The sequence below is a fragment of the Paenibacillus pinistramenti genome (genome assembly GCF_005869875.1).
Taxonomy (GTDB): Bacteria; Bacillota; Bacilli; order Paenibacillales; family Paenibacillaceae; genus Fontibacillus; species Fontibacillus pinistramenti.
The window spans coordinates 57672-115342 of record NZ_VAWG01000010.1; the positions used below are offsets into that span (position 1 = coordinate 57672).

Here is a 57671-nt window from a genome sequence, read left to right on the forward strand (position 1 = left end):
CCGCCTGGTTCGGCGGAATTACCTGCGCGTCGCTGCTGGTGCTGAAGCTCGTTTCGCTCGCGATGGGAGGGGGCTTCCTATGAGATCTATGAAATACATGCTCAATATCCCGAAAATGCTGGGCGCTTTGGCCATGCTCCTCCTTCTTCTCGTTCCTCTGCTTGCCCCGGTCCATTCGGAGGCTGCGGATGATTCCGGCAGCAAGAACCGGATCTACGACGAAGCGCAGCTGCTGACCCAGGAGCAGATTGATCAGCTGAATGCAGTGGCGGCCCGTTACAGCGCGAAGAGGGAGACAGACTTTATTGTTTATACGACCGATAATCCGGATCATCTGGATGTGGTTGATCTGACGGAGAATTTTTACGATGACAACGGCCCTGGCTACGATAAATCTCACGGCAACGCCGTTCTGCTGACACTGGACATGAGAAACCGGGATGTGTATCTGGCCGGCTTCTCTAAAGGCGAGGAGTATCTGGACGACAGCAGGCTGGATAAGATCAGGGACAAAATTACGCCGGACCTGTCCAGCGGCGATTATGAGCAGGCATTTGAGACGTATATCAAAACGGCTTCCAGATACATGGGCTTCCGGCCGGGCGTGAACCCGGATAATCTTTTGTTCAACGGCTGGTTTCAGATCGGCGTCTCAGCGGTAATCGGCGTAATTGCCGTCGGTGTGATGGCCTACCGTTCCGGCGGCCAGGTGACCGTTAACCGGATGACCTATGAAGACGCGGCGGCCTCGGGCGTCGTGAGCCACGAAGACCGCTATCTGCACACCACGACGACCCGGCAGAAAATTGTGCGCAGCAACGGCGGCGGCGGAGGCCGGCCGGGCGGTGGAGGCGGCGTGACCGGCGGCGGGCATTCGCACAGCGGGAGCCGCGGATCTTTTTAGGGAGGCACTTTTAGGGAGGCACTTTTTAGGGAGGCACTTTTAGGGAGGCACTTTTTAGAAGGCAGGAATCAGGAATTCAGGGAAGGATGGCGATGAAATGAGCTTTTTCAAGAATCAGTTCTCCAACGTGGTGGAATGGGAAGAGTTCCGGGATGACATGATCTTCTGGAAGTGGAGCAACCGGGAGATCAAGAAAGGCAGCAAGCTGATCATCCGCTCCGGCCAGGACGCGGTGTTTATTAACAACGGGAAGGTTGAAGGTATTTTTGAAAATGAAGGCGTCTATAACATCGACTCCGACATCATTCCGTTCCTGTCCACGCTGAAGGGCTTCAAGTTCGGCTTCAACAGCGGCATGCGGGTGGAAGTGCTGTTCGTTAACACCAAGGAATTTACGGTGAGATGGGGCACGCAGAGCCCGATTCTGATTCCGACGCCGCAGCTGCCGGGCGGCATGCCGATCCGGGCCAACGGCACGTTTAACTTCAAGGTGAACGATTACGTGACGCTGATCGACAAGATTGCGGGCATCAAGGACACCTATCTGGTCGAGGACGTGAAGGTGCGAATCACCGCGCTGCTTAGCCAGCTGCTGATGAAGTGGATCGGCAGGGAAGGCAAGGATATGTTCAACCTGCAGGCCAACGCCGACGCGATTGCCTCCGGCATCCGGGAGGATCTGGATATGCAGATCATGGGCGACGGGCTGACCATTACGGGCTTCCAGGTGATGAGCTTTAATTATCCGCAGGAAATTCAGGACATGATCACGAAAAATGCCTCCTACGGCATGATCGGCGACCTGCAGAAATACCAGCAGGTCAGCATGACCGACGGCATCGCCTCCGGCAAGGTCAAGGGCGGCGGTACGGCCGCGGACATGGCCGGCATGATGATGGGCATGAACATGGCGAATGAAATGATGAAGAACATGAACGCCGGGCAGGGGGGCGGGCAGAACCAGGGCCCTGGACAAGGCGGACCGGGCCAGAATCCGGCTCCAGCTGCGGGCCAAGGCCAGCCGGCCTCTCAGCAGGGAGCTTCCTCGGCAGCAGCCGGAGGCGCCAAGCGGCCGAACTTCTGCCCGAACTGCGGCGCGAAGACCGAAGGAGCCAATTTCTGCCCGAACTGCGGCCAGAAGCTGGTTTAGAGCGGGATTGATAGGGTCATCATCCGGCCCAGAAGCGGCTGCCTAGGCTGTATTCTGGGCCGGAGCCCGGGCCTGGCAGGGGCAGGCCGCCTTAAGCCCGCGAAGTGGCACGAAAAGGGACTTGTAGGATCGCCCGGAACAGATTATGCTGGTATCATAAGCTGCTCCGGGGCCTATTCCGGAGAAAAAGTAAATCGATTTCATCAAAAATAAAATCGATTTCATTTACTGAGCTTTTTCGGCGCAAAGGCAGTTATTTAGAAAAAGGCGATTATTCAGGAGAAGGCAGTTATTCAGAAGGCAATTGCGTTAAGTCAGTGCCTATTTATTTTTTTGGAGGGGAACAGGTTGAGCAAACAGTTAATCGGAGTACCACTCGAGGGTTTTGCAGCATTCAGCAGAAAGGCAGCGGCAGAAGGCGCTGTTTTATTGAAAAATGAAGGGCAGGTCCTTCCGCTGCGCGGCGGCGAAAGCGTATCCATTTTTGGCCGGACGCAGGTGAATTATTACCGCAGCGGCACAGGCTCAGGCGGCAGCGTGAACGTCGAGTATACGACAAATCTGCTGGACGGACTGCGCAGCAAGAAGAATCTGACCGTCGACGAGGAGCTTGCAGCGGTTTATGAGAAATGGATTGAGCAGAATCCGTTTGATAACGGCGGGGGCGGCTGGGCCGCCGAGCCTTGGCATCAGAAGGAGATGCCGCTGAGCGATGAGCTGGTGGCTGAAGCGAGAAAACGCTCCGACAAAGCGGTAATCGTTATCGGACGCACTGCCGGTGAGGATCAGGACAATGCTGGCGAGCCGGGCAGCTATCTGCTGACGGAGGATGAGCTGGCGATGCTGAAGCAGGTGACGGCTCATTTTGAGCAGACCATTGTCGTACTTAATGTGTCCAACATTATCGACATGAGCTGGATGAACGACAGCAGCCATGTGAACCCGATTCCTTGCGTGATCTACTCCTGGCACGGCGGCATGGAAGGCGGCAACGCGATTGCCGATGTACTGGCCGGGGACGTAACGCCAAGCGGCAAGCTGACGGATACGGTTGCCTATTCGCTGGACGACTACCCGTCGACCCGCAACTATGGCAATGAGTTCAAGAACCTTTACCAGGAAGATATTTATGTGGGGTACCGTTATTTTGAAACCTTTGCCCCGGATAGCGTGCAGTATGAATTCGGCTTTGGTTTGTCCTATACAACGTTTGAAGTGAAATCTCAAGAAGCCAAGCTGGTCAGCAGAGAGGGCAAATCCTATATCGAGGCTGCTGTAACGGTGGCCAATACCGGCGATACTTACGCAGGCAAAGAAGTCGTGCAGCTGTACTATGAAGCGCCGCAGGGCAAGCTCGGCAAGCCGGCGAGAGCGCTCGCGGCCTTCGGCAAAACGAAGCTGCTTCAGCCGGGCGAATCGCAGCAGCTTACGATCAGCTTCCCGGTTTCAGCTATGGCTTCCTACGATGACTCCGGAGCAGCCGGACATGCTTACGCTTATGTGCTGGAGGAAGGCACTTACCGGATTTATGCCGGAACCAGTGTGAAGCAGCTGTCCCCGCTTAACGTCGATGGCAAAGAAGGCTATGCGGTGGAATCGCTTCAGGTGGTGGAGCAGCTTCAGCAGGCCTTGGCGCCTACGGAGGATTTTACAAGAATGAAGCCGGGTGCCCGCAGAGCGGACGGCACTTACGAGCTGGAATTTGTTCAGGTTCCGAAGCTGCAGTACTCCCTGGCGGAGCGGATTGAGCATAATCTGCCGCCTTACTTGGAGCAGACCGGCGACAAGGGCCACAAGCTGGAGGATGTGCTGGAAGGCAAGGCCAGCATGGAGACCTTCATCGCCCAGCTCAGCGATCAGGAGCTGGCTACAATCGTCCGCGGCGAAGGCATGAGCAGCCCGCTGGTGACTTCGGGAACCGCATCGGCGTTCGGCGGCGTCAGCGAAGCGCTGCAGGGCTACGGCATTCCGGTAGGCTGTACGGCTGACGGCCCGTCCGGCATCCGTATGGACAGCGGGGAGAAGGCGACCCAGGTATCCATCGGAACGCTGCTCGCCGCAACCTGGGATACAGCGCTGGTGGAGGAGCTGTATGTACTCGAGGGCAAGGAGCTGCTGCGCAACGAGATCGACACGCTGCTGGGACCTGGCCTTAACATCCGCCGCAGCCCGCTGAACGGGCGGAACTTTGAGTATTTTTCCGAGGACCCGCTGATCTCCGGCGTCTTCGCCGCAGCCTGTGTCAAAGGCATTATGAAGGGCGGCTCTAACGCTACGCTGAAGCATTTTGCCTGCAACAACCAGGAGAAATACCGCACCAAAGTGGATGCCGTTGTCTCTGAGCGGGCGGTGCGCGAGATTTATCTGAAGGGCTTTGAAATCGCCGTGAAGGAAGGCGGCGCGAACTCCATCATGACTTCCTACAATCCGGTGAACGGCCACTGGGCGGCTTCCAACTATGACCTGAACACGACGATCCTGCGCGGCGAGTGGGGCTATACCGGCATCGTCATGACCGACTGGTGGGCGCTGATGAACGATACGGCGAACGGCGGCCCGGCGGACCGCAAGAACACGAACTTCATGGTGCGTGCGCAGAACGATCTGTACATGGTTGTGGCGAACCACGGAGCGGAAGCCAACGTCTGGGATGACAACACCATGGAATCCCTGGAAAATGGCACGCTGACCCGCGCGGAGCTCCAGCGCTCGGCGATGAACATCTGCCGGTTCCTGATGCATGCGCCGGTCTTCGCAAGAAGAGATCAGATGAGCGAAGAGAAAGCGCAGACCATTAACGCAAATGCAGAGCTGGCGGCGGAACAGGCTCAAACGGTGGGCGTGGATACGAAGGCCGAAGCCTCGGAATCCGGAGCAGCCGTCGTGAAGGTTGAGCAGGCGGGCGAGTATCAGCTGTATGCCAGCCTGATGTCCGCGGAATCCGACCAGGCCCAAAGCGCCTGCAATCTGCTGCTGAACGGCCAGCTGGTGACCACGATCCAGACGAACGGCACCAATGCGAACTGGATCAACCAGAAGCTGGTGAAGGTGGAGCTTGAAGCCGGGCTGTATGAACTGAAGCTGGAAGTGACCAAACCTGGATTGAAGATTCAGTCGATCCGGTTCAAGCGGGTTTAAGGACAAAGGAGCTTCAAAATCCATTTGACTTTTGCAATTCCATTCTTTATCATAGCTTCCATATCAAGCTGAATGACAAAGGCTGGAATCAAGGACATGAGTTCATGCAGGATACCGGACAGAAAGAGGGGTCACCGGCTGAGAGCCCCTTCGGCAGTCGTATGAATTTACCGCCTTGTAGCTGCGTTTGTGAAATTACGGATAGTTCGGGGTTTGAAGACTCGTGATCTGGCCGTGAGAGTAAGGAGCGCCGGGACTTCCCGTTACAGAAGCTGAGGATTCGCCTGTTTGGCAGGCGGATTGAATTTGGGTGGAACCACGAGCATGCTCGTCCCTTGCGGACAGCGTGCTCTTTTTTATTTTTTTATAGTAAAAAGCTAAGATCAAGGACATGAGTTCATGCAGGACACCGGACAGAAAGAGGGGTCACCGGCTGAGAGCCCCTTCGGCAGTCGTATGGATTTACCGCCTTGCAGCTGCGTTTGTGAAATTACGGATAGGCTCGGGTTTGAGAACTCGTGATCTGGCTGTGAGAGTAAGAAGCGCCGGGAATTCCCGTTATAGAAGGCAGAGGATTTGCCTGTTTGGCAGGCGGATTGAATTTGGGTGGAACCACGAGCATGCTCGTCCCTTGCGGACAGCGTGCTCTTTTTTTTGTTCACAAATCAAACTGAAGGAGTGTTGTGCGATGAGTAAAATTATTCAGGATTCAAGCCGGAATGCCGCGGCCCTGCTGCTGGCAAGAGCAGTTCAACAGCTGTTTGAAGGAGCCAAGTTAGGAATTCCTGCTTTGACGGAGCAGGGGTTTTATTACGATTTCGACGTGCCGGGAGGCTTGTCGGAGGACGACCTCGAGGCGATCGCGAAGGAAATGGAGCGTTTGGCGGCTGAGGGAGAGGCAGCGAATAAGGCCGCGAATAAGGGGGCGAATAAGGAAGCAGAAGCCCCTTATGAGCTCAAAAGCCTCTCGCTGGCGGAAGCCCTCCGCCTCTTTGACGAGAGAGGGGAGAAGTGGAAGGTGGAATGGCTGCAATCGCAGCCGGCCTCCGAACCGGTTCAGGTCTGGGAGCAGGCCGGGTTTATCGACGTCTGCCACTTCGGCCCGCTGCCGGAAGACTTGCCGGAGGACCTGGTCTTCAAACGGCCGGCTTTTAAGCTGCTGAATGTATCGGGGGCATATTGGGAGGGGGACAGCAGCAAGCCGATGCTCCAGCGGATCTATGGGGCTGCGTTTGCTAGCAGCAAGGAGCTGAGGCAGTTTCTGGCCGCGCAGGAGGAAGCCCAGAAGCGTGACCACCGGAAGCTCGGCAAACAGCTGGAGCTGTTCATGTTCGCAGACGAAGCGCCGGGGATGCCTTTTTACCTTCCGAAAGGGACAGTCATGCGCAATGAGCTGGAGAGCTTGTCCCGGGAATTTTTGCAAAAATACGGCTATGAGGAGGTCCGCACGCCCTTCATTATGAACCGGCAGATGTGGGAGCAGTCCGGGCACTGGGAGCATTACCGGGACAATATGTATTTCTCGGAGATCGATCAGCATCAGTATGCGGTTAAGCCGATGAACTGCCCGGGCCACATGCTGCTTTATAAAAATAAACGCCGCTCCTACAAGGAGCTCCCCGTCCGGTTCGCGGAGTTCGGGCAGGTTCACCGCTATGAATACAGCGGCGCGCTGAACGGCCTGTTCCGGGTAAGAACCTTCTGCCAGGACGATGCCCATCTGTTTGTCACACCGGACCAGGTGGAGCGGGAGATCCGGCATACGCTGCAGATGGTGCAGGAGCTGTACGGCATTTTTGGATTTGAATACAGCCTGGAGCTGTCTACACGGCCTGACGACTCAATGGGCAGCGATGAGCAGTGGGCGCTTGCGGAACGGGCGCTGGCGAATGTGCTTGAAGCATCCGGCCTGCCCTACAGCCTGAACCCGGGGGACGGGGCTTTCTACGGGCCGAAGATTGATTTTCACATTAAGGATGCCTTGAACCGAAGCCATCAGTGCGGAACGATTCAGCTGGATTTTCAGATGCCGGAGAAGTTCGGCCTGTCTTACTACGATGAGCGGAACGAGAAGCAGACGCCGATCGTCATTCACCGTGCAGTGTACGGCTCAATTGACCGCTTCCTGGGCATCCTGATCGAGCATTACGGCGGGGCTTTCCCGGCATGGCTGGCGCCTGTCCAGGCTGTGATTGTGCCGGTATCGGAGGAGGCGCACGCCGGCTACGCTGAGGATGTCCGCCGGAAGCTGCAGGAAGCGGGGATCCGCGCTGAGGTGGACGCCCGCAGCGAGAAGCTGGGATACCGTATCCGGGAGGCCCAGATGCAGAAGGTGCCGTACACCATTGTAATCGGGGACGCCGAGCAGCAGTCCGGCAGTATCCAGGTGCGGGCATTTGGCGCGCAGCAGCAGGAAGCGTATGAGCCGGAGGCGTTCATTCTTGCTCTCAAGGAGAAGATCCGGGCGCGCCACTAGCGGAACGGCGGAGTCGGAGTGCGGGTGCAGGCAAGGCCGGCGGGGGTAAGGCAGCCGCAGTAAGGGAGTCGTGGTCATGCGGCAAGCTAAGGCAGTCTGGTAATGCGGGCATGGTGATGCTGGCATGGTAATGCCGCTTGGTAGTACCGCCTGGTAATGCCGCATTGCCGGCTTGCCTGCTCCTATCCTATCTTCCCCCTCAGCCTCCGCTGAAGAACCGGATCGCAAACTCCCGGAAATGCAGCGCCGCCTGGGATAAATAATGCTTCCGGTTCCAGGCGATACCGAAGGTGCGCTGACACCGGGGCTCGGTGATTTGCAGCTGGACGATGCCGGGATTCAGGGCCCTGTTGCCGAGAGAGAGCGGGAGCGTAAAGGTGATGCCCAGCCCCATCTCCACGAGCGTTTGGATGGCGCTGACCTCCTCCAGCTCGAAGGCGACATGAGGCTCAAAGCCGGCTTCCCTGCAGAAGCCGTCCGTGATTTCCCTGAAGTTGGAGCGGGCGGGCAGGGAGATAAAAGGCTCGTCCGCCGCTTCCCGCAGGGCAATGGATTGCCGGGAGGCAAAGCGGTGGTCCTTCGGTACGGTCAGGCACAGGTCCTCCTCCGCCAGCGTCATCCATTCCAGATCCGGCCCGGTCACCGGCGTCGAGGAGATGCAGAAGTCGATCTCGGCATTCTCCAGCTCGCTGCGGATTTCCGCTGCCGAGCCGAGCTGACGCTGGATGATCCGTACATTCGGGTGCAGCGTCAGAAACTGCTTGAGCAGCGTCGGCAGCACGTAAGGCAGCGTCACGGCGATGCTGACAACGCCATGCTCGAGCCCGGCCATATCGCTGAGCTCCCGCTCTCCTTCTTCCAGCTCCAGAAAGGCCTGCTCTACCCGGCGGAGATACGTTCTGCCAAAGGCGTTCAGCTTGATCTGCCGGCCCTGGCGCTCAAAGAGCGGCATGCCGAGGCGCTGCTCCAGACGCTGAATGGAGTTGCTGAGAGAAGGCTGGGACACATTCAGCACCTTGGCGGCCTGCGTGATATGCTCGAGGCGGGCAACGGTCTGAAAATATTTTAACTGCAGAAATTCCATCTGGAAACTCTCCATTCATAACTTTAATGTGATGATTTGATTATAAAAGAAGTATTATTTTTTATTAATATTCAAATTTATAATGATACCACATATACAGAATACCTGGATCAGGATTGGAGAGAGAATGCAATTGAATAAAGAAAGGATTTGGACGAAAAGTTTTCTTGTCGTTTGCTTGAGCAGCTTTTTTATGTTTCTGACTTTTTATATTTTGGCGACCGCGTTTCCTTTATATGTGAAAGACAACCTGCACGGCAACGAGCAGCAGATGGGACTCGCGATTACAATTTATGTGATCGGCGGGGTTCTGCTGAGATTTTTCTCGGGGCAGTGGGTGGACCGGTTCGGGAAAAAGAAGATGGCCGTCATCGGCATGACCGTCTTCCTGGCGGCCTGTATCTGCTACTTCGGAGCTAAAGGCATCCTCCTGTTTCTGGTGGTGCGCTTTGTGCACGGCATGAGCTACGCGGTTGCCTCGACCGCGACGAGCACGGCGGCATCCGCCATGATTCCGGACTCGCGCCAGGGCGAGGGCATGGGCTATTTCAGCATGTTCATGAGCATTGCGATGGTTATCGGGCCTGCGATGGGGCTCTATCTGTGGAAGGATAAAAATATCAACGTCCTGCTGCTGGCCGTTTCGGCCATTGCGGCGCTGTCGCTGCTGTTCACGCTGCTGATCAAACTGCCGCGCCAGCGGGGGAGCGCCCCTCTGGCCGAGGCCGAGGAGCATGCAGTCCTCCCGGCCGGCAGCACAGCCGGGGATGCGGCAAGCGCCGGTCCGGCCGCGCTGGCAGCTGCGCCGTCCGCCTTGACCGCGCCTGCGGCAGGCCGCAGAAAGCGCCTCAGCTTCAGCGATTTCATTGAGCCCAAAGCGGTGCCGATTTCGCTGGTCGGCTTCATTTTGGCTTTTTCGTACAGCTCCTTGTCGGGCTTTATGTCGTCTTTCACCTCGGAAATTCATCAGACCCAGGTAACCAGCTATTTCTTTGTGGTGTTTGCGGTCATGATCGTGGCGTTCCGTCCGGTCATCGGTAAAATTTTTGATCAGTATAAAGAGCATTATTTGTATTACCCGGGCATTCTGCTGTTCGCGGTTGGCATGGTGATGCTGAGCCAGGCACATTCGTCTGCGATGGTGCTGATTGACGGGGTGATCATGGGTATCGGTTATGGCGCGCTGCTGCCGTGCTTCCAGGCGCTTGCCATCAAGCTGTCTCCCGCGCACCGGAGGGGGAGTGCGAACGGAACCTTTTTCCTGCTGTTTGATTTGGGGTACGGCCTTGGCTCCTACTTTATGGGTATGATCGCTTCTTACAGCGACTACCGCATGATGTACCTGGTAGCCGGGGTGATCCCGATTTTGTCTGTGGCGGTTTATTACATCCTCCACCACCGCCATGAAGCCAAAAGAGCGGTTGGCAAGCAGGAAGCCAGAGCAGCCTGATAAGGCGGGATCGGGCTAGCAGACTGGAAAAATTTAATTTTTAATAGATTGACAATCTATTTTTTGCTGGTATATATTGAATCTTATAAAACTCTGTAAAATCATGTAAACTTGTTAGCAGGACTGTCCAGCCCCGAACAAGGCACAGAACAGTAAGCTCAAGCATTGGCGATTATATAATTCTATATTTGGCACACTAACCGAAAGGTTAGCTCGCAAAGCCTCGGAATCTACAAGTCTATCGACTCATGATCGTCCGGCTGCAATTAACATCGTTAATGCGGCTGGGCTTTTTTGCGTTTCGGGAAGTGAGACAAATAATCATGAGGAGGCGTGTATGAACAAGTATTTCAAGCTAGTGATGTCGTGGGTATGCATAATCTTGGCTGTTACGGGGATGATTCCGGGCAATCTCTTCGTAAATACTGCGGCGGCGGCATCAGGCGAGCTGATCTGGCCGAATGCTGGAGCTATCAACCTGACCAAGGCTTCTGAGCCGGTAAAGGATGCACAAGGCAAGTGGAATGTGACCCTGACGGTTGAAGGGAAGAATATCAAATCGACTTCCGATGTGGTTCTGCTCGTGGACCAGTCCTCCAGTATGAGTGACAACGGAAGAATGACCAGCGCCAAAGCAGCGGCGAAGAAGTTCGTGGACAACCTGCTGTTCAAGGACTCTACGACCCGGATTGCCCTGGTAAGCTTCGGCACGAAGTCGACCCAGCTGTCCACTTTTAAAGGATACGATCAAAAGAGCGCGTTGCTGACCTCCGTCGACAACATCAGCGCGGGCGACTACAAGAACAATATTCAATATACCAATATTCAGGACGGTCTTCATGCGGCCAGCACTCTGCTGGACAACAGCCAAGCCGATAATAAAGTCATTGTGCTCCTGAGTGACGGGGCTCCGACCCGCAGCTATAAAGCGGCAAGCGCAGCGGATTATGCTTGGCCAACCAATAACTATTCACATACGTTTATTCTGTCGAGCTTTAATTACTCTTCTGTAGTGGGTTCAGCCGCAAATTTTGGGATTACGAGCTACAACATCAAAGTAGGGAAAAAAACGTATACGGTAAAGGATAACGGGATTGCTACCTTATCCGAAGCCAAGCTCATTCAGAACAAGGGCTACGGCATTTACTCAATCGGCCTTGAAGTAGGCAGCGACGCCAATGCCCAGTATGTACTGAGCAATGTACAGAATAAAGGATATTATTCTTCCAGCAGCTCTGATTTGAGCAAGGTCTTTACCGATCTGTCCGGGAAAATTTCCTATGCGGCACAGAACGCCAAGGTCGTTGACCCTATGGGAGATATGTTCAATAAAATTAGTGACGTTACAGTTTCTCAGGGAACGATCACATGGAACAGTGCCAAAGAAACGATTACCTGGGACATTGGCTCCGTGATGGAGGGCGCCCCTGCTACCATGACTTATACGGTGCAGATGGACGATTCCAAGAACCCGGATCCAAACAAGCTGTATCCGACAAACGGAACAACCACGATCAGCTATACGGATGTCAACGGCACTAGCACCTCCAAGAATTTTGAAGTGCCGACGGTAAGCTTTGGCAAAGGTTCCATTAAGGTGAAGGGCTATCACGTCAACGCAGACGGCAAGCCGGTTAACGCGGACGGCGTTGTGGTGGACCGCCCTGATCTGGCGGAGCAGCTGTACAGCGATAATTTTTCGCAGAATGGACAAGAGTCCCTGGATGTGAACCAGTCCTACTCGGTAACAGCCAAGGCGCTTGACGGCTACCAGCTCAAGACAGGCGTAAGTCCGACTACAGTATCTTTGACAACGAGTGACCCATCGCCGATCGTCTGGTTTGGGTACACGAACGCGCCTAACAGCCTGAAGGTTGAATACAAAGCGGGAGACACCGTGCTGGAGCAAGCCCAGGAACTGCAGAAGATTCAGGGCGAAGCCGTTGATTTGACGGCCAAAGCGTTTGACGGCTACCAGCTTAAAGAAGTTAAGCTTAGCTCGGACAGCGGCTTGACGACTGCAGACGGCGGCCATGTAACCGGCGTAATGCCAGGCAAGGACGTAACCGTTACGTTCAGCTATGAGCCGACTGCGCAGCATGTGACTGTAAAATATCTGGAACGCGGCACAGACAAATCGCTTGCAGCAGCCCAGACGATTGACGGTGTTACGAATGAGGAGCTGACGCTGAAAGCCGCGGAAGTAGCTGGCTACACAGCAGAGGAAGCGTCCCATAAGTACACACTGACCGCAGGCGGCATTCAGGAATACGTGTTCTACTACACCGCCAATGCCCAAACGGTAACGGTAAAATTCCTGGAGCAGGGCACAGACAAGGAGCTTGCCGACTCCAAAACGGTGGAAGGAACAACCGGCAGCTCTGCGGCGCTGACTGCAGTTCTTGTACCGGGCTATACAGCAGTAGAAACCAAGCATGACTATACGTACACAGCTGACGGAAAGCAGGAGTACGTGTTCTACTACACCGCGAATAAACAGACTGTAACGGTAAAATATTTGGAACAAGGCACGAATAAAGTGCTTGCCGAAGCCAAGACGGTAGAGGGCGCAACCGGCAAGGCAACTGACCTGACTGCAGCTCCGATTGCGGGCTACACGCCTCTGGAAGAGACACACAGCTACTCTTTCACAACGGGAAGCGCACAGGAGTATGTGTTCTACTACACGCCGAACGAACAAACGGTAACGGTCAAGTACGTAGATGATGAGACGAAAGAAGAACTGATTGCTGCGGCAGCTGTGAAAGGCAAAACGGGCGAAACAGTCACGTTAACCCCTGAAGCCATCGCTGGCTACACGCCAACCAAGAGTCAGGATACTTACGAGATCGCCGCAAATGGCTCCAACGAGTATGTATTCTACTACACGGCAAACGGCCAATCGGTCACTGTAAAATTCGTAGACAAAGATACCAAGGAAGAGCTGGCGCCTTCCGTAACGGTTGACGGCAAAACAGGCCGGGCTGTTGAAGTGCAAGCTGCCACAGTGCCTGGCTACACACCGGAAATGGCGAGCGACACTTACACAATCGCAGCCAGCGCACCAAATGAATACGTGTTCTACTACACGCCAAACGACCAGACGGTAACCGTCAAGTATCTGGAGCAGGGCACGGACAAATTGTTGTTCTCTCCTACAACCTTAACGGCCAAAACGGGACAAAACGTTGACGTAACAGCTGCTCCTCTCGCCGGATATACGCCGGTTGAGACCACGGGTACGCTCAAAGTGACAGCTGAAGGCCCGAACGTCTATGTGTTCTACTACACGCCGAATGACCAGAAGGTAACGGTCAAATATGTGGATCAGGACACAAACAAAGAATTGTTCACACCGACCGAGCTTACTGGGAAAACAGGCCAAACGGCCGATTTGAAGGCCGCTGATCTTCCGGGCTACACTCCGGTCAAAGCAGACGGAACGTTTGAATTTGTGCCTGGCGGCCCAAGTGAATACGTGTTCTACTACACCGCCAATGCCCAAACGGTAACGGTAAAATACCTGGAGCAGGGCACAGACAAGGAGCTTGCCAAAGCTTCGGCTGAGGCCGGCAAAACCGGCGACACCATCGAGCTGACTGCGGCTCAGGTTCCTGGTTACACCGCCAAGGAAGCTTCATTCCTTTATAAGATTGAAGGCGGCGGACCGCAGGTATATGCATTCTACTATACGGCCGATACGCAGACGGTAACGGTTAAATATGTAGACCAGGGCACCGGCCAGGAGCTTGATGCTTCTGCAGCGGGAACCGGGATTATCGGCCAGACTCTGGAATTGAAGGCAGCTGAGGTTGCCGGCTATACGCCTGCCGAAAGCACGCATACGTATACTTTTACAGCTGGAGCGGATCAGGAGTTTACCTTCTTCTACACGGCCAATCCGCAGAAGGTTACCGTGAAGTATCTGGAGAAGGACACCATGCAGGTTCTGGAACAGCCAGCCGTCATTGAAGGTGTGACAGGCAAGGAAGTAACCCTTGAAGCGGCAGCCGTGGCCGGATATTCCGCTGCGGAAGCCAGCCACACTTATAAATTCAGTGCGGAAGCTTCTCAGGATTATGTGTTCTTCTACACAGCTGACAAGCAGACCGTAACCGTTAAATATCTGGAAAAGGGTACGGAGAAGGTCCTCCTGCCTAGCACAACAGCTGAAGGGATCATTCATCAGAATGTGCAGCTGACTGCTGAGGAAGTGCCGGGCTACACGCCTGAAGAAGCGGAAGCGGCGTATACATTTACTGCTGCCGGGGAACAGGTCTATATCTTCTACTACTCTCCTGTAGTGCTGAGCCTGAACGTTAAGTATGTGGACAAGGAAACGGGAACCGAGATTTCCGAATCTGGAACCATTCAGGGCTCTGTAGGCCAGGAGGCCGTTTTGGAAGCCGTCAATGTGGCAGGTTACACCGCGGATGAAGCGGTTCACAGCTATATTTTCACAGCTGACAACACGCAGGAGTATGTGTTTGAGTACTCGGCCAATAAGCAGTCTGTAACAGTAAAATATTTGGACAAAACTACGGGACAGCCGCTGGCTGAAGAGAAGCAGGTGGATGGAGCTACCGACAGAGAAGTGATGCTCGAAGCGCTGGGGCTCGAAGGCTACACGCCTGAGCAGGCAGCATACAATTATGTATTCACTGCTGAAGCCGCCCAAGAGCATGTGTTCTATTACACGGCTGACGAGCAAACGGTAAGCGTCACGTATATCGAACGGGCAACCGGCAAGGAGCTCTCTGAGCCGGCGTCATTCAGCGGAGTCATCGGTGAGAAGGTTGATCTCGAGGCCCCTGCCCTGGCCGGATATACACCTGAAGAGCCAACTCACAGCTACACCTTTACCGCTGAAAGCAGCCAGGCGTACACCTTCTACTACACAGCTGCTGATCACAATGTAACGGTAAAATATCTGCAGCGCGGAACGGGCACCGTCCTGGCTTCAGAATTTGTAGCAACCGGCAAAACAGGTGAAACTATTAAGCTGACTGCAGCTGAAGTAGCCGGATTTACACCGGAAGATGCAGAAGCAAGTTATACGATCACTACCGATGCTGAGCAGGAGTATGTGTTCTACTACACGACTAAGGAACAAACCGTTACGGTTAAGTACCTGAATCGCAGCACCAATGTTCCTGTAGCTGATGAATCAACAGTATCCGGCCAAACCGGAGAGACGGTTGAGCTTACCGCAGCTGAGGTTTCAGGTTATACACCGGTTGAATATACGGCGAGCTATCAATTGACCGCAGAGACTTCCCAGGTTTATGTGTTCTATTATACGCAGGATCAAACCGAGCCTGAGCCTGAGCCGCAGCCGGAGCAGCGCGATGTAACTGTTAATTATGTGTACACGGATCCTGCAAGCGAGAGCGAAATTCCGCTTATGGAGCCTTCCGTTCAGAGCGGTAACGTAGGCGACGTGCTTCATTTGACAGCCGAACCGCTGACCGTAGCTGATGCAGTGTACACGCCAACCGTGTTCAACTTTGACTACACTATCACGGACGGCGAAGAACAGCAGTATACGTTCTACTACGAGCCGGACAGCTCGGAGGATGTGTACCAGCTCTTCATTACCTACCTGGATCGGGAGACAGGGGATGAGCTTGGAAGCGATACACGTCAAGGCAAGGAAAATGACACCATCGAGATCAAGCCGGATCCAATTACGGTAGCCGATGCGGTCTACAATCCTGAACAATCGCTTTATTCCTACACCTTCACGGGTGATCCAGACCAGGAACTGGAGATTTACTACAACAAAGAGCAGTCGGATCCGACTGATCCTGAAGACCCGCCTGCAGCTGAAGATCAGCAGGTGACTGTCCGCTATCTGAAACAGGGAACAGAGACGGCATTGTCTTCGCCAACGGTGGAGACGGGCAAAGCCGGCGATACTATTACCCTGACAGCTCCGGCAGTATCCGGTTATACAGCGGTCAACTCCTCCTATGACTATACGTTTACGGATGGAGACGGCCAGGAATACATTTTCTACTATAAGAAAAACAGCACGTCTGTTGTGACCACTCCAACAACGTCCAGCTCGGATTCCAGCTCTGATGTATCCGCGCTGCCGCCTGCACCGCCGGTGACAGCCCTGCCGCCAGCGCCAGTGCTCGATAAGGACAACCATTATAACTATGTATTTGGTTATCCGGACGGCACGATCAAACCGCTGAACAACATCAGCAGGGAAGAAGTCGCTGAGATCTTCTACAGACTGATGGACGACGCAACACGCAGCGATTACATGGTGGAGGACAGCTCCTTCTCTGATGTAAGTGATACACGCTGGTCCAATCAGGCGATTGCGACCATGCAGAATGCAGGTATCATTACAGGTTACCAGGATGGAACCTTCAAGCCGGGACAAGCTATCACCCGTGCTGAATTCGCCGCTATTGCTTCCAGATTCGATGAGCTCGATGGACAAGAGAATACAATGTTCTCCGACGTCCAAGGCCATTGGGCTGAGAAATACATCGTTTCAGCAGCAAATAAAGGCTGGATTAAAGGTTATCCGGACGGAACCTTCAGACCAGACCAGTACATTACACGTGCAGAAGCTATGGCCTTCATCAACAGTGTACTGGATCGCAAAGTCACTGAAGAAGGCATCAGTGCAGACGCTAAAATGTGGCCGGACAATACCTCCGACAAATGGTACTATCTGGACGTAATCGAAGCGACTAACAACCATGACTATGACCGCAATGATGACGGTGAAACAGAGACCTGGACAGAGGTTAAACCGGATCATATTTATCCTTAAGCAGCAGGTCATGACGGCAAGAACAAGAAAGGCTCCTCTTCATTTGGAAGAGGAGCCTTTCTTTTGTTTGATTGCTTGTATGAATCTGCTTGCTAGGGGGGGGCTTGCTGGTTATGATATTCGGGTTTGTTACTTATGTCTTCTTGCTTAACTTTCTAATAGATTGCTAGGATTACTGCTAGACTTAAAGCTTACTTTTTGGCTTTCTTCTAAACTTACTGCTGCTTTTACTGCTTACTGCTTACTGCTAAACTTTCTACTAACTGCTAAACTTTCTGCCTCTTGCTGTACTTTCTACTTCTTGCTGTACTTTCTACTTCTTGCTGTACTTTCTACTTCTAGCTGGACTTTCTACCTTCTTGCTAAAGCTGCGTCTTCAACCCTTATTGGTTGAATAATTTATCGAAGAATGCGTAAGTTAGCGGTGTACTTTCTTTTAGCTGCTTGCGAGTGTAGTCGTTGTACACGTACATGGTTGCTGCTTCTGCGAAATACTCTTCAGGGTACACGGAGAAGTAACCGTCGCCTTTATAGTTTACGCTTGCTTCCTTGTTAAAAATATCTTTAAATTCCTGGGTGCTGCTTACCGTATTGAATACGAACCGGTCAACAGCATGCATCGTTTCATGGATCTCCAGGTTATAAGAATTATGTCCCTTGCCTTTCTTGCTGTAGCCGATCCGGACGACTACATCTCTTTCGCTGACACCCGGAACATCGTCCCAAGTCAGGCCTGTCTTCTCCCAGCCTCTAGGAGTAACGCCTTTCAGGTAGTTCAGCTCAGGAACATTTGTAATGATATCGTTGGTCAGAATAATCTTGATGCCTTTATCATTCAAAGTCTTGAGAGCCGGAGCAGGGATCCGCTCAATCCGGCCAATCATTGCTTGAGCCTCTTTCGTGTCATAGCTGGTCGTTGGAAGAACGATTAAGGAATTGATGAAGGAGTAGGCATCCGTTTCTTCGGCATGAGCTGCTTTCGCGGGAAAAGCTCCAATGACTGTAATCATAAGCAGTACGGCCGTAAATAATCTTGTCCATTTCTTCATCTTAAACATCCTCCCAAAGCCAGCGTTGGCGCAGGCTTCAATATCGGTAACTGGCTAGCATAGCGAATTGATCGCGTTAGCTCCTATAGCTTTGCGCCCCCACCTTTCGATGGGTTTGCCTTTGTCAATACGGAGTTGACAGGTGCAGCGGTAAATCGATTAAATCCGTTAAAATGCGAAAAACCCTTCTTATACCGGATAAGAAGGGTTGAAATCAACGATTTAACGCTGCGTCTTATGCGGTAACTGGCTGGCATAGCGAGTGTTAAGATCGCGTTAGCCCCTATAGTTTTGCGTCACCATTTTTCAATGGCTTTGCCTTTATCATTTTTAATAAACCTGGTAAATCTATGAAACTCTTATATACCCTTATATTAGAGCTGATTGCTTGCTTAGTCAATAGGAAAATAGGAAAAAAGAATTAGAATATTCATAGAATGAGAGGGACGATAGCAGGGGGTATTTTGAGAATAGACGTAAAAAACCGGGCCGTAAGAGGGGAATGCCGCTCCCAGGCCCGGCCTCTAGCTGCACAAAGAAGCTGCCCCCCGGTTCTCCGGAAGACAGCTTCTTTCGCAGTTGAAGTGCGGGAGGGAGCAGAGACCTAGTCGTGGACTCCGGCTTCAATCCCATGTTCTTTTTCCCGTGCCTGTGCCTGTTTATCCTGCAGGAAGCCCTGCGCCGCCATCAAGGCCGGAACCAGCATCGGCAGCAGGATAAAGGTCAGTACGACCAGGCCGACGATTACAGCAGATGCCAGCTCGATGAGCAGCACCAGGCCGGAAGGCATCAGGGTGGCAAAGGTGCCGCCCAGAATGACCATGGCGGAGATGATGACACCTCCGACGCTGCGCGCGGAGCGTACAATCGCCTCGCGGTGGTCGAGCACGCCGTATTCCTTGTACCGCATCATGAGGAAGATGCTGTAGTCTACGCCGACTGCCACGATGATGATGAAAGAGAAGAACGGCACAAAGGAGGAGACGCCGTCCGCTCCGATGATATATTCGGCAACCAGCTTGGATGAACCCATTGCCACGTAATAGGAGGCGACAAGGGACAAGACGATGTAAACCGCAGGCCAGAACGAACGAATGACCAACAGCAGAACCAGGAACACACTGATGATAACGATAACGGCAGTGCTGTTAAAGGAAGAGATCTGCGCCTTGTTCATGTCATAGGTCGAGGAGCTTGGGCCGGAGGCGCCATGCACGGCGCCGTCCAGAACTGTTCCGGCGAGGCCTGTGTCTACGGCATCGTTAATTTTTTCAACGATGTCCAGCGCGGCCGGCGAATAAGGGTCTTCGTTCAGAATGACCATCAATTTGGTCAGCGTCCGGTCCTCGGACATGAAGGCATCCTCTGACTGCTTGAACGAATCATTCGTCAGCGCTTCGCTTGGAATGAAGAAGGTCTTCGTGGTTCCCATCTGATTCAGGAACGTAGCCGTTTTGCCGAGACCGTCCGAAATATCGCCGAGTCCCTGACTGCTCTTCTGCAGGCCGGTCTGGAGCTGGCCCAGTCCGCCCGACAGCTGGCCGAGCCCGGTATTCAGCTGCTCCTGGCCGGTTTGAATATCACCTAGAGCCTTATTCAGCTTAGCCATGTTGGCTGTAATTTGTTCGCTGCCCGAGCTGCCCTGCTTCAGGCCGTCGGCCAGTTTGCCGGCGCCCTGCTCAAGCTCGCTGAGTCCGCTGGAAATGCGGTCCAATGCCGTGTTTAGCTGATCGAATCCGCTGGTGGCATTGGCAAACGAAGTGTTCAGCTTCTTGTAGTTCTCCTGCAGGGTCGTCATGCCGCTGGTAATGGAAGCCAGGGCAGTGGACAGCTGCTGTCCGGTTGCTTTGAGGGTTGTGTAGTCCGTATCCTCATTCAGCTCCGTATGCGTCGTCCCCAGTTTATCAATGAGGCCGTTCATGGAAGTGAGGCCGTTCTGCACGCCCGGCAGACCTTCGGCCAATTGGTCCAGTCCGCCCTGGGCGGAGGTGTAGCCCTGCTGCAGCTGCTTCAGGCCCGAAGAGAGCTGGCCGGTCTGCGACGTGATCTGCTCCATGCCGTCATGCAGCTTGGCAATGCCGGACTGCAGCTGTGCGGCGCCGTCTGCGCCGTCGCCTACACCGGAAGCGACTTTATCCAGCGCAGCTGTGATCTGCTCGTAGCCGTCCTTAACCTGCGAGGTGCCGCTGACGAGCTTATCGACCTGCGATAAATCGTCCGTGCCCGTCAGACCGCTCTGCATCTTGTCCAGGCCGTCTTTCACCTGGTTGACGCCGTCTTTGGAGGCATCGATGCCTTTGGTCACTTCGGCCGTCTGGCTGCTGATGTAGAAGTCGTCGATCGGCTCGGCCTGAGGCTGTGTAACGCTGGATACCGATTTGACGCCAGGGATTGCTTTGATGCTGTTGGTCAGGCTGTCGATGACGCCCAAAGCATCGTTGTTATCCAGCTTGTCTTTGCCCTGAATGACAACCGTAGTCGGCAGCGCCTGACCGCGTGTAAAGTGTTCCGCAACCAGTCCGAAGCCCTTCGTGGACGGGTAGTCGTCCCCCAGCTCCGCAATCTGGTCAAAGGACAGCTTCTGCCCGCTGGTCAGGAAGATCGGAACCATAAGCACCACGATAACGATGACGGTGATGAATGGCCGCTTGACGGAAGTGGACGCAAGCCCGCCCATCAGGCGGTTTTCCTTATGCCCGTTTACATTTCGGGAAGGCCAGAACAGCTTCGGACCCAGCACCTTCAGAATAAACGGAGTAAGGGTCAGGATTTCAAGCATCAGAATGACGGCGCCGATGGCCACCACATTTGCCGATTTATAAATCCCGAAGTTTGCAAAGCTGAGGCTGGCGAAAGCAAAGAAGATCGTAAGAATGCTGTAGAAGATCGTTTTGCCAGCTGTTTTATAAGAGATCAGAATGGCTTCATCGGTAGATTTGCCATGTGCCAGCTCCTCGCGGAACCGGTTGAAGAGCAGGATGTTGTAGTCCGTGCCGATCCCGAACAGAATGAGCACGAGCAGCATCTGCGTAACGCTTGTAACCGGGAAGTTCAGCTTGTCGATGATCTGCGCGGCGATTCCCATGGAGACCAGGTAACAAACCCCTACTGCCGCCAGGGAGACAAACGGCACGACAACCGAACGGAACATTACAATCAGGACGACGAGGATAAAAATAACCGTCAGAGCGGCGCTCTTCTCAACGCCTGATGTGGAGGCCTTCAAATAATCGTTCTGGATAAAGTCCTCGCCGCTGAGATAATAAGTCGCTTTAACATCCTTCAGTTCAGCATCCAGCTGATCCTTGATGTCATCCACGCTGCGCCCGTTAATATTGAGGGTGAAGGACACCATTAAAGTGGTGTTGTCCTCCGAAACCAGGGAGGATTTGGCTGCCGGCGAGGAAAAAGGATCAATAATATCCGTAATGCCAAGCTTGTCTTTCTGATCCTGCAAATTCTGCACGCCGGATTCGATGCTGCTCATCTCATCGTCAGATAACTTGTTCTGATCGTAAAAGATTACCAGATCGCTCCGGCCCTCCGTCTTGTTCATCTTCTTGAGCAGCTCGCCCGCCACCTTGGACGGAGCGTCTGCCGGCAGCGGATCTTGTCCGCGCTCATGCAGGATGGCGTTGACGTCCGGTGAAATCACCGTCAGCACAACTGCGAGCGCCACCCAAATGACAAGCAGCGGCCAGCGCCATTGAATAATTTTACGCATGATGTTCTTCTCCTTCTCTCTCTTTGTACTCCTTCAGAAGCTGGTCAATTCCACTGCTGTAAACGGCGATCAGCCGGTCCACCAGAAGCCCGAGCGTCTGCGGCTCGGGACTGCCGCGGATGATGAGGACGATGCCCTCGATCAGGGTCGCGGCAATCATTTTCACTTCGGTCTGCTGGTAGGCGGTAAGCGCCTCACCGGCAGGCTTGGCAGCCGAAAACAGCTTAAGAAGCAGGGTCTCCGCGAAATGCGTGATCTCCTGCTTGATGCTTTCGTATTTCGAGCCTTCGCTTCGGCAGATCAGCAGCATCAGCCCTTGACCGGAGGCTTTGATCAGCCCGATGAGCGCATTTTCCACCTGGCACCAGAATTCGTCCCCGGCCTGTTCCCCTTTGCCGATGTGTACATCGGCCGTCTGCAGATACTCGCTGGCATAGCTGCTGTACTGGCTGTAAATGGGCCCGACAATCGCATCAAACAGCTCCTCCTTCCCCCGGAAATAACGGTAAATATTGCCCGTCGTTATTCCGGCGCCTTTCGCAATCCGGCGCATGGAGGCTTCCGCGTAGCCGTACTGCCGAAACTCGGCGGCCGCGGCGTCCAGGATCGCGTCACGGACTTCTTCTTTTTGCGTCTGCATTAGTGAACACCCGTTTACTTTTAGAATGGTTTTATTATAAATCCGCTGCCGCCCGGTTTGCAAGATAGAAAAATCACAGGAATGGGCAGCAACGGGGAGCGGGCAGAGGCGCTGGTGAAATCCGGGGCTTTTTAACGATAGCTTAATAGAATAGGGAAATGACCTTTACAATCAGCTGATAGATTGAGAGAGATACCGAGCTTTGAAGACTACCCATTTATGAACGGAGGAAACCTGATTGAGGAAGGCAGCATGGAAAAGACTCGCGCTGAGTCTGTCGACAGCAAGTTTAATGCTTAATCTGCTCATGCCGGCAGGCGTGGGGCAGGTGAGCGCAAGTCCCGCAGATTCATCTGTAGATTACAGTAAAGTACCGAAGCTTTTGATTACGGAGCTTGTCCCCGATTCTACCAACGTTCCCGTTATAACCGAAAGCAGCGATGCCTATGAGTTTATTGAAATCTACAACAATTCCAGCGAACCGGTCAATTTCAGAGACTACACTCTGGACTATCATTACAGCGGCAGCGATACGGTCTGGGGCTTGACGAACGAGTCCGACCAGCCGGTCATTCAGCCGCAGCAGGCAATTGTCTTGTGGGTGATGAATGCGTACAACACGGGGCTCACAACAGCTGATTTTAATGGCAACTACAGCACCTCCTTTACGGAAGGCGTTGACTTGTTCCGCTTGACAACCTCAGGCGGGATGCACAACAGCTCGCCGCGGGACCTTATTCTGAAAGACAGCTCAGGAAATACCATTGTCTCTGCCTCCTACCAGAACGACGACCAGACGAAGAAGGATAAAGGGATATTCTACACCTATCCTGTTGACGGCAGCACCGTTATGTCCATGGTAACTGCGGGCGAATACGCCGCCGGCCTCCATGCCGCAACGCCGGGAGTGGTGGAAAGCGAGCTTGTCCCGCCGGTGACCTCCGACGATCCATCCGGCGATTCATCCGATGATTCGTCCGGCGGTTCGTCCGGCCAGTCTCCGGTGCAAGCGGTCACCATTGATCACACGCCGGTTACGGAAGCGATTGACGACAGTGACCTGGAGATTGCCGCATCCGTCACGGCTGCCGTTTATGATGAATCCTCCACGGTTACGGCAGCGGTCTACTACAAGCTGGATTCTGAAACCGAATATCAGCCTCTAATGATGACGGTTAACCCAGGCCGCTCCACGCCTGAAACCTATACGTTTGAAGCCTCCATTCCGAAAGAACGCCTGGTCGAATCCAAGCTGGAGTATTACATTGAAGCCAGCAACGGCTACAGCCCGGACAATCAGCAGACTTCGGTATATACAGTCAATATCCGCCCGAGCCTGAACTATAACTATGTGCCGGGCCTGCTGATTACGGAGCTGAATCCGAACTCAGTCAACGTGACGACCGATGGCAATACGGCCAACGGCTATGAATTTATTGAGGTTTATAACAATACGGATCAGACGGTTAATCTGAACGATTACCAGCTGATGTACCGGTACACGAACAAAACGCCGAATACGGAAACGCAGTGGCCGACAGGCGATATTCGGATTCCTTCCCAGCAGGCAGTTGTTCTGTGGGTGATGTATCCGAGTGGAGCCAACGCTAACCTGACGGAAGCTGATTTTAACGCTTATTTCGGAACGAGTCTGAAGCTGGACACTGATCTGTTCAAAATCACAGCGGGCGGTATGGCAAACGGCGGGCAGCGCAGCCTCGTACTCCGCAATTCGGCGGGCCAGGAGATCGTCTCTGCCCACTATGAAGGTGAAGTCAGCTCTGTGAGCGACAAACCGATCTTCTACAAATATCCGGATGACGGAACAACCGCCATGCTGCTCGACCGGGCGGGTACAGATGCAGCAACACCCGGAACGGTAGAGGCGAACCAGGTGCCGAAGAACCCGGCTTCTCTGCCGGATGAGGAGAGCAACGAAGTGCCGGTCATCCACCATACGCCGGTTACTCACGCCGAAACGAACGTAAACCTGCAAATTACGGCGCAGATTACCAACAAGGAGAGCGACGAAGGGCTCGTGGATACGGTGTCGGCGTATGTCTATTACAAGACAGGCTCGCAGACCCAATATTCGGTTGTCCCGATGAGCATTGTGAACGGCAATAATTATTTGGCGGACATTCCGCGGAGCGAGCTGTCCGAGACTATTTTTGACTACTATATCGAAGCCAAAGATGCCAAGAACACGGTGCAGACCGATGTGTACACGGTAGACGTCAATGTGCCGGATTTCGATCCGCAAAAGGTGCCGCCGCTGCTCGTCACCGAGCTGGTGCCGAACAGTGCCAATGTGGGCAGTGCCGACGGTTATGAGTTTATCGAAATTTACAATAACGCCGATAAGGCGGTCAACCTCAAGGATTACAAGATCTACTACCGCTACCCGGATTCCGGCACCGATGCGGATATCGTGTGGCCGACCGACAGCGAGGACATGGTGATTGATCCTGGAAAAACCCTCGTCTTCTGGGTCATCAACAGCCAGAACGGCAGCAAAACCGTTGCCGACTTTAATGCCAATTACCATACGCAGCTAGTCGAGAACCAGGATATTTACAAAATTTATTCCGACGGCATGGCCAACAGCTCCAAACGCGGCGTAGCCATCGGTACCAACACGCATGTCGATATTTCTGCGGCCCTTTATGACGGCACGATTGAAGGCGAAACCGCGGCGGATAAAGGCATTGAGTATAAATATCCGACCAACGGCACAACCAATATGATCAAGATGAACGCGGGAGTGGAGGCGGCTTCCCCGGGCAGTGTAGACCCTTCCCAGGTGCCGGCTGTTCCGGCCGCCCTAGCGGACGACCAGACTGCTCCAACGGTGCAGGATATGACCGGACTCACCGCGATTGACCAGTCCAAAGACTTGAACATCGCAGTGGATGCCCAGGACGATCAAAGCGTTAAATCGGTCAAGCTGTTCTACAAATCCAACAAACAGGATGATTATGCAAGCCGCTACCTGTATCTGAACTACAATGATTCCATGTACCACTTTACGCTCTATTCACCGGATCTGATCGGCAAGACCGACATCCAGTACTACTTCGTCGTCTCTGACGGAACCCATGAGGTCACCTCCGATACTTATAAAGTGGACGTAACCGGCGGTCCTGACCGTTCCGCGCTCCGTTTGAATGTGAAGGATGGCGACATCATCAGCGGAACCCAAGCGGTGAAAGGGACTGCGGAGAATGCCGATCCGGATACGCTGCAGTTAAGCATTGACGGACAGGTAGTCACGAAGGACACATATCATTCGGTGGAGAAGGATGCTTATTTTGCCTTTGAAGCCAACTCCGTGAACTACTATTTCAAGAACGGCGTAACGATGGGCGACGAGACCCTGAATATTTTCATGGATCCGATTAACACCTATACTACGCTGTCCGTTCCGATTGAAGCCGCCCGTCTGCACGAAGGCAGCAACGTGATTTCCATCCGTGCGGGAACCAAGTCGTCTCCGTTTGATGACCGTCCGGAAGAGAACAAGGATGATTTTACCGTTAAAAATGTCCGCCTCGTCTTTGCCGACGGCACCGTCGTGTACGACAGCCAATACGCCGATCCGGCCAAAGAGATCAAGATGGGCGACAGCGCCGGCAAGAATCCGGTTGTCGATTTCAACTTCAGCCTGCCGGCCGGCCAGCTGAATTCCCAGACCTATGATCTGGATACGACGAAGCTGGAAGACGGTCCGCATACGATTGAGGTGGACAGCGCCGGATCCGGCAAACAAACGGCCCATATTCAGGTGGATAATACGGCGCCTTCAGTTGTGCCGACTGTTGAAAATGGCAAAGAGTACCGCGGCGAATTCAGCCTGGATGCCGAGATTACAGATGCGCTCGCCGGTATAGATACGATTGAAGCGTCTCTGGACAGCGGCAAAATAGAACTGCCTCTTGCGGCTTCTTCCTCCAAGCTGAGTCCCGGCACACATACGCTGGTTATCAAGGCAGAGGACAAAGTAGGCAATGTAACGGAGAAGACCGTTTCCTTTACCGTGCCGGATGAGAATCCGCTTAAGCCGGAGCTTGTGTCCCCGGGGAACGATCAGACCGGCGACGGCACCCTGAAGGTTAAAGTGCAGGATCCGACGAACGATAAGCTGAACGTAGGCTTTTACAAGGGATTTCTGTTTGATGCCGTCCACCGGGCGGGCTTCACCGCCTACAAAAATGCTTCTGATGTAGAGCCTCCCAAGGAGCTCAAGCCGGCCGGAGAGCAGGCGCTGACTGAAGAGGAGCTGCAGGAGATCAGTGCGGCGGACGGCCAGTATCTGAGCAGCGATTCGGACGATCAGTTCCCGTACCACCGCTTTGAAGTGAAGCTTGATCCAAGCGTTAAGGCGGCCGATCAAGTGGAGATTGACTGGCAGGGCAAATCCCTGGAGGGACGCCAGGTCAGCCTGTACGCCTGGAGCCCTTCCGAAAGCAAATGGAAGCAGCTGGACAGCCAGGTGGCGGGAAGTGAAGATTTTACGCTCGAAGCCGAGGTGTCAGCCGGAGATTATAACGTGGACGGCACGATTCATGTCATTGTCCAGGACGAGCTTCCGGTGAAGGAAGATCCTTATGATTTTACATTTGTCTGGATGTCCGATACCCAGTATTACTCCGAGAGCTATCCTGAAATCTACGACGGCAACGTACAGTGGATTGCGGATCACAAGGACGACATGAACATCAAGTATGTCATCCATACCGGGGATATCGTGGATGAAGCGGACAAGGAATATCAGTGGCAGGAAGCCGACAAGGCGATGAAGGTGCTGGAGGACGCCAGCGTTCCTTACGGGGTGGCTGCAGGCAACCATGACGTCTCCCACCAATATGCGGATTACACGAAGTATTATGAATATTTCGGCGAGGACCGTTTCAAAGATCAGCCGACTTACGGCGGCTCCTATCTGAACAACCGGGGGCATTATGATCTGGTGTCCGCCGGCGGCAACGACTTTATCTTTATCTACATGGGCTGGGACATCCGGGACGAGGATATTGAATGGATGGATCAGGTGCTCAAAATGTACCCGGACCGCAAAGCGATCCTGAATTTCCACGAATATCTGCTCGTGTCCGATAACCGCGCGCCGATTGCGGAGAAGATTCATGAACGCGTCGTTGTGCCGAATAAAAATGTCATTGCCGTATTGTGCGGCCACTACCATGACTCCGAAGAGCTGGTTGACGAGATTGACGACAATGGCGACGGTGTTGCCGACCGCAAGGTTTATCAGCTGCTCGCTGACTATCAAGGCGCGGAAAAAGGCGGCCTCGGCTACATCCGCCTTCTGCAGTTCGACGAGAAGAACAACCAGATCCATGTGAAGACTTACTCGCCGTATTTGGACGATTATAACTACTATGACCCGAACACTTACCCGGGCAAGGACGAATTCGATCTGGATGTTGATCTGCAGCCGATGCACAAGCAGGTAGCGACCGACTATTTCGGTGTAAAAGTGTATACGGATCAGCAGATCGGCCAGCAGACCGGTGTGGACAGCGGTTCGACAGCCAGCGCGAACTGGAGCAGTCTGCAGAAGGGAAGCTATTATCAGTGGTATGCTTTGGCCGAGGATGCTTACAGCGGAAGCACGCGCTCGGATATTTGGGGCTTCACGGCCGCAGATGCGGGCTCAGATCCTGAGCCGACGCCGACGCCGACACCGACACCGACACCAACGCCAGCGCCGACTCCGGCACCTACACATAAGCCGACAAGTACGAAGGAGCCGGCCGTGACACCAAGCCCAACACCATCGCCGGAGCCAACGCCGGCGCCTGCGGAGCCAACGCCGGCGCCTGCGGAGACAACGCAGCCTTCAGCCGGCAGTACGGCGGCACCTGCAGGCTCTGATGCGCCGATGCCGTATGCAGATGTGAGCGCCAAATATGACTGGGCGAAGGAAGCCGTCAGCGTCCTTGCTGCCAAAGGCATTATTCAGGGAACGTCGCAGACAAGCTTTGAGCCGGACAAGAAGATCACGCGCGCAGACTTTATGGTGCTGCTTGTCCGCCTGCTTGGGCTGGACGCGGATGTTACCGGCAGCTTCAGCGATGTCAGCCCGTCTGACTATTATTACGAAGCAGTGGGAATTGCCAAACAGCTCGGCATTGCCTCCGGCACCGGTTCAGGGCAGTTTAACCCGAAGGAAGCGATCTCCAGACAGGATATGATGGTGCTGCTGCAAAGAGCGCTGAATGTTACTGGGCAGCTGAGCTTGTCCGGCACAGCCTCGGATCTTGACGTCTACAAGGATCGTAAGCTTGTCTCCGGTTACGCCGGGGATGCGGTTGCCGCAATGGTCAATGCGGGAATCCTTCAAGGCAGCGGGTCCGCGCTTAATCCAGCCGGGCAGGCCACCCGGGCTGAAACGGCCGTGATTCTCTACAGAGTCTATCAGAAGCTGCAATAGAATAGGATTGATTGCAGGGTGTGTCCTTTGGACCGCCCTGCTGTACGGCTAAATGCCCCTCCGGCGAAATCGAGGATTTCGTCAGGAGGGGTGTTTTTTTGAATAGGAAATTGTTACTAACTGAAGTCGGCTGTTGTCTAAAGTTGTCAAAATAAGAAATTGCGTGGATATTCCAATAGGTTCTGCCGATGTAACATCTAAAGTAACATGGGGGGATTAACGATGAGCGGATTCTGGGCGGAAGCGGCTATACTGGACTTTTATTACCAAGACACCAGCAAGATGGCGACCGTAGATCAGATAGCGGAGATCATTCAGGTTCATCCCTGCGCGGTATATGCTGCTCTTGAAAAATTATGCGACCGGAGCATTCTGCACGCTGTCACTGGTTCAGACGGGTTATTTTACTATTCTTACTATGTCCCGTTTCAGTCGAAGATGAAGGCGGACAGCGAGCTGATTTGAGAAAGAGAAATGCAATCCGGCAGAGAACAGGGTAATTCAGGAATAGATCCCTTTGACAAGATGATGATATAGTCCGGCTGTTCGTGTTCGATCAAGGGCGGAAGGAGGAATTTAGATGATACGTGTATTGGTTGTGGACGACTCTGCATTTATGCGGAAAATGATCGCCGAAATCATAGAAGAGGCCCCGGGCTTTACGGTTGTCGGAAGAGCAAGAAACGGCGAGGAAGCGGTAAGGCTTGCGGAGCAGCTGAAGCCGGATGTGATGACGCTGGACGTGGAAATGCCGGTCATGAACGGGCTGGAAGCGCTGAAGGTGCTCATGAAGCAGCCGAGGCCGGTGCCTGTTGTCATGATCAGCTCATTAACACAGGACGGGGCCGAGACAACGATTGAGGCGCTGCAGCTTGGGGCGGTGGATTTTGTAGCCAAGCCGTCCGGGTCCATTTCACGGGATCTGTACAAGGTAAAAGCCATGATCCTGGATAAAGTAGCAACGGCGGCCAGTGTACGCCGCCCGTTCCTTCCTTCGGGGCCGCCGGCTGCGGCCCCTGGGAAGGGAGGCCTGGCGGGCAAAGCTCCCGCCAGGCCCGGCAGCGCGCCGGCCTTTGGGGCGCCGGCTATGGGAGCGCCGGCTTCCGGTGCCCCGGCCCCCGGCGCGGGGGCCATTGGCGCGGCGGCTTCCGGCAAGCCCGCCGGCGCTGCCCATTCGCCTGCCGGCCCGGCCGGCGGCACCGTCCCTTCCCCTGCCGGCACGGCTGTGGCGGGGATTACGGCAATCGGAACCTCGACTGGCGGACCGAAGGCACTGCTGACGCTGCTCAGCGCCTTCCCCGCCGATTACAAGTATCCGATTGTAATCGTGCAGCATATGCCGCCCAAGTTTACGGCTTCGCTTGCGCAAAGGCTTAATCAGCTCAGCCCCCTTACTGTAATGGAGGCTGCGCAGCATCAGCGCCTTCTGCCTGGGCATGTTTATCTCGCTCCAGGCGGCTACCATATGGAAGTCGAGCCAAGCGGCGGGGAATACCGCATTGTCCTGAGCCAGCAGGCGCCTGTAAACGGGCACCGCCCATCCGTGGACGTTTTGTTTGATTCGGTTTCCCGCCTGCCGCGGCTGAAGCGGAGCTATGTAATCCTGACAGGAATGGGCAATGACGGCGCCCGCGCCATGCAGCGCGCTAAACAGGCCTTTCCCGAAGCGTTCACCATAGCTGAAGCGGAGCAGACCTGCGTAGTTTACGGCATGCCGAGGGCTGCTGTAGAGCTGGGCTGTGTGGACTGCGTCGCGCCGCTGGAGGCGATCGTCCAGAGACTGGTCGCTTCCCAATGAAGAAGTGAAGAAACAAGCAGCAAGAAACAAGAAACAATAAGCAAGAAGCAAGTAGCAAGCAGCAAGAAACAAGTAGCAAGCAGCTAGCCGCCCAGCCCCAACACTACAGCAGGAGTAGACCCAGGAGAGAAGCCTATGGAACCATCCATTCTAAACGCAATGATTTATATTTTGTTGTCCCGCAAAGCTGACGAAGCAGCTCTGCGCCGGATGCTGGAGGGCTTCGGATACGCAAACGTCCTCTGCCTTCCGGATATGCCGGCGGTACACCAGCTGCTGCTGCTGGATGAAGCGGATCTGATAATTACAGATGCTGAACCGGCAGAAGAAGCGCCGGGCGGGCTGATAAAGCTGCTGCAGAAGCGGCACGGCGCAACCGCTCCCCGCTGTCTCCTTGTGCCGGACGAATCTGCGGATTATTCGGCAGAGGACGAAAGGTTCACGCTTTCCCTTGAGCCGGGCAGCGTCAACTATATCTCCCGGCCGTTTGAAGAAGCCGGCATCCGGTACTGCGTCCGCTATTTGCTTGAATACCGGCAGCTGCAGAAGCTGCAGCCCCAACCATGGGGATGGCCGGCTGACTCCGGTCTGCATCGGCCCGCCCAGGACTGCACCAGCCTTTAGCAAAGGCCGCAAATGGCCGCAGCACAAAGAAGACACATTTCCCGCCGGGAGCGGGAGATGTGTCTTCTTTGTCTAATTCCAAAATGGTCTATCCGCCGCTTACGCTTCGCCCCAGGTACGGTCGCCTGACAGGTATTTCTCGGTCAGGATGGCCAGCAGCTGAATGCCGACTTCATTATGCCCGCCTTCCGGAATGATCAGATCGGCATATTTCTTGGACGGCTCGATAAAGGCTTCGTGCATCGGTTTAACCGTTGTCAGATATTGATTGTGGATGGACTGAATCGTCCGGCCGCGTTCTTCAATGTCCCGGAGCACCCGGCGCAGGATGCGCACATCGGGGTCGGTGTCCACAAAGACTTTAATATCCAGCAGCTCACGCAGCTTCTCATCGGACAGGACATGCAGTCCTTCGATAATGACGATATTATTCGGCTTGAGTTCAACAGATCTATCTGTATATCTTCCATGGACAGTAAAATTATAAACCGGAGCATGCGCAGCCTGCCCGGCCTTTAACTGGAGCAGATGTTCAATCAGCAGCTCGTTGTCGAACGCAAACGGGTGGTCGTAATTGATCCGCTCGCGTTCCGAAAGACTGAGATGAGAATGATCCTTGTAATAGTTGTCCTGTGATATAAAAGTCACTTTGCCCGATCCCAAACGCTCGATGACGGAACGGGCTACCGTAGTTTTTCCTGAGCCGGTGCCGCCGGCAATCCCAATAATAAGCATAACGCTCAAATACCCTCCCTAAGATGTTGCAATTCCAATATTTTAGCACAGCGCGCAGCTTTTTTCACCTCGTTCAGGCGTTCCTATGCGAGTTCCCGGGTAACAAGGAAGAAGGGGGCAGCTTATTTGGGTTTGAAGCGGGGAAAAAGCCTTCCCGGAACCGGCCCGGCGGTGCCCGCGGCGCGCAGCCGTCTTCCGGCCCGGGTGCGGGAGTCCGCTGTATCCGCTATAATTAAAGCGTATTCAAATATATTATTCCCCAGTTGGAAATCGGGGTATTAATATGATACTTTATACAAATATATCCTTTCGTGACAGGGAGTGACACAATTTGGGAATGCAGATGCAGACAGGAATCCCGGGATTGGATAAGATTTTGTGCGGGGGCGTTCCAAGAGGCACTTCGGTGATTCTTGAGGGCGAGCCCGGTACGGGGAAGACGACCTTTGGCATGCAGTTTCTGGTTGAAGGCATCCGCAAGGAAGGCGAGGCCGGAATCTATGTGACCTTTGAGGAGCTCCCCGAGCAGATTTACAGTGATATGGCAGGCTTTGGCTGGAACCTGAAGGAGCTGGAGCGGCAGAACATGCTCAGGGTCATCACGATGGAGCCTGAAATCTTTCTGCAGGAGATGCAGCGGGTTGGCGGAATATTCGAACAGATGACCGCTCAGATCAACTGCAAACGCCTGGTCATCGACAGCATCAGCCTGTTCAGGTTCCTGAGCAGGGATGGGGAAGCGCGCAGCCAGATTTTTCAAATCCGCAATATTGTCCGGAAAATGTCGCTCACAGCCCTGTTGATCCGGGAATACTGCGAGATCGAGAACCTGGGCAGATCCTTTGAGAATTATGTGTGTGACGGAATTATCCGCTTATCGCTGCAGCCGCATTTGGACAAATACCGCAAGCGGACGCTTGAGGTGCTGAAGATGCGCGGGACGCCGATTCTGGAAGGAGAGCACATTTATAAATTTGTCGACAGCGGCATTCATATCGTGCCGGCGCTGTCCATGGCTGAGGATGTCATGATCTTTAACGATCAGAATCAATTGTTATCGACCGGCATCCCGTCCCTGGATCAGATGCTGGACGGCGGACTGCCGAGAGGCTCGGTTTTTATTATTGATACCAACAGCAAAGCCAATTACAAATATCTCGTCACCTCTATGCTGTCGGAGCGGATCCGGCAGGAAGACGGAGTCATTATTATGATGTCCTGGCTGACGAGCATTGAGACGGTATCCAATACGCTGTCCATGTTCGGATTATCGCTGAAAGAGGCGGTAGATAAGGGAAATACCTTCTTCATCGAGCAGTTTGACCGTAAGGTTCCGCCGGAATACCGTTCAGCCATTATATCTTTGACCGATCTGGATAATCCTAGTTATGAAGCAGGCTTGTACGCAAGGGTAGAGGAAGTCATCGGCTTAACCAAGCTTAAAGAGAAACGATGGTTTATTTACTTCGATTTAAATTCGCTCATCTCACACCGGGGTATAGATTTTGTGAAAAAGCATTTTGCCCAGGAAATGTCCCGCTGCCAGTCGGCGGGGATTACAGCGGTCGCCCATTGCAATTTGACGGAAATTGGCCCGGAGAATGCCTCATACCTGGAGCGCTCTTGCAATGGTGTGATCCGAACCTGGGTAGACGGCAGTTATCAGTTCCTGCAGGTGGCCAAATCGCCGAGCGGACGAATGACCATGCCGCACATTATAGAGAATACAGGGGAGAAACCCTATATCCGTCTTTTATAGGAGGCTGCTCTTCATGGGTTTAGAGAGAAACCAGCTGATGCTTCAAATGGAGTGTACTTTGTTCTTTGAAAGCAATCCGTACGCCTACCAAACCATAGAAGGGCTGTCCGTAAGGCTCGGCCGAAGTGCGGATCAGCTGGATCAGGTGTTGAACCGGCTGGTGGAAATGTCGATTTTGAGCCGTGTTGGGGATGGGGCAAGAGCCATCTATTATTTCAATATCCCCTACCATGTTACGGAAGCAGAATGGAGCTAGCTATGGAGGACTTGTTTGTTATCCCTCATCAAGAAATGATTCAAGAGCTGCAGGATACTTATGCGGAGGCCATTCAGTTATCTCTTTGCATGACAGACCGATTCGGCAGGATGTTCACAAGGCCCTCGTCCATACAGGGGCGGGAAGAGAAGGTCGAGCGGCATAGGGAGCCGTTCGAGGTTCTCTTTAAGGAGCAGATCAACAAAATCTCCGGCCTGCACATTCCAGCTCTTTATGACTCCTGGGTGCCGGGGATTCACACCATTATCGCTCCTGTTGTGGTGAACGGCGCTCCCGTTTGTTACATATGGTCGGGAATCCTGCTCCTGGAACGGATGAAAGACCGGATTCGCCCCTCTGTGCGGGAGGCAGCCAAAGACAAAGCGCTGGCCGGGTTCCTGGAAGAAGTGCTTGAGCATACGCCGGCAACCGGCCTGGAGGAAGCGGAGCGCAAAAGGCTCAAGGTCGGCAGGCTCGCCGAGGCCGTCTCGACGCTTCTGGAGAGAAGCGAAGCCAGCCGGGGGCTGGAGGAGCGCTGCAGACAGATCAGCCATGCCCTGCAGGCAGCCTGTCACAATGAGCCGTTCCCCGATGATAAAATCCGGCGGATGGTTGAAATAAGCGGGCTGGGCGAGATTTTTGGCCTTGCGCTGCAGACAAATGACGGGCAGTATATGATCCGCCAGACAGCCGGTCCGGGGTCGGAAGGGTTATCCGGCGTGATTTTTCGGGAAGGGGAAGGCTTCCTTGGACAAGCGGTGCTTAACGACGGACCGAGCGAGTGGTCCAGCATTCAGCGGGACCCGCGGACGTTATTCTTCCACAGCAAAGGAGTGAAGGAGGCCTGCAGCATTTACTGCTTCCCTATGCGCTCCAGCCACAATGTAAGAGGACTTCTGTTCTGTATCCGGACGTCCCCGCGTCTGCTGAGCAGCGATGTCCTGCATTTTGAGAAAATGTTCCTCTCCCTCATGGGAGCTTATATCGGCAGCCAGATCGCCTACAGCCAGCTCGACAAGCAGCTTGCCCGGATCAAGCCGCTCCTCGATGTGGGCCGGTTTATGGTGACGATTCCCGATATCAAACGGATGCTGTTCACGCTGGTGGACGTGAGCCTGAATTTGGCGGTGTACCCGATCGGCGCTATGGTCGTTTACCGCGAGCGGGAGCAGAATCAGATTCATACCGTAGCCCGCGGGCTGGACAACCGGACAGTCGAGGTTTACAGCCGGGAAATGGTCCGGCAGTATTTCTCCAAAGAGCAGGCCTATGGCCTGTCTCCGGTGCTCAGGCAGAAGGGCGAGGGGCGCACAGCGGTTGAGCTTCCGATCGGCTACGAGGATGACATTCATGCGGTGCTGGTGGTGGAGATTCAGAGCTCGCGCGATGCCGAGGACAGCAAGGAGATTCTGAATGCCCTGTCCACCATGTCGGGACTGGTGCTGAAGCTGCTGCACGAGAAGCAGAACAGCTCCAAAATGGCGGGCCAGATGGCAGAGCTTCTGTTCGAAACGATTCGCAGCAGCCAGCCGGAGAAGTACCGGGCGAGCAAGCGGGTGCGCACGCTGATCGCGAAGCTGGCCGGGTGGAACGGGCTCACGGAGGAAGAGGCGGCAATCCTGGAACGGGTCAGCCTGTTGACAGAGCAGGACCCGGACGTTCTCGCAGCCTTCGCGCCGTTCTTCCGCCAGGAGGCTGAGATTCTGAAGGAATACAATGCGATCATAGAGCATAAGGGGCGGGGCGGTGAAAGCCCCGGTTTCTCCAAAGAGTCTGAAATGCTGGCTGCGGCAGTGGAATATGTGATGCATGGCGAGGATCTGGCGGCGGTCGAACAGCTGAAAGCCGTCTCCCAGTCCAGCCGCAGCGCCTTCCGGCATTTCATCATCAGCAGCAAGACGGAGGAGAGCCAGTTCCTGATCCAAACGCTGAATGCAGAAGCGGCGGCCAAGCCCAAGGCCGAGTCGGCGGAGGCTGCGCTCGAGTCGGCGGCCGCCCGGGCCTCGCTCTCTCCGCGCGAGAAGGAGGTTCTGCAGCTGATCATAAGAGCGGCAAGCAACAAGGAGATCGCCGCCGCGCTGTTTATCAGCGAGCACACGGTCAAGAACCATCTTACGAACATCTTTCAAAAAATGGGCGTCAGCGACAGGGCTCAGGCCATCGCCGCCGTTTTTAACCGCAAATGACAGCCTTTCAGCCTGTTAGCCTTTCAGTCTTTCAGCATAAGCGGCCTTTCCTGATTCTGATCAGGAGAGGTCTTTTTTTATGGAGTTTTTTATAGAGGATTATTGTATGAACTTTGGCTTTGGAGGGAAGTTATTCCTATAGGCGGTCAGGCAGCTAAATAGGAAGCATATGCTATTTGACAGACGATGTCAGATACCGAAGATAAACTTGTATAGAATGTGCGGATACAACAAGCCTTACGGAAATGATCTTAAATAGAAAGAGAGGGGGCAGCATGGCCGAACAGCATTTTTTTGTTGAGCTGAATACATGGGTAATATGGATCTCTGCCGCAATTGTCATATTGGCCTCTTATTCGGGCCTTCACATGGCAGGGAAAGCGACGGAGTCGATGAACAGGTTCGGACTCAGACTCTTCTGGCTGTCAGCGGGATCCTTCGTTATGGGGAGCGGCATTTGGTCGATGCATATGATCGGCTTGCTGGAGCTTCGCCTGCGGGCAGGAATCTCGTTCGGGCTTGGCTTCTCGTTTCTGTCCCTGCTGGTTGGGGTTGCCGCGTCGGGAGCCGCCTTTACGATTCTGTTCACGGGTCAGGCCAGGGCCTGGAAGCTTGCTGCAGCGGGCGGTTTGCTCGGAACGGGGATAGTGGCAGTTCATTACATCGGCATGAAGGCGATCGAGAAGCGGATTCATTTGATTTATGACTCGTCGTACCTGCTGCTCTCCATCTTACTGGCTTTATTCGTGTCCTACTGGGCTCTCTTTCTGTTCAACCGGTTCCAAACCTCGCCTTTCTTCAATTACTGGCGGTTATCCGGAGCGGTCACCATGGGGCTGGCCATCAGCGGTGTCCATTACACCGCAATCATGGCCGCTCATCTGCTTGTTAATATCCGTTTGGGATTGGAGGGCCCGCCGGGAAGGGGAGGCCCGCCGAGCCGCGGTTATATCGAGCTGCCCCTGCTTATTCCCATCGCTGTGATAATGGCCTGCATTCTGGCTGTTTCGTGGGTGGTTATCTTCATCGACCGCAAGGGGCTGAGAAGGCTTGCCTTCAATGATTCCCTGACAGGTCTGCCCAACAGACACGGGCTGCCGCTGTTCTTTAAGAACCATTTTCAGAAGGCCAAGGCGGACGGAGCCGTTCTGTTCCTGGATCTGGACCGGTTCAAGACGGTGAATGATACGCTCGGCCACGATAAAGGCGATCAGCTGCTGCAGGAAGCGGCAGCGCGGATTATGAGCCTGCTGGACAGGGACCAGACGATGTTCCGGCTTGGGGGCGACGAGTTTCTCGTTGCCAGCCTGCATACCTCGGAGGAGAAGGCCTGCCGGCTTGCCGGGCAGATTCTTGAAGCGATCAAAGCGCCGTTCTATATCGGCGGCAACAGCATTTATGTGACGGGGAGCATCGGGATCAGCCTGACGGCCCGAGAGGGCGTGGAGCGCGAGAAGCTGATGAAGGCAGCCGATTCTGCCATGTACGTCTCCAAGAATTTGGGCAAAAACCGCTACACCGTCTTCACGGACGATCTGAGCAGGAAAGAGCAGCGCCGGATGGAGCTGGAAAATGATCTGGAGGCTGCAGTCATTCTGCAGAACCAGTTCTATGTGGCTTACCAGCCGAAATGGAATTCGGACGGCAAAGGGCTGCAGGGAATGGAAGCTCTGCTCCGCTGGGAGCATCCGAAGCTCGGCGCGGTCTCGCCCTACGAATTCATCCCGATTGCCGAGGAGACAGGCGTCATTGTCCCGATGACAAGATGGCTGATGGCCGAGGTGGGCCGCCAGCACCGGGAGTGGATGGCTGCGGGTTTCAGGCCTTTTCCGATTTCGGTGAATATGTCGGGTGTGCTCTTTGTGAACGGCCTGGTTCCAAGAATGGTGGAGGAGTGCCTGAGAAACAGCGGCATGGTTCCGGACATGCTGGAGCTTGAGATTACCGAGTCGGTCGCCATGACCGATATGGCGTATACGCTGGAGCAGCTGAACCGGGTGAAGGCGCTGGGGGTAGCCGTGTCCCTGGATGATTTCGGAACCGGCTATTCCTCGCTTTGGACGCTGGATGAAATGCCGATCGACACTCTGAAAATCGACCAGTCCTTCATCCGGAAATACAGCCTTCCGTCCAAGCAGGCCATGATCAGCAGCATTATGGCAATCGCCCATCACCTGGGGCTGAATGTGGTGGCCGAAGGGGTAGAGACAGGCGAGCAGGTGGAGTTTCTGCGAGCGCATGGCTGCTCGGTGATGCAGGGCTATTACTTCGGGAAGCCGATGAGAAGCCGGGACTGCACCGTATGGCTTGAGCAGCTGGCGGAAAGCGGGCCGGACAAATAGGCGGCATACGGCATATCGCATACATGCTATACTTTGGACAGGCATAGTGAAGGTGAGCATGTTTATCCGAAGGGGGACAAAGGAATGAGTAAGCAGCTGCCCGCTGCTTTGGCGGAAGCGGTAACGAATGCGTCTTATGTGTTAGGGGGTCACGGGCCCCGGAATGTCCAGGTGCTGAAGGAAGCCTTCGAAGGCGTAGACGGCAGCCAGGCGAGCGATATGTACGGCAAAGGCGAAGTCATTGAACAGTTTGAGCAGAAGATGGCCAGGCTGCTGGGCAAGGAGGCGGCTGTCTTCTTCCCGAGCGGAACGATGGCCCAGCAGATTGCGCTGCGGATCTGGTGCGACCGGAAGGGCCTGCCGAAGGTGGCCTACCACCCGCTCAGCCATTTGGAGATCCATGAGCAGGACGGCTTGAAAAAGCTTCATAATATCACGCCGCTGCTGCTGGCGGACAAAGACCGCCTCATCACGCTGGGGGACGTGCAGAGTCTGAACGAGGACATCTCCAGCCTGCTGCTGGAGCTGCCGCAGCGCGAAATCGGCGGCCAGCTGCCGTCTTATGAGGAGCTGGAGGCGATCAGCGCGTACTGCCGTGAGCGCGGCATCAGGCTGCACCTTGACGGAGCGCGCCTGCTTGAGATTCTGCCGTATTACGGCAGGACTGCCGCAGAGGTCTGCGCCCTGTTCGACAGCGTCTACGTCTCCTTCTACAAAGGGATCGGCGGCATTGCCGGCGCGATTCTGGCCGGGGACAAGGACTTCACGGAGGAAGCGAAGATCTGGAAGAGACGCCACGGCGGCGATCTGATCAGCCTGTATCCGTATATCATCAGCGCGGACTATTACTATGAAAAATACGGCGGCCAGATGGCCCGCTACTACGAATACGCCAAAGAGCTGGCGGCTTTGTATAACGGCTGCCATGCCGTCAAGACCCTGCCGGAGACGCCGGTATCGAACATGTTCCATGTTCATATCGCTTATCCGAAGGAGCAGGTGGAGCCGCTGCTGGCACAGCTGACAGAGCAAACCGGCGTTGCCCTTACCCACTACGTTAAGGATTACAGCGAAACGGCCAGCTCCTATGAGGTCAGCCTTGGCGAACGCTATGGCACCGTGCCGAAGGAGCAGGTGGAGCAGCTGTTCAAGCTTCTGGATGAGAAGCTGAAGGCGCTGGGCGGCGCCGGGAACATGGAGTAATGAAGCTTGAAATCACTGAAGCTTGGAATCACGGAAGCTTGGAATCACTGAAGCTTGGCATAATTACTGCAGAATAATTGCAGATATGAAGGATACGCTGAGCCGCAGGGCGCCGATCATGGATCGGCGCCTTCTTTGTATCGTCTCTTTCTTTGTACTAGCTCCTTCTTTGTATCGGCGCCATCTTTGTATTAGCTTGCCTTGCGCGGGGCCGCCTATCCGCTGCTGTCGCAAACCCGCTCTCATCATCCCCGTTATTTATGACAGTTTGTCAAATGGCAAACGGCGCTGTGCGGGTTATGATAGGTGGAAAACGGTGAAACGGGGATGATGGCATGCAGCGTCAGAAGCTGTTCGTGAACGCAGCAAGACTGAAGGAGACCATTGAAGCCTTTGCGGAGTACGGCAAGACAGCGGCGGGCGGCGTGACCCGGCTGGCCTTGAGCGAAGAGGATGTGCTGGCGCGCGGGTATTTCCGCAGCTGCTGCGAGGAGCTCGGCATGACGGTTGCCGTGGATGACCTCGGCTGTATGTACGCCACGCTGGAGGGCGTTCGCAAGGCACCGCCGATCGTTATCGGCTCTCATTTGGACAGCGTGAAGAAGGGCGGGCGGTTTGACGGCGTGCTTGGCGTCATTGCCGGGCTTGAAGTCGTCAGGACGCTCGTCGATGCCGGCATCAAGCCGGAGCTTCCCATTACGGTTATGAACTTCACGAACGAAGAAGGCGCCCGCTTCGAACCGTCGATGATGGCTTCCGGCGTGCTGTCCGGCAAATTCGACCTGGATGACATCATGGCGAAGCAGGATGCGGACGGCCTTACCTTCCGGGAGGCGCTTGCGGACAGCGGCTGTGCCGGTTCGCCGGATAACCGGATCCGCGAAGCCTCGGCTTATCTGGAGCTGCACATTGAGCAGGGCCCGGTGCTGGAGAAGGAAGGGCTGTCGATCGGCGTTGTAGAATGTGTGGTCGGCATGGCCTGCTACGAGATTGAAGTCACCGGCGAATCAGACCATGCCGGAACTACACCGATGGACATGCGGAAGGATGCCTTCTTCGCGGCGAACGATCTGGTATCTCTGCTGCGGAGCAGACTTAGCGGGCTGGACCCGGAGCTGGTGTACACGATGGGGCGGGTTAACGTCTATCCGAGCATTCATACGGTCATTCCGAACAAGGTCGTCTTTACGGTGGAGGCCCGGCACAAGAACGAGGACATCATCCGCCAGGTGGAGGAGATCCTCCGGAGCCTTCCTGCCGAACAGGAGGGCTGTGCGGTCAAGGCGACCAAGCTGTGGGGCCGCGATACGGTCTGGTTTAAACCGGAATTGTGTGAACGGCTGGAGGAGGCAGCCCGCTCGTTCGGCTACAGCTATAAGAGAATGGCCAGCGGAGCCGGGCACGATGCCCAGTTTGTGGCCTCCTTTCTGCCGTCAGTGATGCTGTTTGTGCCGAGCGTGAACGGCAAGAGCCACTGTGAGGAAGAGCTGACCTCCTATGAGGACTGCGAGAAGGGCGTGAACGTCCTGCTGGAGACAGTGCTGGGGCTGCTGGCGGAATGATTTTTATACGGAATAACAATTTGAATAAAATAACCTGAATAAAATTACCGGAATAAAATAACCTGAATAAAGCCTGTAACTCCCTTCGCGACTAGATAAGCGCAGCTCCTGTCAGCCGGCCTGGCAGGGGCTGTTTGCGGTTATACGTATTTTTTTGCTTTCGGTCAGCATTAGGGTACAATTCTGGTTAAATAAGAAGAAAAAAGAAGGAGGAATCCGGATGGTGCAAGAGAATCGCGGCTTGCGTGCGGAAGCCAAAGGGCCGGCTTCGGCTTTGGATGCGCGCTGGGAGACAGCCGTATTTGGCATGGGCTGCTTCTGGAGCCCGGAGGCTTTGTTCGGCCAGCTTCCGGGCGTAATGCGCACGCGCACCGGATATGCCGGAGGTACGGCTGAAGCGCCGTCTTATCACCAGATGGGCGATCATACGGAGACGGTCCGGGTCGATTTTGATCCGTCCATCATCCGCTATGAGCAGCTGCTGAACCTGTTCTGGGATCATCACAACCCGGCGAATATTAACGGTTATAAAGGCCGGCAGTATTTGTCGCTGCTGCTGCCGCGCAGCGGAGAGCAGCGGGAGGCGATCAGGCGGGTTGCCCGTGAACGGCAGGAACGGGGCGATGAGAGGCCGGCCGGCACGGAGACGGCGGACTTTCGGGCCTTCTACCCGGCAGAGGAGCGGCATCAGAAATACTATTTGAAGCGGTTCCCGGACGCGCTGGACAAGCTGCGCGGTTTATGCCCGTTCCAGGAAGCGCTGATGGATTCGGCGCTGGCCGCCCGCCTCAACGGGCTTGCCAAGGGCTACACCAGCATGGAGCGGATTGTCGGCGAAATCCAGGGCTGGAAGCTGCCTGACGGCGAGAAGGAGCAGCTGATCAAAGTGCTGCGCAGCATCCGCTGGTGAAGCCGCGCCGCTGCCTTTGCTTCTGTTTCGGACAATTTATCTGGAATGAGAAATCAGCAGCGAGAACACAACCACCACGACAGCCAGAATTCCCAGCACAATCAGAGCGTTTAGGAGATGTCTGGAGAACGGTTCGCGGTGATAGCGGTAGTCATTGGCTTTGTCTTCGGTCTGCCGTTTGGCGAGCTCTTCGTCAATTCCGTTAAGATTCTTGGGATTCAGCACCATTTTCGGGTCATCTCCTCCATTTATTTGCCCGAATTATAACATAAACTGGGTAAAATAACTCCCCCATCCAGATTGCCGCTGCTTCTTCTATCCCTCTCTCTGTCACGCCAAAAACCTTCTTCCTCCAGGCGCCTTGTTCCTGTGGAAGGAGGTTTTTGTGATTCTGAGCTGCATGGAAAAGGTCCATTTCAACCCAATATGTCATATTTCCTAACACTGATAAGAATCCTTTTAAGCTGTTCAACATAAAATGTATTAGCCAATGTGCAGAAGAAGCCGTTATTATACTATATAAACTTCTGTTAAATGAAATTTCTTCCATATGGTGTCAGTGTTGTGGCACCGACTTCCAGAGGGAGGGGACGCCCATGATTCAGGATCAAGTGTTAATGAAGGACTGGATCGCTGCTGCTTACGCCGGTGATATTACAGATCAGCCGGTTAAAATTACGCTCTTGCAGGAAGCGATCGTCTTGTTCCGCACCTCGTCGGGCATCAAGGCGTTCAAGGATCTGTGCATCCACCGCGGAGCGCCCTTGTCTTATGGCAGGGTAGCGGATGACTGCATCGTCTGCCCGTATCACGGCTGGCAGTTTGACGGGGAAGGCAAATGCGTGCGGATTCCCCAGCAGCCTCCGGAGCAGACGATCCCTCCCAAGGCGAAAGCGATCGCGTATGCGTGCACCGAGAAATACGGGATCGTGTGGGTGAACCTGAGCGGAGACGCCGAAACAGGCGGTGTGCCGGTCCCTTTTTACGAAGAGTTTGATGATCCGGAATTCCGCACGGTAGAGGCGCCGCCGTTTGTGCTGCGGGGAGCCGGACCGCGGGTGGTGGAGAATTTTCTCGACGCCGGACACCTCGCCTTTGTGCATGAAGGGCTGCTCGGCGATTCCAATTTCCCGGAAATTCCCGATTACCATGTCCACTGGAAGGAGAACCGTTACGTCTCGGACGAAATCGCCATTTACGCGGATGCCGACGGCTCCGGGAACTACGCTACGCTTTATTACACCTACGAAATTCTCCGCCCGATGACGGCCAGACTCAAGAAGGTCAACTACGACAATAATCAGGTTCTGTCGATTCTCTTTACGGTGCTGCCGCAGGACGAGCGGACGACGACGGTGTTTGCACTGGTCAGCCGCAATTATGCGCTGAATGTGCCGGATGCCTTTTTCCAAGATTTTCAGCAGAAGGTGATCGAGCAGGACGCTTTTATTGTGGAGAATCAGAAGCCCGAGGAGCTGCCGCTGGATCTGCAGGCCGAGCTGCATTTGAAGGCCGACCGCGTCAGCATTGCCTACCGCAAATGGCTGGGTGAGCTGGGAGTTACTTACGGCAGTGATGTGAGGGGACTTCATTAGGCTGTCAGGAACAGGATGAATATAGCGGAAAATAAAGCAATCAAACGATCATCGTTAAGATAAGGAGAGTGCCGCCGATGACACCGGAAATGCTAAAGCTGAACTCGGAAGCCCAACTGCTGAGGGACTATCCGAAGGATTGTACCTTTACCCGGGAGGACTGGCTGGTGCTGAGCCGTTATTGGTACCCGGTCGCCCTGGCAAGTGATGTGCAGGATAAGCCGCTTGGCGTGAAGCTGCTGGACGTGAAGCTGGTCTGCTACCGAAGCGGGGATCAGGCTGTGGTGGCGAGGGATCTCTGCTTCCACCGCGGCGCGCCGCTCAGCAAAGGCTGGGTGGAGAACGGGGAGATTGTGTGCCCGTATCACGGCTTCCGCTACAACTGTGAGGGAAAATGCACGGCCGTACCGGCCCATCCCGGCGCCAAAATATCGCCAAAGCTGAAGCTGTTCACCTATCCGGCCGTGGAGCGGTACGGCTTGATCTGGACCTGCCTGTCGCCCGAGACGGAGGCCGGCGAGCCGCAGATTCCGCCGTTCCCGCACTGGGAGGACCCGGACTATATGCAGGTGCTGCCGCCGAACTTTGACATTGCGGGCTCGGCCGGACGGCAGATGGAAGGCTTTCTGGACGTTTCCCATTTTGCCTATGTGCATACGGAAACGTTCGGGGACCGCAGCAATACGGAGGTGCCGCAGTACGCGGTTGCCCGGGAGGGCGAGAGCCTGCACGTGGAATATTGGAGCACGGTCAGCAATTATGGCAAAAGCCAGCTGCACGAAGCGCCCGAAGGCTTCCAGTGGCTGCGCGAGTTCCGCGTGTTCCCGCCGTTCGCGGCCTCGCTTACGGTGTATTTTCCGGGGGAGGGCCGCCTGAACATCCTGAACTGCGCTTCGCCCGTCTCGGCCAAATATACGCGGCTCTTCAGCCCGATCTGCCGCAACTTTGACACGGATACGCCAGTACAGGAGATCATCGACTTTAACCTCAAGGTCTTCAGCGAGGACCGCGAAATGGTCGAGGCGCAGACCCCGGAGGAGCTGCCGCTCGATCTGCTGGCCGAAGCGCATATTCCGGCCGACCGGACGTCGATTGCGTACCGCCAGCTGCTGACGGAGCTGGGGTTGGGAAGGAGTTATACTTCGTAAGAGATTCACGAACAGGGCTTCCGCCGATGTGCAGACCTGCTGCCGTCCGGGGGCCCGAATGCTTTCGGGACTCTCGGAAGGATTTTTTACCGATCGGTTCAAAATAACCTCTCTCTGTGCTAAGATGGACTCAGGAGGGATGATTCATATGGCACGCAGCAAAGAATTTGAAGAGAATGCCGTCCTGGACAAAGCGATGAAGCTGTTCTGGGAGCAGGGCTATGAGAAGACTTCCATGAACGATCTTGTGGAGCATATGGGCATTCACCGCAGAAGCCTGTATGACACTTTTACCGATAAACATACCTTGTTTCTGAGAGCCATTGACCGGTTCGCCGAAAGAATGAGCAGCAGGCTGGCTGCCGGGGTTAAAGAAGCTGCTACCGCAGAGGAAGCGATGAAATTCCTGTTCCGCTCTATGATCTTTGGGGAGGAGGACGCCCCTCCGGGCTGTATGCTGGTGAACTCGGCGGCAGAGCTGGCAGTCCGGGATGAGGAAGTGGACGCCAAGGCCAGAGAAGGCTTTGCCGATACCGAACGGCTGATCAAGGAGATCATCCTTTGGGGGCAGGAAAGCGGCGAGTTCAGCAGGGAACTGGAAGCAGGCGATTTGGCGCAGTATCTGCACAACAGCCTGGTAGGCATCCGGGTGATGGCGCGCACCGCCACGCCTAAAGACAAGCTGGAGCGGATTGCCGGACTGTCGGTTGCGGTCTTGAAGCACAAATAAGGGGAAGCGGCTCTTGCGGCGTAAATATTTCAGTTCCGGGTACCTAAGCAGAGCATAAACGAGCCGGATCAATAAGGAAAAGCCGAATTCAGAAAAAAAAGTAGAACGATCAGTAAAAATAATACTTTACCGATCGTTCTCATTATGCTAAGATGAATGCAGCAAGAGAGAACAAGAACTTCTGAACGATTTTTAGAATGATCATTCCCAAAAACGAAATGAAAATTAAAGGAGACATGAATGATGAAAACAACAAGCTTGCAAGGCAAAGTCGCTTTTATTACCGGTGCTGCACGAGGTATTGGTTTGGAAACCGCACGGGAATTGGCTAAACAAGGGGCAACGGTAGTGATTGGAGCCCGTAATCCGGAGAAAGGATTTAAAGCAGCCGAACAATTAAGACAAGAGGGCTTACAGGCGGCCAGCATCAAATTTGACGTGACGGAGACTGGTGATCATGAAGAAGCTTACCGGTATTTTGAAGATACTTTTGGCAAGCTGGATATCTTGATTAACAATGCCGGTGTTCTGCTGGAGCAGGAAAGCTTCTCCGTGCCGACGGTCAACCGCACCAGTACCCTTTCCTTGAAGGTTCTGCGTGATACGTTTGACATTAACTTTTTTGCCCAGATCGAATTAACGCAAACGCTGCTTCCCCTGATCCGCAGATCGGAAGGCGGACGGATTGTAAATCTGTCGAGTGTGCTCGGTTCACTTGCAACCCAGGCGGATCCTGAATCCCCGTATTACTCCCTTAAAACCTTTGCTTACAACGCCTCCAAAGCTGCGCTTAATGCGTTCACGATCCACCTGGCAGCAGAGCTTAGTGATACTAATATGAAAGTGAATTCGGTACACCCGGGCTGGATTCGTACAGAGCTTGGCGGGCAATATGCCGATATGGACGAAACGGCCGGCGCAGAAACCAGTGTACTGCTGGCTTCCCTTACAAACGATGGCCCCACTGGCGGATTCTATCATAAGGACAGCACACTGCCTTGGTAATTTTTTAGATAATTTAGAATGAACGTTCCCAAAATTGACCTATTCCAATTCCATTTTTAAGGAGAGAGCTGCCTATGAAAACTTTGATTATTGCAGGACACCCTGATCTTCAAAAATCCCGGATCAACAGCATTTGGACCGAAGCCTTGAGACAGCAGAAGGACATCACCGTTCATGTGCTGAGTGAGGTCTACCCGGACGGTAAAATGGATGTGGCGAAAGAGCAGGCGCTTTTGGATGCCCACGACCGGATTATCCTGCAATATCCGCTTTACTGGTACGCCACACCGCCGCTTCTGAAGCAGTGGATGGATGAGGTGTTTGAATACGGCTGGGCCTTCGGCCCCGGCGGCGAGCATTTAAAGGGGAAAGAGTTCGGCATTGCCATTTCAACCGTGGGCAGTGCGGCTGCCTACCAGCCCGGCGGTTCTAACCTGTTCACTGTCCGGGAAGTGCTTAAGCCTATGGAAGCGGTAGCCAACTATGTAGGCGCGCACTATCTTCCGCCGTTTGCCTTCCACAGCGCGAACCATGTGACAGAAGAAGAGATTTCCGCAGGCAAAGACGCTTATCTAGGGCATCTGGCGAAGGTGCGCAGCGTCAAAACGCCGGAACCGGTTACGATGATCCGCTGATAGGAATCAACTATTTTTTTGAGGAGGAAAGGACAATGACAGCCAAAATCGCTTTAATTACAGGGGCAAGCGCAGGAATCGGCTTTGAGGCAGCCAGACAATTAGGGAAGCAGGGAATCACCGTGTTGGTGGGAGCCCGCTCGCAGGCCTCCGCCGATCAGGCGGCCGGCAGGCTGCAGGAAGAAGGGATTCAAGCGGCAGACATTGAGCTGGAGGTGACCAATGCGGCGCATATTGAGCAGGCAGCCAAACTCATTGTGAAGGAATACGGCAGGCTGGACATTCTGATCAACAATGCAGGAGTCTGGGCTGAAAAAGGAGATTCTGCCGGGGGTTCCCCCGGTGCCCCGAATGCAGCTTCAGCTTCAGGCGGTGATCCGTTCAGGCAGACCTTTGAGGTCAATACGCTCGCTCCTTATTATTTGACAGAGGCCCTTCTGCCGCTGCTGCTGAAGAGCGAGGCGGGCAGAATTGTCAACCAAAGCAGCGCTTTGGGCTCCATTAACTTTATGCTCTCCAATGAGCTGGCGCAGCGGATTGCCACTCCGGCTTATGCCGCCTCCAAAGCAGCCTTAAATATGCTGACAGCCTACTGGTCGCAGAAATTTAAGGATACCCGCCTGAAGGTCAACTCCGTTCATCCGGGCCTGGTCAAGACTAAAATGGGCGGGGATAAGGCGGAGCTGACACCTGAAGAGGGAGCCAAAACGGCGGTGCGCCTGGCGACGCTGCCTGAGGACGGGCCGACCGGCGGATTCTTTTACATGGATGACGTGCTCCCTTGGTAAACGAGGGCGGACACCGTACTTGCCAATGTTTGATTAAAGGGCAATTCGTTGGAGCTTGCTCCACTTGATATAAAATAATTCCCCAAAAGTGACGCGTGGCTGTGAAGCCTAATCCAATTACTTTTGGGGGAGCCTCCGTAATTCTAAAAAAACATCCCGCGGATCCCTGCGGGATGTTTTGCATTATGTACCAGACAGGCCGGACCAAGCCGGCCAAGCTGGCCCGGTTAATTTAAGCCCGGCCGGTTTAAGCCGGTCAAGGTCAACTCCGGGCGTCCACAGCCAGGCCTTCGGCTGCAGGCCCCGTTTGTTTTTCCCCTTTATTCTCCTGCCCGGCTTCGCCTTCATTCTCCTTGGACAGCACCCCTCTGCCCAGGAACCAGCACATGATAAAGGCGATAATGCTGAAGACCAGCGCGATGAAGAACAGATTCTGGAACGCGTCCACAAACACTTCTTTGATCTTCAGGATAAGCTCTGGAGATACGCCCGCCGGAATGCCGCCGGAGGTGATATTTTCCGTTGTGCCGGCGGGAAGCTGGCCCGAGAAGGCGGCCACGCCTTCTTTGATGTGTCTGGCGAGCAGGCTACCGAAGACGCTGAGGCCGATCGTTGCGCCGAGCGACTGGACCAAGCCAATTGTACTTACGGCCACGCCGCTGTGCTTCTTGTCTACCGATTCCTGCACAATCAGATTATCGCTGCCGAACAGAATGCCGATGCCGAGCCCCAAGGTGAAGAAGGAGATCACGATGTACAGGACGGAGGTGTGCACACCGAGCTGGGTCAGCAGCGTAATGCCGATAATCGGCAGGATGAAACAGATGATGAACAGATTCCGGTAAGGGAATTTGGTGATCAGGAAGCCGTTCACGATACTGGACGGAATGGCTCCAGCCATAAAGGCCAGCGTCAGGTAGCCGGAGGCTGTCGGCGACAGGCCCATTACATTTTGCGCGAAGAACGGGAAGGTTGAAATGCCGCCCATCAGGCCGAGCATCAGCGTAAAGACGATGAAGGACAATACGACCACACTTCTGATTTTAAAAAGATGCAGCGGAATAATCGGCTCCTTCGATTTGGTCTCCGCATAGATGAAGAAGGCGAGCAGGACCGCACCCGCAATCAGCAGGCCGATGATCCACGGAGAGCCCCAGGAGAGGCCCTGGTTGTCAATGAGAACGGGCGCCATCAGGAAGGACAGCAGCGCTCCGGTCAGCAGGGCAGCGCCTGGCCAGTCAATCGGTTTGCGTTCGTCGCCGTGCGACTCGCGCATGCCGATCGACAGCACCAAAGCCGCAACCAGCCCTACGGGGATGTTGATCAGGAACACCCAGTGCCAATTGACATGATCAGCCAGAAAGCCGCCGATGGTTGGGCCGAGTAGCTGCGGAAGAATCATCATCGGACCGACCAGACTCTGAATCTTGGCCCGCTGCTCCACCGAATAGGAATCGCCGAGAATGACCATCGCCAGCGGCATCAAGCCGCCTGCGCCGATTCCCTGCAGCCCGCGTCCCGCAAGCAGCACCGTCATGGAAGGAGCCAGGCCGCAGACGATAGAGCCTGAAATAAACAAAGCCATACAGCTCAGATAGACGACCTTCCGGCCGTAAATATCGGCAAGCTTGCCGAGCAGCGGCATAAAGATCGTCGCAGCCAGCATGTACAGGCCCGCTACCCAGCCGTACAGCGACAGGCCATGCAGGTCGCGGATAATCGTCGGCATTGCGGTAGAGACCACGGTTTCATCAAGCTCGGAGAAGATCAGGCCGATCAGGAGCCCTGTCAGGATGAGCTTTTTATTGTTTGTTCTTGTACTTGCACTAGCACGCACACTTGTGGTTTGCACCGTTATATTCCCTCATTTCTGTTAAAGTCGGCGCAGAGCGCCTTTCATAAAGGTCAGCGCAGAACGTCATTCGCTTCCGGACATCAACCAAGATAACCCGTATTTATGAACTGAATATGAATGGGTACACCGATTACGGATTTCAGTTGTGTTTGTTCAGCTGGCTCTTCTAGTTTATTTAGTTTTGGAAGGGGCTTCCAGCGGCGGGAGGAGGAAATGACGGTCGGTCCCGGGGGATAGGCATCTCGGTCCCGGGGCGGAGGAGGGGCTGTTGGAAGGAAGGGAAGGCAAACCCTTCTAATAAAAAAAACGCCCCGGAAGCCGGAACGGCATAACGGGACGGCATAATTCGAAGTGCGGCATTTATCTGGCGGCGCTTCTTAATTTTTTAAAATTTCTTATATTTATTAAATCCAGTCCGGCTCCCGCTCCGTCTCCGTATAAACGGCGATCAGCACCTGGGCGGTCTCCGGGCCGGCGTTGCGCACAAGATGCGGCGTACAGGCATTCCAGGAAAAAGAATCCCCCTCGCCGAACTCGGCCCGGTCCTCTCCCTGCTCCGCATAAATGCGGCCCTTGATGACCAGGTGAACCTCCTCGCCTTCGTGGGCATGGGCTTCGCCCGTAGAGGCCCCGGGCGGTATTTCCACGATGCGGACGCGGACATTTTTGGTAGAGCTGAGATGCTCGACCTTCAGTTCACCGGCGCCGCTGGTCGTAACCGGCCGGTCCTCCCTGCGCACGATCTTCATCCGCTCTTCCTCTTTCAGCAGCAGGTAGGACAAAGGAACCTTCAAAGCATTGGCGATGCTCTCCAGCGTGGAGATGGAGGGGGAGGTTTTGTTGTTCTCGACCTGGCTCATGAATCCCTGGGACAAACCGGTTTCTTCGCAGATCTGGACAATTGTAATATTTTTGCGCTTGCGAATGGCCCGTATGGTGGCTCCGATATTCATGTGACTGCACACTCCTCAATACACGGATATATATATATTAGTAATACTGAACTTTATTTAATAATAGCAATTTTTATGTTGACAAGCTACCTGATGAGGCTTAAATTAGTAATACAAACAAATTTTCAATATTACTAATATTTTAGTCAGGGAGGAAAATGAAATGAACATGCAGGCAGTTGTTACTTTGATCATGCGCATCGGACTGGGCGTTTTATTCCTCGTTCATGGCATCAATAAATTTCAGGCAGGACTGGGGAATGTGGCGATTGGATTTGAGAACGCAGGCACGCCCGGTTTTCTGGCTTACATCGCAGGGCCTCTCGAAACCTTTGGCGGCATCCTGCTGATTCTGGGTCTGTTTACTCGCTATATTTCTGCTTACTACGTGATTCAAATGGTCATGGCCATTATCACGATGAAGCTTTCGGCAGGTTTGCTTGGGAACGGGCAGATGGCGGGCAGTGAGCTGGACATTACCTATTTGCTCCTTGCTCTTTATCTGGCAGCTGCGAAGACGGTGCCGGTATCGGCAGATGCTTTGTTCAAGCGGAAAAATCGTAATGAAGCCCTCGTAGAAGCGGCCGAATAAGGAGGGGGAGAAAGGAGATGGAGAAGATGGAGAAGAGCAGAAGCAGTGCAGTATCGCCTTATTCTTATGAAGTCCATCTGCCGTCAGGCTACGTGCCTGGCCGCAGGTATCCGGCTCTATTCACCCTGCACGGCAAAGGTTCTAACGAGCAAAATATGTTCGGGCTGGTGGAGCCGCTGGCTGAAGAATTTATCATTATCGGCATCCGGGGCGACTTGACGCTGGGGCCGGGGTATCAGTATTACGAATTAGTAAGCCTCGGCAATCCGGTGCGTGAACAGTTTGACCGGGCCGTCCGCCAGCTTGAGGCGGTAATAGACGAAATTACGTCCAGTGAACCGGTGGATCCGGAGCGCCGCTGCCTGCTCGGCTTCAGCCAGGGAGCTATTTTGTCCATGACCCTCGCGCTGGTAATGGGGAGCAGGCTGAAGGGGATTGTGTCGCTGAACGGGTATGTTCCGGATTTTGTGAAGAGCGAGTACCAGCTGCAGAGCCTGGAGAAGGTATCCCTTTTTATTTCCCACGGGCAGTACGATCCGCTGTTCCCTGCGGAGATTGGACACGAAACTGCCGCTTATTTTCAAGCTTTGACCTCAAACGTTGTGTTCAACATGTATCCGAACGGCCATGAGGTGTCCCGGCAGAACCAGCAGGATTTCCTGAGCTGGCTGCAGGCTGACATTAAACAGGAATAAACAATATAAAGGGAGTGAACAACGATGATGCCCTCTTATTTCATCGCGCATGGCGCACCTTCGCTGGTGCTGGACCATAATGATTATACGGACTTTTTGAAAAAGCTTGCCGAACGCACGCCGCGGCCCAAAGCCATCGTCCTGCTGTCGGCCCACTGGGAAAGCGTGACCCAGAAGGTGAGTGCCGTGCCGCAGTACAGCACGATTTATGATTTTTCCGGATTTCAGGAGGAGCTGTACAAAATACAGTATCCGGCGCGCGGAGACCGGGAGGTCAGCGGGCAGGTGCAGGCACTATTAGCAGAGCAAGGCATCGCAAGCGTGTTGGACGAAGCGCGGGGTCTGGATCACGGGGCATGGGCTGTGCTCAAGCTGATCTACCCTGACGCCGACATTCCGGTGGCGGCCATGTCAGTCAACCGCTATTTGAGCAATGAGGAGCAGTACAAGCTCGGGACCGCGTTAGCCGCGCTGCGGGAGCAGGATATTCTGGTCATCGGCAGCGGCGGAACAGTCCACAACCTGCGCCGGGTCAACTGGCGGGCCGATCAGCCGGAAGGCTGGGCGATCGCTTTCGACGACTGGCTGAAGGAGAAGCTGGAGGCGTGGGATACGAAGGCATTGTTTAACTACCGCGAAGAGGCGCCTTTCGGGAGCGAGGCGGTTCCGACGAATGAGCATTTTATTCCGCTGCTGCTTGCAATGGGAGCGGGAGACCGCACCAAGCAGGCCAGCCTGCTGCACCGCAGCTATCAGTACGGCAATTTAAGCCTGAGCTGCTGGGAGTTTAAGTAAGTCGCGCCGTAATTCGGCCAAATAATAGCAAAGAGCCGTCCGTTCAGGTCAAGGTCTGCCAAGGGAAATCCCGGCTGGCTGTCCTGCCTGCGGAGGGCTCTTTTGTTTGTTTAACTCTTTATTTCGAGTGCGATTTTAGAGTGCAATGTTAGAGTGAAATTTCTGCCAAAGGTTTGATCGAGACGAGCCCTTCCCAGGCCCGCTCATGCTCCTCGATAATCTGCGGCGCGGACGGCGTGGAGTTCACAACCGTGCTGTGGCCGTTTTTCAGCAAAATATTATCGGTATACCCGAGCTCATGCGCCCGGCGGACGGTGGCGTTGATGCAGTAATCAGTCTGGGCCCCGGCAAAGATCAGCTGGCGGACGCCCTGCTGCTGCAGGCAGCTGCCAAGCTCCGTTTCGTGGAAGGAATCCCGTGTGGTCTTGCGGATGACCGGATCGCTGTCCAGCCGGTTTAAGCCGCGGTGAAGCTGCCAGTCCGGCGTGTCCACGTAGAATTCGTCCTGCTCATAGTCGTACTCCGTATGCTGGATAAACACAACCGGAATCGCCTTGCTGCGTGCCTCCTCAATCAAGGCGTTAATGTTCCGGACGAGCTGCTCCTTCTCATGCAGCAGACAGGACGGATTCTGGAAAAAGGCTTCCTGCACGTCAATCACAACGACTGCTTTGCTCAAGGACTTGGCCCCCTTATCAAAAAAAGATTTCATGCACCAGGCCTGCGCCGGTGTACGTATGTCCCTATTCTACAGGAAGCTCCGGGGAAAATTAACCCTCATATTTGCGGATAATAATAACCGCATTATGGCCGCCGAAGCCAAACGAGTTCGACATGCCGATCGTCAGATCGGCCCTGCGGGCGGTGTTTGGCACATAGTCCAGGTCGCAGTCCGGATCGGGCTGCGCCAGGTTGATGGTCGGCGGAATGACGCCGTCCGCAAGCGTCTTGACCAGGGCGATAGCTTCCGCGCCGCCGGCGGCGCCGAACATGTGCCCGGTCATGGATTTGTTGGCCGTGACGGGAACGCGGTACGCGTGTTCCCCGAACACGGCTTTGACCGCGGCCGTCTCGGAGCGGTCGCCGAGCGGCGTGCTCGTCGCATGCGCGCTGATGACGTCGATCTGCTCCGGCAGCAGATTCGCGTCCTTCAGCGCAAGCTTCATGGCGCGCGCTGCGCCCGCGCCGTCCGCCGGCGTAGCGACCATGCTGTAGGCATCGGAGCTTGCGCCGTAGCCGATGATCTCGCCGTAAATGCGCGCGCCCCGCTTCAGCGCGTGGGACAGCGATTCCAGCACCAGGATGCCGGCGCCCTCGCCCATCACAAAGCCGTCCCGCGCCGCGTCAAACGGCCGGCTGGCACCCTGCGGGTTGTCATTGCTCCGGGACAAAGCCGTCGCATTGTTGAAGCTGGCCAGCGCAACCGGATTGACGGCCGCCTCCGCCCCGCCGGCAATAATAATGTCAGATCTGCCGGCTTGAATGCTGTAATAGGCTTCCCCGATCGAAGTATTGCCGATGGAGCAGGCAGTGACCGGCGCAAGGGTGGAGCCGAGTGCGCCAAAATGAATGCTGATCAGAGCCGCCGCCATATTGGCGATCATCATCGGCACCAGAGTCGGGCTGATGCGGTCAGGCCCTCGGGACAGCAGCACCTTCTGCTGCTCCAGCAGCGTATCAATGCCGCCGATGCCGGAGCCGACGTAGACGCCCATCCGCTCGCGGTCGATCTGCTCCAGATCGAGGCCGGAGTCCTCTACCGCCTGCTGCGCGGCTGCCAGCGCGAACTGGCAGAACCGGTCCATCCGGCGCGCTTCCTTGGTGCCGAACAGCGCTTTGGGATCGAAATCGCGCACGATTCCGGCGATTTTTACCTTGAAATCTGTAGTATCAAACAAATCTATATAGCTGATTCCGGACTTTCCCTGCTGCATATTCGACCAGAATTGTTCTACGCTGTTCCCGAGCGGGGAAATGATGCCCATTCCTGTGACCACAACTCTTTCCACTTGAGATCATCTCACTCTCTTTTATTAAAATGTGACCAGGTACTAAATTTATGATGTCACTAAAATCATCCTATTACAAGTTGGCATTTATCCTAGTATAATTAGCACCATAATAACCGGAATGAAGTCTGCAATCGGAAAGGATAGAAGGTGAGAACAAAATGTCGACACAAGTCCGTTTACAGGCCTTGTCCGCGTTCCTGAAAGCGCAGCGGGCCAAAATACCGCCCGAGTCTGTCGGGCTGCCCCCAGGCATCCGGCGCAGGACGCCGGGGCTGCGGCGGGAGGAGGTCGCCCAGCTGGCCGGGGTGAGCACCACCTGGTACACCTGGCTGGAGCAGGGCCGGGACATTCAGGTGTCCGCTTCGGTGCTGGACAGCATTGCCGGCGCTTTAAGGCTGACGGCCGATGAGCGGAAATATTTATTTTCGCTGGCTCACGAAAGCGGGAAAGGGAGCGGCAGCCAGCCGGTGGAGGAGGAAGCACAGCTCAGCCCGTCCCTGCAGAAGATCATCCGCGAGCTGCGCAGCTGCCCGGTCATTATCTCCGACCGCCGCTGCCATATTGTCGGCTGGAATGAGGCGGCCTCGCATATTTTCCTGAATTTCGAGGAGATTCCGCCGGATGAGCGCAATTTGATCCGCCTGCTGTTCACCCGCCGCGAGTTTCAGCGCCTTGCCGTTAATTGGGAGCAGTTCGCTTCCGATTACCTGGCGATGTTCCGCTCTTATTACGGGCAGTATGTTGACGACGGCTGGTACGATGAATTTCTGGAGGAGATGAAGCGGCAGCATCCGGACTTCAACCGGCTGTGGGAGCAGAGCAAGGTCAGCTCGGCGCCTGACGTGCTGCTGGAATTCCGGCATGCAAAGGCTGGGAAAATGATGTTCCAGCTCACTTCCCTCCAGGTGCAGGGGGAGGCCGATCTCCGCTGCAGCGTGTATACGCCTGCCCAGCATACGGATACGGAAGCCAAGCTGATGAAGCTGATGAGCAGAGGGCTATGAGCAGAGAGAAGAAGTGCTGCGTGAGAAGTGCTGCATGATGTGAAGGCACGGCCTTCGTTTTTGACAACAAATAGGGTTTGGGGTGGAAGAAATGATCTACTTATGGGTCGGGCTGAGCGGTGTGCTGGGCGCCCTGCTCCGGTACGGGATGGGCCAGTGGATTGCCCTGCCGGACGGCGGCGGATTTCCACTGAGCACCCTGATCGTCAATTTGACGGGGTGCCTGGCGCTGGCTTTTTTCTATACGGCGGCAGCGACACGTTTTAAGGTGCATCCGCACTTCCGGGCGGCGTTCGGCACCGGATTTATCGGGTCTTATACAACGTTTTCGACGTTTTGCAAGGAAGGCATCCTGCTGGTAAAGGACGGGCATACGGGGACGGCTTTGGCGTATATCCTGATCAGTCTGGCCGGAGGATATGCCTGCGCATGGCTGGGCGTCCGCCTGGGGACATTCAAGCCCCGGAAAGCTGCAGAAGGGGGGCAGGCCTGATGCCGGAATGGATTTGGGTAGCCATTGGCAGTTTTGCGGGTGCGGTATGCCGCTATGGCTCGGTAACTTATCTGGGGGCAAAATTCCCGAGGCTGGTCTTGCCTGTCGGAACCTTGTTCGTTAACCTGCTCGGCGCGTTTCTGCTCGGTCTGCTGACCGGGATGGATGCGAATGCAGAGATGACCCTGCTGATCGGCACGGGATTTATGGGGGCGTTCACCACCTTCTCGACCTTCCAGTACGAGCTGGTCCAGCTTGGCAGCCAGAAGCGCTTCGGGACCGCAGGCCGTTACTTGCTGCTGAGCGTGGTGCTGGGCCTGGTATTGGCCTATGCGGGGTATGAGCTGGGAGGACTGGTGGCTTTCTCTGCCTCATAATTTGCTCAAGCAAGTAGAAGTGGATTCCAAAAAACAAGGAGCCAAGCGGGAATATCCGCTTAGCTCCTTGTTTTTTCACGTATGATCTCATTTTTGTTGCTGGGTTGTTCCCAAATTAGCCTATGGGCAGCCTCTGGGCTGCAAGCAAAGCCGGGAGTTAAGGCAGCGCTACATAAATCAGTGTAGCAGTCTGCTCCTCGGATGGCAGCATGCTGGTGCCTGTTCCGTCTGCGTCGGCAACGAATTGAACAAGAGAACTTCCGGATTCAGGAATATTCTTGTTCTTGACATTGATCAAGAAGACTGAATCGAAGGCTGTACTAATTCCGCTGATGGTCAGCGTATGTCCGTCATTGCTGATTTGCTGATCTGTCAAATTGACCCAGCCATAACCCAGTGAAATCTGATCGTTGGTAGTGAAAGTGAAATCATCCATGGTAATAGTGATTGTACTGTCTGTGAACGTACCTGTAGACAAGTAGTACAGGATGAAGCTGTTGGTGCTGTTTGCCTCAAGGGAATAATTCGTCACTATGTCGCTGTCATAATTGGTCATAAACCCGTACGTGGCTGAAGCTGAGGTTTGGACCGACGTTGCTGCTGTTGATACCAGCGTAATCGTCTGTTCCTCGGATGGCAGCTTGGCCCCTTCTCCATCGGTGTCCGCCTTCAGGGTAATCGGGTACGAGCTTGCAGCGGGGATCGTTTTCCCGACCGGATAGACAGAACCTCCCAGCTCAAAAGAAATATCATT

General features: G+C 54.6%; 41 protein-coding genes, 1 pseudogene and 3 riboswitches (2 of these 45 cut by a window edge). Of the genes and pseudogenes, 30 read left to right on the forward strand and 12 right to left on the reverse strand.

Features of this window, described 5'->3' with window-relative positions; genetic code table 11:
- The 5 genes and pseudogenes from FCN15_RS12795 to thrS form a co-directional block, all read left to right on the forward strand.
- Positions 1 to 83: the end of a TFIIB-type zinc ribbon-containing protein gene (locus FCN15_RS12795; RefSeq protein ID WP_138495383.1), read on the forward strand. It extends 952 nt beyond the left edge of the window; the window shows 83 of its 1035 coding nt (coding positions 953-1035); its start codon lies beyond the left edge, outside the window; the stop codon is at positions 81 to 83.
- Complete coding sequence (locus tag FCN15_RS12800; RefSeq protein WP_238996666.1) at positions 80 to 904, forward strand: TPM domain-containing protein; 825 nt, start codon at positions 80 to 82, stop codon at positions 902 to 904. The genes FCN15_RS12795 and FCN15_RS12800 overlap by 4 nt, the downstream gene beginning before the upstream one ends.
- Positions 905 to 1001: 97 nt before the next feature.
- The gene (locus tag FCN15_RS12805) at positions 1002 to 2054 is read left to right on the forward strand and encodes an SPFH domain-containing protein (protein WP_138495384.1); all 1053 of its coding nucleotides are present in this window, start codon (positions 1002 to 1004) and stop codon (positions 2052 to 2054) included.
- A 348-nt stretch (positions 2055 to 2402) separates the two neighbouring features.
- Positions 2403 to 5192 (forward strand): glycoside hydrolase family 3 C-terminal domain-containing protein, encoded by a 2790-nt coding sequence (locus tag FCN15_RS12810; protein ID WP_138495385.1) that lies wholly within the window; start codon positions 2403 to 2405, stop codon positions 5190 to 5192.
- Positions 5193 to 5922: 730 nt separating this feature from the next.
- A pseudogene (thrS, locus tag FCN15_RS12815) lies at positions 5923 to 7668 on the forward strand (threonine--tRNA ligase); the annotation flags it as partial.
- Between the two features lie 199 nt (positions 7669 to 7867).
- Here thrS and FCN15_RS12820 read toward each other — a convergent pair.
- Entirely contained in the window at positions 7868 to 8752 is an 885-nt protein-coding gene (locus FCN15_RS12820) for a LysR family transcriptional regulator (protein WP_138495387.1), read from the reverse strand.
- Between the two features lie 127 nt (positions 8753 to 8879).
- On the opposite strand from FCN15_RS12820, the gene FCN15_RS12825 reads away from it, so the two are divergent.
- Both FCN15_RS12825 and FCN15_RS12830 read left to right on the forward strand, forming a co-directional pair.
- Entirely contained in the window at positions 8880 to 10202 is a 1323-nt protein-coding gene (locus FCN15_RS12825; RefSeq protein WP_338044376.1) for an MFS transporter, read from the forward strand.
- Between the two features lie 180 nt (positions 10203 to 10382).
- A riboswitch (cyclic di-GMP riboswitch) is annotated at positions 10383 to 10470 on the forward strand.
- A gap of 69 nt (positions 10471 to 10539) precedes the next feature.
- The gene (locus FCN15_RS12830; protein WP_138495389.1) at positions 10540 to 16998 is read left to right on the forward strand and encodes a MucBP domain-containing protein; all 6459 of its coding nucleotides are present in this window, start codon (positions 10540 to 10542) and stop codon (positions 16996 to 16998) included.
- 383 nt (positions 16999 to 17381) lie between these two features.
- Here the strand turns inward: FCN15_RS12830 and FCN15_RS12835 are convergent, their stop codons facing one another.
- From FCN15_RS12835 to FCN15_RS12845, 3 genes are all read right to left on the reverse strand, one after another.
- Positions 17382 to 18047: an anthrax toxin lethal factor-related metalloendopeptidase gene (locus FCN15_RS12835; RefSeq protein ID WP_238996667.1), complete on the reverse strand. Its 666-nt coding sequence runs from the start codon at positions 18045 to 18047 to the stop codon at positions 17382 to 17384.
- 42 nt (positions 18048 to 18089) lie between these two features.
- Positions 18090 to 18177: riboswitch (cyclic di-GMP riboswitch) on the reverse strand.
- A gap of 108 nt (positions 18178 to 18285) precedes the next feature.
- Positions 18286 to 18377, reverse strand: a riboswitch (cyclic di-GMP riboswitch).
- A gap of 274 nt (positions 18378 to 18651) precedes the next feature.
- The gene (locus tag FCN15_RS12840) at positions 18652 to 21771 is read right to left on the reverse strand and encodes an MMPL family transporter (protein WP_238996668.1); all 3120 of its coding nucleotides are present in this window, start codon (positions 21769 to 21771) and stop codon (positions 18652 to 18654) included.
- Complete coding sequence (locus FCN15_RS12845) at positions 21764 to 22411, reverse strand: TetR/AcrR family transcriptional regulator (protein ID WP_138495391.1); 648 nt, start codon at positions 22409 to 22411, stop codon at positions 21764 to 21766. The genes FCN15_RS12840 and FCN15_RS12845 overlap by 8 nt, the downstream gene beginning before the upstream one ends.
- A 238-nt stretch (positions 22412 to 22649) precedes the next feature.
- Between FCN15_RS12845 and FCN15_RS12850 the strand changes: the two genes are divergently transcribed.
- The 4 genes from FCN15_RS12850 to FCN15_RS12865 all read left to right on the forward strand — a co-directional run bounded on the left by FCN15_RS12850 (position 22650) and on the right by FCN15_RS12865 (position 31287).
- Positions 22650 to 28865 carry an S-layer homology domain-containing protein gene (locus tag FCN15_RS12850; RefSeq protein WP_138495392.1) on the forward strand — a complete coding sequence of 2072 codons (6216 nt, stop codon included), beginning with the start codon at positions 22650 to 22652 and terminating at the stop codon, positions 28863 to 28865.
- Positions 28866 to 29087: 222 nt separating this feature from the next.
- Positions 29088 to 29330, forward strand: coding sequence for a hypothetical protein (locus FCN15_RS12855; RefSeq protein WP_138495393.1), 243 nt, complete (start codon positions 29088 to 29090; stop codon positions 29328 to 29330).
- 115 nt (positions 29331 to 29445) lie between these two features.
- A complete protein-coding gene (locus FCN15_RS12860) occupies positions 29446 to 30663 on the forward strand; it encodes a protein-glutamate methylesterase/protein-glutamine glutaminase (protein WP_138495394.1) in 1218 nt (405 codons plus the stop codon).
- Positions 30664 to 30798: 135 nt separating this feature from the next.
- Positions 30799 to 31287, forward strand: coding sequence for a response regulator (locus FCN15_RS12865; RefSeq protein ID WP_138495395.1), 489 nt, complete (start codon positions 30799 to 30801; stop codon positions 31285 to 31287).
- Positions 31288 to 31386: 99 nt separating this feature from the next.
- Here the strand turns inward: FCN15_RS12865 and udk are convergent, their stop codons facing one another.
- The gene (gene udk, locus FCN15_RS12870; RefSeq protein WP_138495396.1) at positions 31387 to 32022 is read right to left on the reverse strand and encodes a uridine kinase; all 636 of its coding nucleotides are present in this window, start codon (positions 32020 to 32022) and stop codon (positions 31387 to 31389) included.
- Between the two features lie 343 nt (positions 32023 to 32365).
- Between udk and FCN15_RS12875 the strand changes: the two genes are divergently transcribed.
- From FCN15_RS12875 to msrA, 7 genes are all read left to right on the forward strand, one after another.
- Positions 32366 to 33781: an ATPase domain-containing protein gene (locus FCN15_RS12875; protein ID WP_275259493.1), complete on the forward strand. Its 1416-nt coding sequence runs from the start codon at positions 32366 to 32368 to the stop codon at positions 33779 to 33781.
- A 13-nt stretch (positions 33782 to 33794) separates the two neighbouring features.
- Positions 33795 to 34037, forward strand: a complete 243-nt coding sequence (locus FCN15_RS12880; protein WP_138495397.1) for a hypothetical protein — start codon at positions 33795 to 33797, stop codon at positions 34035 to 34037.
- Between the two features lie 2 nt (positions 34038 to 34039).
- A complete protein-coding gene (locus tag FCN15_RS19505) occupies positions 34040 to 36223 on the forward strand; it encodes a helix-turn-helix domain-containing protein (RefSeq protein WP_238996670.1) in 2184 nt (727 codons plus the stop codon).
- Positions 36224 to 36468: 245 nt separating this feature from the next.
- Positions 36469 to 38565 (forward strand): putative bifunctional diguanylate cyclase/phosphodiesterase, encoded by a 2097-nt coding sequence (locus tag FCN15_RS12890; RefSeq protein ID WP_138495398.1) that lies wholly within the window; start codon positions 36469 to 36471, stop codon positions 38563 to 38565.
- Positions 38566 to 38649: 84 nt separating this feature from the next.
- A complete protein-coding gene (locus tag FCN15_RS12895; protein WP_138495399.1) occupies positions 38650 to 39768 on the forward strand; it encodes a threonine aldolase family protein in 1119 nt (372 codons plus the stop codon).
- Between the two features lie 335 nt (positions 39769 to 40103).
- On the forward strand, positions 40104 to 41330 hold the full coding sequence (locus FCN15_RS12900) for a Zn-dependent hydrolase (protein WP_138495400.1): 1227 nt from the start codon (positions 40104 to 40106) through the stop codon (positions 41328 to 41330).
- 220 nt (positions 41331 to 41550) lie between these two features.
- Entirely contained in the window at positions 41551 to 42240 is a 690-nt protein-coding gene (gene msrA / locus FCN15_RS12905; protein WP_138495401.1) for a peptide-methionine (S)-S-oxide reductase MsrA, read from the forward strand.
- A gap of 36 nt (positions 42241 to 42276) precedes the next feature.
- Here msrA and FCN15_RS12910 read toward each other — a convergent pair whose 3' ends face one another.
- Positions 42277 to 42468, reverse strand: coding sequence for a hypothetical protein (locus FCN15_RS12910; RefSeq protein WP_138495402.1), 192 nt, complete (start codon positions 42466 to 42468; stop codon positions 42277 to 42279).
- Between the two features lie 7 nt (positions 42469 to 42475).
- Positions 42476 to 42715: a hypothetical protein gene (locus FCN15_RS19200; protein WP_203232135.1), complete on the reverse strand. Its 240-nt coding sequence runs from the start codon at positions 42713 to 42715 to the stop codon at positions 42476 to 42478.
- A 121-nt stretch (positions 42716 to 42836) separates the two neighbouring features.
- On the opposite strand from FCN15_RS19200, the gene FCN15_RS12915 reads away from it, so the two are divergent.
- The 6 genes from FCN15_RS12915 (at position 42837) to FCN15_RS12940 (ending at position 48141) form a co-directional block, all read left to right on the forward strand.
- The gene (locus FCN15_RS12915) at positions 42837 to 43835 is read left to right on the forward strand and encodes an aromatic ring-hydroxylating dioxygenase subunit alpha (protein WP_138495403.1); all 999 of its coding nucleotides are present in this window, start codon (positions 42837 to 42839) and stop codon (positions 43833 to 43835) included.
- 77 nt (positions 43836 to 43912) lie between these two features.
- Positions 43913 to 44983, forward strand: coding sequence for an aromatic ring-hydroxylating oxygenase subunit alpha (locus FCN15_RS12920; protein WP_275259491.1), 1071 nt, complete (start codon positions 43913 to 43915; stop codon positions 44981 to 44983).
- A gap of 148 nt (positions 44984 to 45131) precedes the next feature.
- Entirely contained in the window at positions 45132 to 45713 is a 582-nt protein-coding gene (locus FCN15_RS12925) for a TetR/AcrR family transcriptional regulator (protein ID WP_138495404.1), read from the forward strand.
- A gap of 243 nt (positions 45714 to 45956) precedes the next feature.
- Positions 45957 to 46718, forward strand: coding sequence for an SDR family oxidoreductase (locus tag FCN15_RS12930; protein ID WP_138495446.1), 762 nt, complete (start codon positions 45957 to 45959; stop codon positions 46716 to 46718).
- A 74-nt stretch (positions 46719 to 46792) separates the two neighbouring features.
- On the forward strand, positions 46793 to 47353 hold the full coding sequence (locus FCN15_RS12935) for an NAD(P)H-dependent oxidoreductase (protein ID WP_138495405.1): 561 nt from the start codon (positions 46793 to 46795) through the stop codon (positions 47351 to 47353).
- 35 nt (positions 47354 to 47388) lie between these two features.
- Positions 47389 to 48141, forward strand: a complete 753-nt coding sequence (locus FCN15_RS12940) for an SDR family oxidoreductase (protein WP_138495406.1) — start codon at positions 47389 to 47391, stop codon at positions 48139 to 48141.
- A 262-nt stretch (positions 48142 to 48403) separates the two neighbouring features.
- Here FCN15_RS12940 and FCN15_RS12945 read toward each other — a convergent pair whose 3' ends face one another.
- Together FCN15_RS12945 and FCN15_RS12950 are read right to left on the reverse strand one after the other, a co-directional pair.
- Positions 48404 to 49993 (reverse strand): MDR family MFS transporter, encoded by a 1590-nt coding sequence (locus FCN15_RS12945; RefSeq protein ID WP_138495407.1) that lies wholly within the window; start codon positions 49991 to 49993, stop codon positions 48404 to 48406.
- A gap of 407 nt (positions 49994 to 50400) precedes the next feature.
- Positions 50401 to 50949 (reverse strand): helix-turn-helix domain-containing protein, encoded by a 549-nt coding sequence (locus FCN15_RS12950; RefSeq protein WP_138495408.1) that lies wholly within the window; start codon positions 50947 to 50949, stop codon positions 50401 to 50403.
- Between the two features lie 163 nt (positions 50950 to 51112).
- On the opposite strand from FCN15_RS12950, the gene FCN15_RS12955 reads away from it, so the two are divergent.
- The 3 genes from FCN15_RS12955 to FCN15_RS12965 are packed head-to-tail and all read left to right on the forward strand — an operon-like array spanning position 51113 to position 53031.
- Complete coding sequence (locus FCN15_RS12955) at positions 51113 to 51541, forward strand: DoxX family protein (protein WP_138495409.1); 429 nt, start codon at positions 51113 to 51115, stop codon at positions 51539 to 51541.
- Between the two features lie 26 nt (positions 51542 to 51567).
- Complete coding sequence (locus FCN15_RS12960) at positions 51568 to 52236, forward strand: alpha/beta hydrolase (RefSeq protein ID WP_138495410.1); 669 nt, start codon at positions 51568 to 51570, stop codon at positions 52234 to 52236.
- 24 nt (positions 52237 to 52260) lie between these two features.
- Positions 52261 to 53031 carry a DODA-type extradiol aromatic ring-opening family dioxygenase gene (locus FCN15_RS12965; protein WP_138495411.1) on the forward strand — a complete coding sequence of 257 codons (771 nt, stop codon included), beginning with the start codon at positions 52261 to 52263 and terminating at the stop codon, positions 53029 to 53031.
- Positions 53032 to 53179: 148 nt separating this feature from the next.
- Here FCN15_RS12965 and FCN15_RS12970 read toward each other — a convergent pair whose 3' ends face one another.
- Together FCN15_RS12970 and fabF are read right to left on the reverse strand one after the other, a co-directional pair.
- On the reverse strand, positions 53180 to 53710 hold the full coding sequence (locus FCN15_RS12970; RefSeq protein ID WP_238996671.1) for a cysteine hydrolase family protein: 531 nt from the start codon (positions 53708 to 53710) through the stop codon (positions 53180 to 53182).
- A 91-nt stretch (positions 53711 to 53801) separates the two neighbouring features.
- Positions 53802 to 55040: a beta-ketoacyl-ACP synthase II gene (gene fabF, locus FCN15_RS12975; RefSeq protein ID WP_138495413.1), complete on the reverse strand. Its 1239-nt coding sequence runs from the start codon at positions 55038 to 55040 to the stop codon at positions 53802 to 53804.
- Between the two features lie 161 nt (positions 55041 to 55201).
- On the opposite strand from fabF, the gene FCN15_RS12980 reads away from it, so the two are divergent.
- The 3 genes from FCN15_RS12980 to crcB (FCN15_RS12990) all read left to right on the forward strand — a co-directional run bounded on the left by FCN15_RS12980 (position 55202) and on the right by crcB (FCN15_RS12990) (position 56917).
- Complete coding sequence (locus FCN15_RS12980; RefSeq protein WP_138495414.1) at positions 55202 to 56047, forward strand: helix-turn-helix transcriptional regulator; 846 nt, start codon at positions 55202 to 55204, stop codon at positions 56045 to 56047.
- Between the two features lie 91 nt (positions 56048 to 56138).
- Positions 56139 to 56540, forward strand: a complete 402-nt coding sequence (crcB, locus tag FCN15_RS12985) for a fluoride efflux transporter CrcB (RefSeq protein WP_138495415.1) — start codon at positions 56139 to 56141, stop codon at positions 56538 to 56540.
- On the forward strand, positions 56540 to 56917 hold the full coding sequence (crcB, locus tag FCN15_RS12990) for a fluoride efflux transporter CrcB (protein WP_138495416.1): 378 nt from the start codon (positions 56540 to 56542) through the stop codon (positions 56915 to 56917). The genes crcB (FCN15_RS12985) and crcB (FCN15_RS12990) overlap by 1 nt, the downstream gene beginning before the upstream one ends.
- A 157-nt stretch (positions 56918 to 57074) precedes the next feature.
- On the opposite strand, the gene FCN15_RS12995 is transcribed toward crcB (FCN15_RS12990), so the two are convergent.
- Positions 57075 to 57671, reverse strand: partial view of a BslA/BslB family hydrophobin gene (locus FCN15_RS12995; RefSeq protein ID WP_138495417.1) — the 3' portion only. It continues 261 nt past the right edge of the window; 597 of the gene's 858 nt are visible here — the last part of the coding sequence; the start codon falls outside the window, past its right edge — the gene reads right to left on this strand; its stop codon occupies positions 57075 to 57077.

What these genes read in the sequence shown, in the direction of transcription:
- FCN15_RS12800 (WP_238996666.1), top strand. Translation starts at nt 80, where the DNA reads ATGAGATCTATGAAATACATGCTCAATATCCCGAAAATGCTGGGCGCT.
- FCN15_RS12805 (WP_138495384.1), top strand. Translation starts at nt 1,002, where the DNA reads ATGAGCTTTTTCAAGAATCAGTTCTCCAACGTGGTGGAATGGGAAGAG.
- FCN15_RS12820 (WP_138495387.1), bottom strand. Translation starts at nt 8,752, where the DNA reads ATGGAATTTCTGCAGTTAAAATATTTTCAGACCGTTGCCCGCCTCGAG.
- FCN15_RS12825 (WP_338044376.1), top strand. Translation starts at nt 8,880, where the DNA reads ATGCAATTGAATAAAGAAAGGATTTGGACGAAAAGTTTTCTTGTCGTT.
- FCN15_RS12830 (WP_138495389.1), top strand. Translation starts at nt 10,540, where the DNA reads ATGAACAAGTATTTCAAGCTAGTGATGTCGTGGGTATGCATAATCTTG.
- FCN15_RS12835 (WP_238996667.1), bottom strand. Translation starts at nt 18,047, where the DNA reads ATGAAGAAATGGACAAGATTATTTACGGCCGTACTGCTTATGATTACA.
- FCN15_RS12840 (WP_238996668.1), bottom strand. Translation starts at nt 21,771, where the DNA reads ATGCGTAAAATTATTCAATGGCGCTGGCCGCTGCTTGTCATTTGGGTG.
- FCN15_RS12845 (WP_138495391.1), bottom strand. Translation starts at nt 22,411, where the DNA reads ATGCAGACGCAAAAAGAAGAAGTCCGTGACGCGATCCTGGACGCCGCG.
- FCN15_RS12855 (WP_138495393.1), top strand. Translation starts at nt 29,088, where the DNA reads ATGAGCGGATTCTGGGCGGAAGCGGCTATACTGGACTTTTATTACCAA.
- FCN15_RS12860 (WP_138495394.1), top strand. Translation starts at nt 29,446, where the DNA reads ATGATACGTGTATTGGTTGTGGACGACTCTGCATTTATGCGGAAAATG.
- FCN15_RS12865 (WP_138495395.1), top strand. Translation starts at nt 30,799, where the DNA reads ATGGAACCATCCATTCTAAACGCAATGATTTATATTTTGTTGTCCCGC.
- udk (WP_138495396.1), bottom strand. Translation starts at nt 32,022, where the DNA reads ATGCTTATTATTGGGATTGCCGGCGGCACCGGCTCAGGAAAAACTACG.
- FCN15_RS12875 (WP_275259493.1), top strand. Translation starts at nt 32,366, where the DNA reads ATGCAGACAGGAATCCCGGGATTGGATAAGATTTTGTGCGGGGGCGTT.
- FCN15_RS12880 (WP_138495397.1), top strand. Translation starts at nt 33,795, where the DNA reads ATGGGTTTAGAGAGAAACCAGCTGATGCTTCAAATGGAGTGTACTTTG.
- FCN15_RS19505 (WP_238996670.1), top strand. Translation starts at nt 34,040, where the DNA reads ATGGAGGACTTGTTTGTTATCCCTCATCAAGAAATGATTCAAGAGCTG.
- FCN15_RS12890 (WP_138495398.1), top strand. Translation starts at nt 36,469, where the DNA reads ATGATCTTAAATAGAAAGAGAGGGGGCAGCATGGCCGAACAGCATTTT.
- FCN15_RS12895 (WP_138495399.1), top strand. Translation starts at nt 38,650, where the DNA reads ATGAGTAAGCAGCTGCCCGCTGCTTTGGCGGAAGCGGTAACGAATGCG.
- FCN15_RS12900 (WP_138495400.1), top strand. Translation starts at nt 40,104, where the DNA reads ATGCAGCGTCAGAAGCTGTTCGTGAACGCAGCAAGACTGAAGGAGACC.
- msrA (WP_138495401.1), top strand. Translation starts at nt 41,551, where the DNA reads ATGGTGCAAGAGAATCGCGGCTTGCGTGCGGAAGCCAAAGGGCCGGCT.
- FCN15_RS12910 (WP_138495402.1), bottom strand. Translation starts at nt 42,468, where the DNA reads ATGGTGCTGAATCCCAAGAATCTTAACGGAATTGACGAAGAGCTCGCC.
- FCN15_RS19200 (WP_203232135.1), bottom strand. Translation starts at nt 42,715, where the DNA reads ATGTTGAACAGCTTAAAAGGATTCTTATCAGTGTTAGGAAATATGACA.
- FCN15_RS12915 (WP_138495403.1), top strand. Translation starts at nt 42,837, where the DNA reads ATGATTCAGGATCAAGTGTTAATGAAGGACTGGATCGCTGCTGCTTAC.
- FCN15_RS12920 (WP_275259491.1), top strand. Translation starts at nt 43,913, where the DNA reads ATGACACCGGAAATGCTAAAGCTGAACTCGGAAGCCCAACTGCTGAGG.
- FCN15_RS12925 (WP_138495404.1), top strand. Translation starts at nt 45,132, where the DNA reads ATGGCACGCAGCAAAGAATTTGAAGAGAATGCCGTCCTGGACAAAGCG.
- FCN15_RS12930 (WP_138495446.1), top strand. Translation starts at nt 45,957, where the DNA reads ATGAAAACAACAAGCTTGCAAGGCAAAGTCGCTTTTATTACCGGTGCT.
- FCN15_RS12935 (WP_138495405.1), top strand. Translation starts at nt 46,793, where the DNA reads ATGAAAACTTTGATTATTGCAGGACACCCTGATCTTCAAAAATCCCGG.
- FCN15_RS12940 (WP_138495406.1), top strand. Translation starts at nt 47,389, where the DNA reads ATGACAGCCAAAATCGCTTTAATTACAGGGGCAAGCGCAGGAATCGGC.
- FCN15_RS12950 (WP_138495408.1), bottom strand. Translation starts at nt 50,949, where the DNA reads ATGAATATCGGAGCCACCATACGGGCCATTCGCAAGCGCAAAAATATT.
- FCN15_RS12955 (WP_138495409.1), top strand. Translation starts at nt 51,113, where the DNA reads ATGAACATGCAGGCAGTTGTTACTTTGATCATGCGCATCGGACTGGGC.
- FCN15_RS12960 (WP_138495410.1), top strand. Translation starts at nt 51,568, where the DNA reads ATGGAGAAGAGCAGAAGCAGTGCAGTATCGCCTTATTCTTATGAAGTC.
- FCN15_RS12965 (WP_138495411.1), top strand. Translation starts at nt 52,261, where the DNA reads ATGATGCCCTCTTATTTCATCGCGCATGGCGCACCTTCGCTGGTGCTG.
- FCN15_RS12980 (WP_138495414.1), top strand. Translation starts at nt 55,202, where the DNA reads ATGTCGACACAAGTCCGTTTACAGGCCTTGTCCGCGTTCCTGAAAGCG.
- crcB (WP_138495415.1), top strand. Translation starts at nt 56,139, where the DNA reads ATGATCTACTTATGGGTCGGGCTGAGCGGTGTGCTGGGCGCCCTGCTC.
- crcB (WP_138495416.1), top strand. Translation starts at nt 56,540, where the DNA reads ATGCCGGAATGGATTTGGGTAGCCATTGGCAGTTTTGCGGGTGCGGTA.